Here is a 54,942-nt window from a genome sequence, read left to right as displayed (position 1 = left end):
GGACATCTTTTCCCAGGTCGTCAGCCAGTTCAATTGGCTTTGCTACGCCTGGTGTCTGATGGGCAACCATTACCACCTGCTGATCCAGACGCCCGATGGCAATCTTTCCCTAGGCATGCGCCAGCTCAATGGGGTCTATACGCAGGCCAGTAACCGGCGGCACCAGCGGGTTGGGCATGTGTTTCAAGGGCGGTTCAAGGCCATCCTGGTCGACAGCGATGCCTACTTGCTGGAGCTGGCGCGCTACGTGGTGTTGAACCCGGTGCGCGCGGGTATGGTCGAGCGTGCGCAAGACTGGCCCTGGAGCAGCTACCAAGCCAGCATGGGGCTGGTGCCGGCCCAGGAGTTTCTTGCTGTTGATGGCTTGCTGGCGCGGTTTGCGAGCCGCAGGACGGTGGCGCAGGAACGTTATGCCCAGTTCGTGGCCGAGGGCATGGGCGCAGCCTCACCCTGGCAGCAGCTCAAGAGCCAAGTGTACCTGGGGGACGACGCCTTTGTGGAAAAGATGCAGAAGCGGGTGCACAAGCAGCAGCGCGAGGATGTGCAGATTCCGCGCGCCCAGCGTCGTGCCCCGGCGCCTTCGCTGCGGGCGATCGAGCAAGCCGAACCCGACCGCAATGCGGCCATGGTGCGTGCTTATGCCACCGGGGCCTATTCTTACCAGCAGATTGCGGAGCACTTCGGCGTGCATTTCACGACGGTGGGGCGGGTGGTGAGGCGCCCAGTCTCATGATCAGTGGGGTGGCATGGCGGCCAATTGCAGGGCAGGCCTTGCAACTGTCAGAGATTCAAAACGAGTTTCTTTGGGCCGGTGCTAGACTTGCACTGTGGCACCTACTGTTTTTCGTGAGGGGGCGTTCCGGTTTTTCTTCTTCTCACGGGAGGAATCCCGGATGCACGTTCATGTAACGCACACTGACGGCGAAGCCAAATTCTGGATGGAGCCCGGTATTGAAGTCGCCTTGAATCAAGGGCTGTCGGTAAAGCAGCTCAACGAGGCACTGTCATTGGTTCATAGGCGCCGAGAGGAGATTACCCATGCATGGCGTATCCACTTCGGAAGTTGAAGTTTCTTTGGTCTCCACCAAGGGTTTCTGGGTGCTTGTGGGTGACGAGGAGCTGTTTGTTCCTTATGAGGAATTTCCGTGGTTCAAAACGGCCACGGTGCAGGCCATCACGACCGTGCAACGACCTGCTGCAGAGCATCTCTATTGGCCGCTTCTTGACGTTGACTTGGCCCTTGCATCGATTCGAAATCCGGCTTTGTTTCCTTTGATTTCGAGAGGCGCTGGAGTCTAGAAAGTAGCTCGGGGTCAGGTCAACCGGGACCGCGATGATCAGCGATGCGGCATGGCAGCCAATTGACGGGCCGCCTGCTCCAGCCCACCGAGTATGGACGTCGCAATCTGTTGCGGAAAGCCGGCAGGTAATTCTGCGTTCACCTGGGTGATGGCCTGGGGTGTGCGGGCTATGAGGGACTGGATCAGCTCCTCAGCGTCAGCCCCCAGCCCGCAGAGGGGCGCCATGGCGTTGTAGTGGCGGCGCTGGATGTCCTTCAGGTTCTTGCCGCGCACGGCCATGGCCAGCCTGGCCTTGTGCCACTGGATGTTGTGCGCCGCACCGCCCACGACGGGCCAGATGGAGAGCACGTCGTATAGCGGCGTCAGATGAAAGCGGCCCTGCGTCTGGAGCTGGATGCTGAAGTTCTTGGCGTGGCCGTCGGTGGCACCGAGCATCCAGAACAGGATCTGGGCGCTCATGAAAGTGCGCAAGTCTTGCGCTGCATTCTCCGACTGTTTCAGGATGGCGCAGATGTCCAGGATGCCGGGGCCGCCCTGGTCTTCGTACTTCAGGTCCGGCGGGGTGTTCAAGGCTTGGCAGAAATCTTCCTGCGGCAGGCGCAGCCACCACCGGCCTGAGGAGTGCAGCCTGCGGTCAAAGCGCTCGACCACCAGCACACGCTGGCGGCCGAAGTCCATGATGCGGCAGGCCGCCACGGGCAGGCCGTAGGCGGCGAGGATGCGCGAGCACAGCCATTCGTTTTCGACCGAGCTGCGCAAGTCGATCAGCTGGCCGGGCCCGACCATGCCCAGCGGCAGTTTGAAGATGTGCGTGGTGGGCGTGGCCCCGTGGGGGCGCAGCCACCGGTTATCGTGCCAGAGCAGGGCTGTTTTTTCCTGGGCGCCGGCCAGGGAGATGCGGAAGTCGTCTTCCTGCAGAGGTTCCTGGCCGAGCACGGCGGAGGTGGCCACGGTGCGCTGCAGGTACTGCTCGATGTCCGCATCCGCCATGGGCGTGCCTTCGATGCGGTCGTAGCCCTCGGGCGTGGCGCCTTCTTCCAGCAGCTGGATGGCGCCTACGCAGTCTCGGCCGAGGGCCGTGAGCAGCTCGAAGGCTTTGGTGGAGCCGGTCTTGAAGCGGCTGGCCAGCCGTTTGCGTATGTCCGGGTTGTCGGGCAGCAGGTTGTCGAAGTAGTTGAGCACCCGTGCGCCCTTGTGGGGGCTGTTGCCGATGGTGAAAGGCAGAGACAGGGACAAAGGACGCCCTTCGGGGGCGTCGATCCAGCTTTGTTCGTATTGCAGTTCGCTGGCGCCGCCGGGCCCCAGGCGCCACACGCCCACGCGTTGGCCGTTGGACCAGAGTGCCAGGGACTTGTGATGTGAGCGCCGACCCATGGCTTACCACTCCGTGGGGTTGCTGCCCGCCTGGCTGGCGGCACTTTTTTTCTCGGCCAGTGTGAGTTCCAGCCCCAGCAGGGCGCACAGGCCCAGCATCTGTTCCAGGGTCATGCTGGCGGGGTCCAGTTCGAGTTTGGACAGCCTGGACTGGCTCAAGCCCAGGCGGGCCGCCGCTGCGGATTGGGTCAGCCCACGGTGTTTTCTGGCCGATTGCAGCAACAGGCCGGCCTGGGTGGGGCTGCTCAGGATCTGTTTCATGAGGAATTCCTTCAAGGAATATTTTTACTTTATTCTTTAAGAGAATAAAAGTCAAATATTCTTTTTAAGAATATCTGTGCGCTCACCATGCGGGAAGCTGGTCGGCCGGTCAATCCAGCGTGCGGAGGATCTCCAGCGCCTCCTCCACGCGCTCCACGGCGTGGATGGTCAACCCCTCGATGGCCTTCTTGGGCGCATTGGCCTTGGGCACCACGGCGACAGAGAAGCCGAGTTTGGCGGCCTCCTTCAGGCGCTCCTGCCCGCGCGGCGCGGGCCGCACCTCGCCAGCCAGGCCCACCTCGCCGAAGGCCAGAAAACCCTTGGGCAAGGCTCGGCCCTTCAGCGACGAGGTGATGGCCAGCATCACGGCCAGGTCGGCCGCCGGCTCGCTGATGCGCACGCCGCCCACGGCGTTGACGAAGACGTCCTGGTCCAGGCAGGCCACGCCCGCATGCCGGTGCAGCACGGCCAGCAGCATGGCCAGGCGGTCGCGGTCCAGGCCCACGGAGAGACGCCGAGGTGAAGGCCCGCCGCTGTCCACCAGGGCCTGGATCTCCACCAGCATGGGGCGCGTGCCTTCGAGTGTGACCATCACGCAGCTGCCGGGAACCGGCTCCGCATGTTGCGACAGAAAGATGGCGCTGGGGTTGCTCACGCCCTTGAGCCCTTTCTCCGTCATGGCGAAGACACCGATCTCGTTGACCGCGCCGAAGCGGTTCTTGATGGCGCGGATCAGGCGGAAACTCGAATGCGTGTCGCCCTCGAAATACAGCACCGTGTCCACCATGTGCTCCAGCACACGCGGGCCGGCCAGCGCGCCCTCCTTGGTGACGTGGCCCACGAGCACGATGGCCGTGCCGCTGGCCTTGGCCGCGCGTGTGAGGTGGGCCGCGCATTCGCGCACCTGGGCCACCGAGCCGGGGGCGGAGGTGAGTTGGTCGGAGTACACGGTCTGGATCGAATCGATCACGGCAATGGCCGGCTGGTGCTGGTCCAGCGTGGCGAGGATCTTCTCGAGCTGGATCTCGGCCAGCACCTGCACCTGTGAACCATCCAGCCCCAGGCGGCGTGCGCGCAGGGCCACCTGGGCGCCGCTTTCCTCACCCGTGACGTACAGGGTTTTTTGTCCGGACCGTTGCAGCGCGTCCAGCGCCTGCAACAAGAGCGTGGATTTGCCGATGCCCGGGTCGCCGCCGATCAGCACCACACCGCCTTCGACGATGCCGCCGCCCAGCACACGGTCCAGCTCGTCCTGGCCCGTGGGCGTGCGGTCCACGTCGGCCGCCTCGATGTCGGCCAGGGCCGTGACCTCGGCCGTCTTCGCCAGCGCCGCAAAGCGGTTCTTCGCGGGCGCGGCGCTCTCGGCCACGGACTCGATCAGCGAGTTCCAGGCATTGCAGTGCGGACACTTGCCCAGCCACTTGGGGCTGGTGCCGCCGCATTCGTTGCAGGTGTAGATCGTCTTTTCCTTGGCCATGAAGGGATGGTACCCGAATACTGTATGAACTTACAGCTCGGGTAAGTCCGGGGCCTGCCGGGCGGGGCGGGGCTTGAATGCGGCGCCAAAACATTTAACATGTTAAATAAATCGACGCTCCCACCATGTCCACCGCCTTTCGCCACCGCAACCTGCCCCGTCTGCTGCTGCAGGCGCGCGAAGCCGTGATGACGCACTACCGCCCCGGCCTGCGCGATCAGGGCCTGAGCGACCAGCAGTGGCGCGTTCTGCGCGTGCTGGGCGAGCACGGCGTGGTGGAGACCGGCCGCGTCGCGCGTGAGGCCTACCTCCTCGGCCCCAGCCTCACGGGTGTGCTGGCCCGCATGGAGCGCGACGGGCTGGTGCAACGCGAACGCGACCCGGCCGACCAGCGCCGCACGGTCGTGCAAGCCACCGCCAAGGGCCTGCAACTGGTCCAGACCCTGTCGCGCTCGATCGAGGCGCACTACCAGCGCCTGGAGCGCGGCCTGGGCAAGGAAAAACTGGGGCAGCTGTATGCCCTGCTCGACGAACTGATCGCCCTGGAGGAACCGGCATGAGCACCGCACGGCCGTCCGAAGGTGCTCGCACCGCAGCCCAACAGGGCGGAGGTTTCCCATGACCATGCTCCCCGTCCTGTCCGCCGGCACCGTCTACGGCGTGCTGCTCAACTCCAAGGAGGAGTGGGCCGCCTGGGCCGCGCAGATGAACGAGCCCCCCTACAAGGCACCGCCGAAGGCGCCCGTGCTCTACATCAAGACCGCCAACACCTGGAGCGCCAACGGCGCGGCCATCGCCGTGCCGGCACGCGCGCCGCAGGTCGAGATTGGCGCCAGCCTGGCCCTGGTGATCGGTGCCGCGGCACGGGGTGTCGACGCGAAACACGCGCTGGCCCATGTCGCCGGCTACGTGCTGGTGAACGATGTTTCGCTGCCGCACGCCAGCTACTACCGCCCTCCGGTGAAATACAAGAACCTCGACGGCTTCCTGGGCATCGGGCCGCGCTGCGCGACGCCCACCGAGCTGGGTGACCCGAACCGGCTGCGACTGGAAGTGCGCATCGACGGCCGGCTGCAGCACACCGTAGACCTGGCGCAGATGCTGCGCCCCGCCGCGCAACTGATCGCCGACGTGAGCGAGTTCATGACCCTGAGCCACGGCGACGTGCTGCTGCTGGGCCTGGGCGCGAACCGGCCGCTGGCGCGCGCAGGCCAGCGCATCGAGATTTCGGCCGCCGGCTTGCCCGCGCTGGGCCTGCTCACGAACACGCTGGTGGAGGAGGCCGCATCGAGAGACGCCGGGCCGCCCCAAGGCGCGAGAGCCCCCTCGGGGGGCAGCGCAGCACACGCAGTGGCAAGCGTGGGGGCCTTATGAAACACGCCCGCGTCGCCTACGACGGCGCCATCCACGACGCCACCGAACACAACGGCCAGCTGCTGCTGGCCGATGGCCGTACCGTCGGCTTCGATGCCGTGAGCTGGCTGCCGCCGCTGGCCCCCGTGCCCTGGCCGCGCACCATCCTCGCGCTGGGCCTGAACTACGCCGACCACGCCAAGGAACTGGCCTTCAAGGCGCCCGAGGAGCCGCTGGTCTTCCTCAAGGGCGAGGGCTCGCTGATCGGCCACCGCGCCCACACCGTGCGGCCCGCCGGCGTGGACTATATGCACTACGAATGCGAACTCGCCGTGGTGATCGGCCGGCGCGCCAGGCACGTGAAGCGCGCCGACGCCTACGACTACATCGCCGGCTACACCGTGGCCAACGACTACGCCATCCGCGATTACCTGGAGAACTGGTACCGCCCCAACCTGCGCGTGAAGAACCGCGACACCTGCACACCGCTGGGCCCCTGGCGCGTCGATGCGGTCGATGTGCCCGACCCCATGGCCCTGGCCCTGAGCACCACGGTGAACGGCAAGATCACGCAGTCGGGCTCCACGCGCGACATGATCTTCGACGTGCCCTGCCTGGTCGAGCACTTCAGCAGCTACATGACGCTCAACCCCGGCGACCTCATCCTCACCGGCACGCCCGACGGCATCGTCGATTGCCGGCCGGGCGACGTGATCGTCACCGAGATCGAAGGCCTCGGCGCCCTCGTCAACACCATCCGCAGCCCATGAACACCGTCATCAACCACCTCATCAACGGCAAGCCCGTCACGGGCACCGACTACTTCGAGACCGTCAACCCGGCCACGCAGGAGGTGCTGGCCGAAGTCGCCGCCGGCGGCGCGGCCGAGATGCACGCGGCCGTGGCCGCCGCGAAGGACGCCTTTCCGAAGTGGGCCGGCCTGCCCGCCCCGGAGCGCGCCAAACTCATGCGCAAGCTCGGCGAGCTGATCGCGCAGCACGTGCCCGAGATCGCCCGCACCGAGACCGACGACACCGGCCAGGTCATCGCCCAGACCGGCAAACAGCTGATCCCGCGCGCGGCCGACAACTTCCATTACTTCGCCGAGATGTGCACGCGCGTGGACGGCCACACCTACCCCACGCCCACGCACCTGAACTACACCCTGTTCCACCCCGTGGGCGTGTGCGCGCTCATCAGCCCCTGGAACGTGCCCTTCATGACCGCCACCTGGAAGGTCGCGCCCTGCCTGGCCTTCGGCAACACCGCCGTGCTCAAGATGAGCGAGCTCTCGCCGCTGACGGCCGCGCGCCTGGGCGAGCTGGCGCTGGAGGCTGGCATTCCCGCCGGTGTGCTCAACGTGGTGCACGGCTACGGCAAGGAAGCAGGCGAGCCGCTGTGCGCCCACCCCGACGTGCGCGCCATCTCCTTCACCGGCTCCACGGCCACGGGTAACCGCATCGTGCAGGCCGCGGGCCTGAAGAAGTTCAGCATGGAACTGGGGGGCAAGAGCCCCTTCGTGATCTTCGACGACGCGAACCTGGAGCGCGCGCTCGATGCCGCGGTCTTCATGATCTTCTCGAACAACGGCGAGCGCTGCACCGCGGGCAGCCGCATCCTGGTGCAGCAGCGCATCTATGCCGACTTCGTGCAGAAGTTCACCGAGCGCGCCAAGCGCATCACCGTGGGTGACCCGCAGATGGATGCGACCATCGTCGGCCCCATGATCTCGAAGAACCATCTGGCCAAGGTGCGCAGCTACATCGAGCTTGGCCCCAAGGAGGGGGCCACGCTGCTCTGCGGCGGGCTCGACCGCCCCAGCTATGCACCGGCGCTGCCTGATCGTGTGAAAAACGGCAACTACGTCTGGCCCACGGTCTTTGCCGACGTGGACAACCGCATGCGCATTGCGCAGGAAGAGATCTTCGGCCCCGTGGCCTGCCTGATTCCCTTCAAGGACGAGGCCGACGCCGTTGCGAAAGCCAACGACATCCCCTACGGCCTGTCCAGCTATGTCTGGAGCGAGAACCTCGGCCGTGCGCACCGCGTGGCCGCGGCCATCGAGGCCGGCATGTGCTTCGTGAACAGCCAGAACGTGCGCGACCTGCGCCAGCCCTTCGGCGGCACCAAGGCCAGCGGCACCGGGCGCGAGGGCGGCACGTGGACCTACGAGGTGTTCCTGGAGCCGAAGAACGTGGCGGTCTCTCTAGGCTCGCACCACATTCCTCATTGGGGGGCCTGACCATGGGCAAACTCGCTCTCGCCGCCAAGATCACCCACGTGCCCTCCATGTACCTCAGCGAGCTGCCCGGCCCAAGACTGGGCACGCGGGCCGACGCCATCGAAGGGCACAAGGAGATCGGCCGGCGCTGCCGCGCGCTGGGCGTGGACACCATCGTGGTGTTCGACACGCACTGGCTGGTCAACGCCAACTACCACGTGAACTGCGCGCCGCACTTCAAAGGCCTGTACACCAGCAACGAGCTGCCGCACTTCATCAGCAACCTGGCTTATGAATTCCCGGGCAACCCGGCTCTGGGCCAATTGCTGGCGAAGGTCTGCAACGAACACGGCGTCGAGACCCTGGCCCACCCGGCCACCACGCTGGCACCGGAATACGGCACGCTGGTGCCCATGCGCTACATGAACGAGGACCAGCACTTCAAGGTGGTCTCGGTCTCGGCCCTGTGCCAGGTGCACTACCTCAACGACAGCGCCCGCCTGGGCTGGGCCATGCGCCGCGCGGTGGAGGAGCACTACGACGGCACCGTGGCCTTTTTCGCCAGCGGCTCGCTGAGCCACCGCTTCGCACAGAACGGCCTGGCGCCGGAATACGCGCACAAGATCTGGAGCCCGCTGCTGGAGCACATGGACCGCGACGTGCTGCACATGTGGCAGGCCGGCGAGTGGCCAGACTTCTGCGCCATGCTGCCCGAGTACGCCAGCAAGGGCCACGGCGAAGGCTTCATGCACGACACGGCCATGCTGCTGGGCGCGCTGGGCTGGTCCGAGTACACGGGCCAGGCCGAAATCATCACGCCCTACTTCGGCGCCTCCGGCACCGGCCAGCTCAACGCCGTCTTCCCGGTGCTGCCGACCAGCGGCCAGGCCGTGCCGCAGCCGCAAGCCTCCAGCGCCCGGGGTTACAGTGCCTTTTCCCGCCTTTGAAAGATCCTTGTCATGCCGCACCTCGTCATCCTCTACACGAACAACCTGGAAAAGGAGACCGACATGACGACGCTGTGTCGCGACCTGGCCGACGTCATGATCGGGCAGCACGACGAGTCGGGCGAGCAGGTCTTCCCCACCGGCGGCACGCGCGTGTTCGCCTACCCCGCGCCGCATTCCGCCGTGGCCGACGGCAAGGAGGACTACGCCTTCGTCTATCTGAACCTGCGCATGGGCTTCGGGCGATCCGACGCCGTGAAGGAACGGGCCGGGCAGGCCCTGCTCACCCGGACCAGGACGCATTTCGCCGACCTCTACGAAAAACGCCTGCTCGGCATCACCCTGCAGATCGACGAGGGCAGCGAGGTCTACAACGCCAAGCACAGCAACCTCCACCCCCTGTTCAAGTAGCCATGTTCAGCCCCGAACTCACGCAGCAGCTGGCCGCCGAGCTGCAACAGGCGCAGGACACGCGCACGCAGCTGGAGCACTTCTCCAGACGCTACCCCGGCATGAGCATCGAGGACGGCTACCGCATCAGCCGCGCCTGGGTGGCGCTACAGCTGGCACAGGGGCGCCGGGTGATCGGCCACAAGATCGGCCTGACCTCGCGCGCCATGCAGCAGTCCAGCCAGATAGCCGAACCCGACTATGGCACCCTGCTCGACTCCATGCTGTACACCTGCACGCCAGGCCAGGTACTGGACATCCCGGCGGCACGCTTCATCGCGCCGCGCGTGGAGGTGGAGCTGGCCTTCGTGCTCAAGGCGCCGCTGAAGGGCCTCAACGTCACGGCCGAGCAGGTGCTCGCCGCCACCGACTACGTGACGCCCGCCATCGAGATCATCGACGCGCGCATCGAGCAGTTCGACCGCCACAGCAAGGTCATGCGCAAGGTCTACGACACCATCAGCGACAACGCGGCCAATGCGGGTATCGTGGTCGGCGCCGCCCGCGCCCAACCCGGCGACGTGGACCTGCCCTGGGTCGGTGCCATCCTGCGCCAGAACGGCGTGGTGGAAGAAACCGGGCTGGCCGCCGGCGTACAGGGCCACCCGGCCATCGGCATCGCCTGGCTGGCCAACAAGCTCGCGCCCTGGGGCGAGCATCTCGAAGCCGGGCAGATCGTGCTGGCCGGCTCCTTCACGCGGCCCGTGCCAGGGAAAGCCGGCGATCTGTTCGAGGCCGACTACGGCCCCCTGGGCCAGTTGAATTTCCGTTTTGTCTGAGGAATCCGCATGAAAACACCCGTCAACCCCTTCAAGCAGGCCATCGCCAAACAGCAGGCCCAGATCGGCCTGTGGGTCAACCTGGGCCACCCCGTCAGCACCGAGATCTGCGCCGGTGCGGGTTTCGACTGGCTGCTGCTCGACGCCGAGCATTCACCCACCACCCTGCCCACCCTGCTCTCGCAGCTGCAGACCATTGCGGCCTATCCCGGCTCGCACCCCATTGGCCGTGTGCCGCTGGGCCACGGCGAAGCCGGCACGGCCACCATCAAGCAGTTCCTGGACCTGGGCTTCCAGACCCTGCTGGTGCCCATGGTAGACACGGCCGAACAGGCCGCCGCCGTGGTGCAGGCCATGCGCTACCCGCCCGAGGGCGTGCGCGGCATGGCCGGCACACGCGCCGCGCGCTGGGGCCGTTACCCCAACTACGGCAAGGAGGCCAACGAGCAGGTCTGCCTGCTGGTGCAGGCCGAGTCGCGCACCGCACTGGACAACCTGGAAGCCATCGCCAACACGCCCGGCGTGGACGGCGTCTTCATCGGCCCGGCCGACCTCTCGGCCTCGCTGGGCTACATCGGCCAGGCCACCCACCCCGCGGTGCAGAAAGCCATCGACGACGCGATCCGCCGCATCGTCAGGTGCGGCAAGGCCGCGGGCATCCTGATCAGCGACGAGACGCTGGCGCGCCACTACCTGGAGATCGGTGCCAGCTTCGTCGCCGTGGGCCTGGACACGCAGATCCTGGTGCGCCAGACCTCGGCACTCGCCGCGCTCTACAAGGGCAACGTGAAGCCCCTCGCAGCCGGCGACAAGGTGTATTGAGCGATGAGCGCCGCGCGCCGCGTCTGCCTGATCACCGGCGCCGCCACCGGCATCGGGGCGGCCTGCGCGCGCGAGTTCGCGGCGCACGGCTGGGACCTGGCCCTGAGCTGGCTGGACGAGGCCAACCGCGTGGAGTTGCTGGGCGTGGCGACCGAATGCGAGGCGCATGGCATCAGCCCCCTGCTGCTGCACCTGGATGTGGGCCAGGACGAGAGCTGTGCCGCCTTCGTGCAGGGCGCCCTGCAGAAGTTCGGCCGCATCGACGCTCTGGTCAACTGCGCCGGCACCACGCGCTTCATTCCGCACACCGACCTCGATGCCCTCACGCCTGAAGAGTTCCACCGCACCTACGACGTCAACACCGTGGGCCTGTACCGCATGATCCGCGCCTGCGCCCCGGCACTGAAGGCCGGCGGCCAGGGCAGCGTGGTCAACATCTCGTCCATCGGCGGCGTGATCGGGCGCGGCTCGTCCATGGCCTATGCGGCCTCCAAGGGCGCGGTCAACACCCTCACGCTTTCATTGGCGCGCGCGCTGGGGCCGCAGCTCCGGGTCAATGCCATCGCGCCGGGTTTTGTCGAAGGCGGACTGCCCAGCCGCGTGCTGGACGCCGTGCGGCACGCCGGAGTCGTGCAGGTGCAGACCGAAAGTTCGCCGCTCAAGCGCGTCTCGCAGCCGGAAGAGGTCGCGGCGCTGGCCTGCTTCATCACCGAGCGCGCGCCGGGCATGACGGGCACGGTGATCCCCATGGACAATGGCCTGCACCTGAACGCAGGATGAACGCATGACCGAGAAAAAGAAGTTCCGCTCCGCCACGCTCGTTGAGGGCACCATCCGCGCCACCACGCGCAGCTTCCTGCACGCCCTGGGCCAGGACGAGGACGACATCGCGCGTCCGCACATCGGCGTCTTCCACACGGGCGGCGAGATGAGCCCCTGCAACCTGAACCTGCGCGATCAGGCCCAGCACGCCAAGACCGGCATCTACGCCGCGGGCGGCACGCCGCACGAGTGCCCGGTGGTCTCGGTGTCCGATGGCCTGACCATGGCGCATTCGGGCATGCGCTTCTCGCTGATCTCGCGCGAGCTCATTGCCGACAGCGTGGAGGCCTCGGTGCGCGGCCACCAGTGGGACGGCATCTTTGGCATCGGCGCCTGCGACAAGAACCTGCCCGGCCTGATGATGGGCATGGTGCGCTGCAACGTGCCCAGCGTCTTTGTGCACGGCGGCTCGGCGCTGCCGGGACAGATGCCCGGGGTGGACGGGCGCGATCTCAACGTGGTCGACACCTACGAAACCATCGGCAAGGTGCTGGCCGGCGATGCCACGCTGGACGAACTGGACGCCATCAGCCAGGCCTGCCTGCCCACGGCCGGCGCCTGCGCGGGCCAGTTCACGGCCAACACCATGGGCATGGTGTCCGAGGCGCTGGGCCTGGCGCCCATCGGCTCCAGCATGGTGCCTGCCGTCTTCAGCGAACGCGCGCCGCTGATGCGCCGTGCGGGCAGACAACTCATGAAGGCGGTGATGGCCAGTGTTGAAGGGGGTGGCCCGCTGCCGCGCGACATCGTCACGCGCCAGGCGCTGGAGAACGCCTGCGCCGTGGTCTCGGCCACGGGCGGCTCCACCAATGCGGCGCTGCACATCCCGGCCATCGCGCACGAGGCCGGCATCAAATTCCACCTGGACGATGTGGCCGAGGTGTTCGCGCGCACGCCGCTGATCGCTGACCTGCGCCCCGGCGGCAAGTACCTGGCACGCGACATGTATTACATCGGCGGCGCGGCCGTGGTGCTGCGCGAACTGCTGCGCAGCGGCCACCTGCACGGCGACGCGCTGACCTGGACCGGCCGCACCCTGGCCGAGGAAATCGCCGGCGCCAACGACCCCGACGGCCAGGTGGTGCGCCGCTTCGAAGACGCGATCTCGAAGGACGGCGGCCTGGCCGTGCTCAAGGGCAACCTCTGCCCCGACGGCGCCCTGCTCAAGACCGCCGGCCTCAAGACCCTGGTACACCGCGGCCCGGCGCGTGTGTTCGAGTCCGAGGAAGCGGCCCAGGCCGCCGTGCAGGCCCTGCGTTACCAGCCAGGCGACGTGATCGTGATCCGCAACGAAGGGCCGAAAGGCAGCCCCGGCATGCGCGAGATGCTGGGCATCACGGCCCTGCTCTACGGCCAGGGCATGGGCGACAAGGTGGCCCTGCTGACCGACGGGCGCTTCTCGGGCGCCACACGCGGCCTGTGCATCGGCTACGCGGGGCCCGAGGCGGCGGACCGCGGCCCGATCGCCGCGCTGCGTGACGGCGACATGATCGCCATCGATGCACGGGCGCCGGCACGCAGCATCACGGTGGAGCTGGATGCCGCGGAGATCACGCGGCGCCTGGCCAGCCTAGAGGTAAACACGGGGGTCGCCCAGGGCGGCCTGCTGGAAAAATACGCACTCACAGTACGCCCGAGCCACCAGGGCGCGGTGACCCATTCCGGGGCCGTCACCTGGTTGCGCGACGTTTCCTGAATTTTGCCAGCTCATCACAAGGAGACCCTCATGAGTATTTCCCGTCGTCACGTCATCCAGTCCGCCGGCGCCACCGCGCTGCTGGCCAGCCTGGGCCAGCAGACCATGGCCCAGGCCCAGATCGACACGCTGAAGATCGTCACCGGCTTCGCTGCCGGCGGCACCTCGGACAACACCTGCCGGCGCGTGGGCACGCGCCTGACCGGCCCCTACGCCAAGACCGTCGTCGTCGAGAACAAGACCGGCGCGGGCGGCCAGATCGCCATCCAGTACGTCAAGGGCCAGCCGGCCGACGGCACGACACTGCTGCAGTCGCCTACGTCGATGTTCACCATCTACCCGCACATCTTCAAGAAGCTGCCCTATGACCCGGTGGCCGATGTCACGCCAGTCACCCTGGCCTGCGTGTTCGATTTCGGCTTTGCCGTCGGCCCCCTGGTGCCGGCCAACGTGAAGAACGTGGCCGACTTCATCGCCTGGGCCAAGGCCAATCCCAGCCAGGCCAATTTCGGCTCGCCGGCCGCCGGCTCCACGCCGCACTTCGTGGGCGCCCTGCTGGGCAAGAGCGGCGGCATCGATCTCAAGCACGCCGCCTACCGCGGCACCCAACCGGCCATGCTGGACCTGCTGGGCGGCCAGATTGCCGCCGTCAGCGGCCCCATCGGCGACATCACGCAGCATCTGGCCACCGGCAAGGTGCGCATCCTGGCGACCTCGGGCGCCAAGCGCAACCGTTTCGCCCCCGACGTGCCGACCTACGCCGAGCAGGGTTTCAAGGAACTCACGCACAGCGAATGGTTCGCCTTCTTCCTGCCCCCGAAGGCCGACGCTGCGCTCGTGGCACGCATGAACGGCGCGCTCAAGGTGGCGCTGGCCTCCAAGGACGTGATCGACGGCCTGGCCACCTTCGGCCTGGAAGCCATGTCGAACTCGCCCGCCGAATTGGCCGAGCTGCTCAAGCAGGACACGGCCAAGTGGGCGCCCATCGTCAAGACCATCGGCTTCACCGCCGATGCCTGAAAGGCCCCACGGTCGCGCACTGCGTGTCGCTCCCTGCCCCCGGGGGGCCGTGCTTCAGCCTGGGACGGCCCGGCGCTGAAACCTCCGCTGCGCGACCGTCGGGATATTTCGACGCACTGATTGGACCCCGCCATGAATGCCATCCTGAAATCGGCACCTCCCGTGCACCTGCACCCGGAGGAGTGGCAGGCGCGCCTGCAGCTGGCGGCCTGTTATCGCATCTTCGCGATGCTGGGCTGGACCGAGATGATCTACAACCACATCACGCTGCGCCTGCCGGCCAGTGTGAGCGGTGGTGAAAAGCACTTCCTGATCAACCCCTTCGGCCTGCACTACAGCGAAGTCACCGCCAGCAACCTGGTGAAGATCGACCTGCAGGGCCGCGTGCTCGACGGCTCCACGCATCCGGTCAACCCGGCCGGCTTCACCGTGCACTCGGCCATCCACGAGCACATCGCCGGGGCGCATTGCGTCATGCACACCCATACCACGGCCGGCGTGGCCGTGGCCTGCCAGCAGAACGGGCTGGCCCAGAACAACTTCTATTCCGCCCAGCTGCACGACATGGTGGCCTACCATGACTTCGAGGGCATCACCATCCACGCTGACGAGGCGCCGCGTCTCCTGCAGAGCATCGGTGCGAAACCGGCCGTGATCCTGCGCAACCACGGCCTGCTGGCCTGGGGTGCCACACTGCCGCAGACCTTCGCCATCCTGTGGACGCTGCAGCGCGCCTGCGAGATCCAGCTGGCCACCCTGAGCATGGGCCCGGCCATTCCCGTGCCCGCAGCCATCGCCGCCCGATGCACGCGCGACGCGCTACAGTTCAACCCCAACCATGGCGCCGGACAGGACGTGTTCGACGCGCTGGTGCGGCAGGTGGACCGACAGGACACCAGCTACAAGAACTAGTGCCTGTCGCGCTTGCGAAATGAGTGTGAACAGGCCCTACCGGGTCATCGCGAGTTGCAGCGGGTCGCTGCCTGTCGCAGCGGAGCCGCCAGGGTTCACCTTGAACACAGAGACCACCTGGGCAAGGCGCGAGGCCTGGTCCTTGAGACTCTGGGCGGCGGCGGTGGACTCCTCCACCAGAGCAGCATTCTGCTGCGTCATCTGGTCCAGATGGTTCACCGCAGTATTGATCTGTGCAATGCCGCTGGACTGCTCGGTGGTGGCGGCCGTGATCTCGCCGATGATGTCGCTCACCCGCTGGACCGCCGTGACGATCTCGTTCATGGTCTGACCGGCTTCGCTCACGAGCCGTGCGCCGGCTTCGACCCCTGACACGCTGGTGGCGATCAAGGTCTTGATCTCCTTGGCGGCCTCGGCAGACCGGCCGGCCAGGCTGCGCACCTCGCTGGCCACCACCGCGAAACCCCGTCCCTGCTCACCGGCGCGCGCGGCCTCCACTGCGGCGTTGAGCGCCAGGATGTTGGTCTGGAAGGCAATGCCATCAATGACACTGATGATGTCGGAGATCTTCTTCGACGAATGGGTGATGTCGTTCATGGTGCTCACCACCTGTGAGACCACCTGCCCCCCGCGCTGGGCTACCGCAGCGGCCGAGCCAGACAGCCTGTTGGCGGTACGGGCCGATTCCGCCGACTGGCTAACGGTGCCGGTCAGCTGCTCCATGCTCGAAGCCGTCTGTTGCAGACTTGAGGCAGCCTGTTCGGTACGGGCACCGAGGTCAGCATTGCCATGCGCCACCTCGGAACTGGCGACTTCGATGTTTTCCGAGGATGAGCGCACCTGGGAGACCAGTCCGGAGAGCGCCTGCTGCATATCGCGCAAGGCATCCACCATGCTGCCGAGTTCATCGCCACGCGAGGCCGGCACCGGCGCCGACAGGTCACCGTCGGCAATACGGCGCAGGGATTGCTTCACGTCTTCCAGCGGCACGAGAATGGAACGCATCGTGTGCCAGGCGACCACGCCCAAGAGCAACAGGCACAACACCCCGCCGCTGATCCCGAACGCCAGCATGCGCTGGCTGGAATCCACTGCGGCTTCGTAAGTCTCGTTCGCGCGCTTCTGCGCAAGCGGGATCAGCGCCTGCAGGGGGCGGACCACGCCCTTGAGCATCAGGGCCCAGTCTTCCTCCAGCACGGTTGTCAGAGCGTCGTTGTTCTTGGCGACGTAGCCCTGTTCCAGCTTGCCCAGGGTCGTCTCCACCACTGACCAGCGCTGCTTGATGGCCTCGATGCTGTCGCGCGCCTCGCCCTCTGTAAAGGCTTCCGATGCCAGCGGCTCGAGCTGCCGCCACAGCGTCGCCAGCTCCTTGCGCGCGTCTCGTAGGTGATTCAAGGAGCCGGGCACCGGGAGTTGGTCGAGCAGTACCGCCGCCGCACGAAAGCGAACCTCCAGCAACAGACTGTCGACGCGCTGCAGGCCCACGATCATCTGGCTATTCTTCTCGAACAACTGGGTCAGAGCCGTGCGGTTGACCCGGTTGGCCGCAAAGAAGAGGGTTGCCAGCAAGGCCACGGCCACAAAGGCCAGCCCGGTCAGCAGCAGCAATCGTCCCTTGATGGACAGATTCATCGACATGGACATTCCTTCAGTTCTGCGGCACCGGTCTGGGCCATGGCGCGTGGCGCCACAGGCTTACTGCGTCGGCAATCCCTTGCTGGTCCACTCCGGCATGCCGCCGCGGAACCAGTGGATCTTGCTGTAGCCGGCCTTCGCTGCCACCACAGAAGCCTTGTAGCTCTTCCAGCATTCGCCGGCATTGCAGAAGAAGACGATGGGTGCGCCTTTGTCGGCGGGGAGCTTGCTCAGATCGAACTGATCCTGGCTGGCATCGAAGCCCACGTCCTTCGCGCTCTTCTCGCGATAAGGCACGCTCTTGGCGCCCTTGATGGTCTTCTCGGCATACTCGGCAGCCACGCGAGTGTCGATCAACGGGACCCCGCTATCCAGGAGTTTCTTGGCCTCATCGGCGGCAATCACCTTGACGCCGGCCAGAGTGGTGGGCGTGTCGGCAGCCAAGACCGGCATGGCCACGCCAGCTGTCAGCAACAGTGCGGCCGCCCACTTCATCGAATTGCGCTTTAACATGGCTAGATCCTTCCATTGATAGAAAAACAGGATTGAAAACCGGCGCGCCCTGGCAACGCGTTCTCACGAGATACCCCCGGGGCTACCCACTCGTGCGGAGCAGGCACGTAAAACGTTTGTAATTGCATACGCCTGATCTGTCGAGCCTTTTTGCCGTGGCGACGGCAAAATCCGGCTTTTCCTAGTTAGTCTTTCACGATCTCTGATGTTTCTGTAGGAATTTTCCGATATGAAGATCTGCATCTACGGTGCGGGCGCCATCGGCGCCTGGATGGGTGTGAGGCTGGCGCGTGCCGGCTGCCAGGTCAGCGTGGTCGCGCGCGGCGCCACGCTCAGCGCCCTGCAGCAGCACGGCCTGCGCTGCCAGATCGACAAGGAACTGCTCGGCGTCCCGGTGCGCGCCAGCGCCCACCCGGCTGAACTGGGCGTGCAGGACCTGGTGATCCTGGCCGTCAAGGCACCGGCCCTGCCCGAGGTGGCGCGCCAGATCGCCCCCTTGCTGGGCCCCGCCACCGTGGTGCTGACCGCCATGAACGGCGTGCCCTGGTGGTTCTTCCAGGGCTTCGGCGAGAAGTTCGCCAATACCCAGCTCAAGGCCATCGACCCCAAGGGCGAGATCGCCAGGGCCATCCCTGCCGCGCACATCATCGGCGGCGTGGTGCACGCCAGCTGCTCGATCCGGGAGCCGGGCTGCGCGCAACACCACTTCGGCAACCGCCTCATCATCGGCGAGCCCTCGGCTCAGAAGACCGAGCGCGTGCAGCAACTCGTGCAACTGCTCAGCCAGGCCGGCTTCGAGACCGAGCTCTCGGCGCAGATCCAGAAAGACATCTGGTACAAGCTCTGGGGCAATATGACGGTCAACCCGGTCAGCGCACTGACCGGCGCCACCACCGACAAGATCCTGGGCGACAAGCTGGTGCGCGACTTCATCTCGAAGGTCATGCTTGAGGCCAAGGAGATCGGCGCCCGCATCGGCATCCCGATCTTCCAGCAGCCCGAGGACCGGCACGCGGTCACGATGAAGCTGGGCGCCTTCAAGACCTCGATGCTGCAGGACGTGGAAGCCGGCCGACCGGTGGAGATCGACGCGCTGGTCACCGTGGTGCAGGAGCTGGGCGCACTGACCGGCGTGACCACGCCTTATACCGACGTGCTGCTGGGCCTGTCACGCCTGCAGGCGCGCACGCGCGGCCTGCTCTGACCAACGGGCCCGACTCCCGGTATTCGTCATGTCCTCTTCCCCCCGCGCGCTCAGCCGCGCCGCCTTCTTCACGCTGCTCTTCACCGCCTGCCTGTTCGGGGCCAACCATGTGGCCGCACGCCTGGCCTTCAACCATGGCCTGGACGTGACCACCGCCGTGCTGGTGCGCAGCTTGGTCACCGCCCTCGTGGTCGGCGCCATCGTCTGGCAGCAAGGCGTGTCGCTGGTCGTCACGCCGCGCCAGCGCGGCTTCCTCCTGCTCATCAGCGCCCTGGTGGCCGTGCAGAGCCTGTGCCTGTACGCCGCCGTCGTGCGCCTGCCCGTGGCCCTGGCCCTGCTGACCTTCAACACCTACCCGCTGTGGACGGCCCTGTTCGCCTGGCTGCTCTACCGGCACCGGCCGGAACGTGCCGTGCTGCTGGCCATGCCGGTGCTGCTGTTCGGCCTGGCCCTGGCGCTCGACGCCCTGGGTGCGGCCTCGGGCCTGGGTGCCGCCGGGCAATGGAGCCGCATCGGCGCCGGCGTGGCCTTTGCGATGGTGGCGGCCGCGGTGTTCGGCGCCGCCCTGGTGCTCACGCAACATGAGGCGGCCAGCGTCGACGGGCGCCTGCGCACGACCATCACCATGGTCCTGGTCGGTCTGCTGGCGCTGGTGGCCGTACCGCTGCAAGGCGGCCTGCACCTGCCCCAGGCGGCGGCCGGCTGGTGGGGCCTGGCTGGCCTCACGCTGTTCTACGGCACGGCCTTCACCATCATGTTCACCTTGCTGCCCCGGCTGGGCGTGGTCGGCAGCTCACCCATCATGAACGTGGAGCCGGTGGCGGCGCTGGTGCTGGCCTGGTTCCTGCTGGACCAGGCCATTGCGCCAGTGCAGGTGACCGGCGCGCTCATCGTGGTGGGCACCGTCATGGCCCTGGGCCTGAGGAAAAGATGACCCCCGGTCTCCGCTCCCGCCACGTTTCAAGCCCTTCATCGGCAGCACCTCGCTGACATGGCTACCGAGGTCATGGCCGTGGTGCTCTTCTCGGCCCTGCTGCATGCGGGCTGGAACGCACTGGTGCGCGCCAGCCAGGACAAGTTCCTGGCCTCGCTGCACGTGGTCTGCGGCGCCGCCGCGCTGGCCCTGCTGATGCTGCCGGGCCTGCCCACGCCGGCCCCGGCCAGCTGGCCCTGGCTGCTGGCGTCGGCTCTGATCCACGTGGTCTATTTCTCGCTGGTGGCGCGCGCCTACCAGGGCACCGAGCTCGGCTTCGCCTACCCCTTGATGCGCGGCACAGCACCGGTACTGACCGCGCTGGCGGCGGCCCTGCTGCTGGCTGACGCGCCCACACCGGGCGCCTGGCTGGGCATTGCACTGATCTGTGGCGGGGTGCTGGCGCTGGCAGGCCGGGCCGGACGCAACGGCGCCAGCCATCCGGGCGCGGTGCTGGCAGCGCTGACCAATGCCGGCGTGATTGCGCTCTACACCCTGGTCGACGGCCTGGGCGTGCGCCTGGCCGGCCACGCCCTGAGCTACACCGCCTGGGTCTTCCTGCTGACGGGCGTCTTCATGCTGGCCACGGCCACCTGGCTGCGCGGGCGCGCACTGCTGCGGCCACCCCCCGGCGCCTGGCGCGCGGCCCTGCTGGGCGGCACCGGCACACTGGCGGCCTACAGCCTGGTGCTGTGGGCCATGACACAGGCCCCGATCGCCACGGTGGCCGCGCTGCGCGAGACCTCCATCGTGTTCGCGGCGCTGATCGGTGTGGTGTTCCTCAAGGAAGGCCTGAGCCGGCAGCGCCTGCTGTCGGCGCTGCTGGTGTGCGCCGGTGCAGCGGTCATCAAGCTGGCCTGAGTGGCATCACACGCCAGCCCCCGTCTGGTCTACCTGGCCAGGCAGCGGTAACTGCCATTGGGAAAATCTTCGTACTCTCCGCTGTTGCCGAAGCTGATACCGCCGACGCAGGCCGCATAGCGATATTGGCCGTCGACCACGAAGTCGGTGCTGGCCCCCGGCTGCACATTGTTGGAGTGCGTATAGAAACCACCCTTGGGGCCTTCGCCGCAGCCCTTTTTGGAGTACTTCAGGTCGCCGCAATAGAGCACGAAGATCTGCTTGTTGCAGGTGTTGGTGAGGGTGACGCGCCCGTTCTTTTCGCTGGCGTCGACGCAGCGCTGCGCGCTCTCGCCCGGGTTCCTGGCGTGTGCGCTCACGGCCACGACCATCGACAAGGCGGCAACGGCCCCCATGCGTTTCATGCTCATACGTTCTCCCTGATCAGATTGCTTGGTAGTCAGACGGTTATCCAGGCCGTGTGCGGCCCAGGGCAATCTTGCCGGCCCGCACATGCGCCCGGCTCGGGACTAACCCGCACCCACCTGCGTGGGTGTGAAAAATTCACGGACGGCAGAGCGCGAGGGAGTCCCCGCGCGTCGCCCCTTGTCAGCGCCGGATTTTTTCGCGCGCGCGCCGCACGCGCTCGATGTTGACCGCCACCTTGCCGGTGCGAAACAGCATGGGCGCCGCGATCGCGTAGGCCGGGTCCGAGGTGTCCAGGCAGTGGTAGTTGAAGGCCGGCATGCCGTTGCGGTCGACGATGACGATGACCCAGGGCGTATTGGCGCGCAGCCCGCGCTGTACCGCCACCGCGGTCTCGCCGCTGACCAGGCGCACATAGGTGCCCGGCGGATAGAAACCGACCGCCGCCGTGAGCGCGCCACCGACCGAGGCCGTGACTTCCTTCTCGGTCGACAGGTAGATGGACTTGGCCGACTCCAGGGGCGAGAGCGCCTCGCGTGTGCGCCGCGCCGCCATCTTGGCCACGAAGACGTCGGTCATGCTCAGCAGGCGGCGCGCCTGCAGGTTGTGCGGCAGGCCTTCGGCGCTGTCGGGCTGGTGGTGCCAGCGCACCAGGTCCAGCTCCTCCACGTCCTCGATGCCCAGCCAGACCAGGATCTTCAGGCTGAGCTGCGGGTGTTCCTGGATCAGCTGGCGCTGCTCGGGCGTGGGGGCCTCGTTCTGCCGGGCCAGCACGTCCTGCTCGCGGGCCATGCCGATGTTCATGGTCAGGGCCCCGCTCATCAGGGACTGCCGCTGCTGCGGATTCAGGCCCAGCTTCTGTGCCGCCAGTTCGCAGACGCAGGCACACAGCAGGGCATGCGTGGCGCAATACCCCAGACTGCTGTCGGCCAGGGCCTGGAACAGGCAGAAGAGGCTGTCGTCCGCGTCGGCCTGGAGCAGCGCGCGCGCCTTGTTCTCCAGGGCCGCCAGCCGTGGCAGGGGGTTGAGCGCCAGCCCGCCCTGGTAGAGGATGCCGCGCAGCACCTCCTGCAGGTCCATCCAGCCGCCGTTGAGCTGCTCGCCGACCATGTAGTCGCGCTCGCGGATGGCGCTGGGCATGGGGAGGCGCGCGATCGCGTCGACCTCCACCCCTTCCATCAGCAGGGTGTGCACCATGCGCTCGTAGGAGCGCTGCCAGGCTTGCGCCTCGGCTTCGGTGGTCGATGCGTTGTGGGCGTAGAGCTTGTCGCGGTGCTGCTCGGACACGATGGGCTGGCCCTTGCGCAGCAGCAGCAGGCCGTCGGGGTTCCAGACATTGACCGGCAGGGGCTTGCCCACCGGCAGCATGGCGATAGGGATGGGCACGTACTTCATGCGAGCTCCACCGGCACGCGCGCGGCCAGCGCGCACATCAATTCATAACCCACGCTGTCCCCGGCCTGGGCCACTTCGTCGATGGGCAGGAGGGCTCCGTTGGAGGCGCGCCCCCAGAGCGTGACTTCCGAGCCCATGCCTGCAGCGGGCACGGGCGTGAGGTCCACCGTGATCAGGTCCATGCTGACACGCCCGACCAGATGCGTGCGCACGCCGTCCACCAGCACCGGCGTGCCGCGCCCGGGTGTGCCCGGACTGGCGCGCAGGTAGCCATCGGCATAACCGCAGGCCACCACACCGATACGCATGGGCTGTGCCGCGGTGAAGGTCGAGCCGTAACCCACGCTGTCCCCGGCGGCCAGTTGCTGGATACCGACGATGCGTGAGCGCAGCGTCATGGCGGACTGCAGCGCCCAGTCGCCCGCGCTGTGCTCCGGGAAGTCGGGAGAAGCGCCGTAGAGCACGACACCGGGCCGGATCCAGTCCGAGCGCAGGCTGGCTGCGGCCTGTGGCCCCATGTGGCGCAGCACCGCCGCGCTGTTGCTCAGGGAGCGTTCGCCCGGCAAGTCCTGCGTGGCGGTGTTGAAGGCAGCCAGCTGCTGCGCCACGCCCTTGGCGCCGTCGGCGTCGCTGAAGTGGGTCATCAGCGAGATCTCGTCCACCTGCGGCAGCGCGTTCAGGCGATGCCAGGCCGCGCGGAACTGTTCCGGCTTGAAGCCCAGGCGGTTCATGCCACTGTTCATCTTGAGGAAGACGCGGTGCGGCACGTGGGTCTTGTGCACGGCCAGCATGTCGATCTGTTCGCTGCAGTGCACGACGTGCCAGAGATCCAGGCGCGAACACAGCTCCAGGTCGCGCTGATCGAACACGCCTTCGAGCAGCAGGATCGGTCCGCGCCAGCCCAGGCGCCGCAGGCGCTCGGCCTCGCCCAGATCCAGCAGGGCAAAGCCGTCGGCGCCGCGCAGCCCTTCGTAGACACGTTCGATGCCGTGACCATAGGCATTGGCCTTGACCACCGCCCAGACCCGCGCATCGGGGCTGGACTGGCGAGCCCGCGCCAGGTTATGGCGCAAGGCTTCGACGTGGATCAGGGCTTGGATCGGGCGGGACATGCGGTCGGGACTAGCGTTGGACGGGGAAGTTCAGTCAACCCCTTGCCATGAATTGTGACATTGCCCGCCATGCTATAACCCAGCGTCGATTGGATTTTCACAACAAGCCTCAAAGCACGAGCCCCCGGTCCCCCAGCCCATGAAACGCGGTTTCTACACCATCATGTCGGCGCAGTTCTTCAGCTCGCTGGCTGATAACGCGTTGTTCGTCGGTGCCGTGCAGCTGCTGCGCAGTGAGGGCGCACCCGAGTGGCAGCAGGCGGCGCTGGTGCCGATGTTTGCCCTCTTCTATGTGATCCTGGCGCCCTTCGTGGGCGCTTTTGCCGACGCCCAGCCCAAGGGCAAGGTCATGCTGATCAGCAACGGCATCAAGATCATCGGCTGCCTGATGATGCTGTTCGGCACGCACCCGCTGATGGCCTACGCCATCGTGGGCCTGGGCGCCGCGGCCTATTCGCCGGCCAAGTACGGCATCCTCACCGAACTGCTGCCGGCCTCGCAGCTGGTCAAGGCCAATGGCTGGATCGAGGGGCTGACCATCGCCTCCATCATCCTGGGCGTGCTGCTGGGTGGCCAGTTGGTCGGGCACGCCATCTCTTCCGCGCTGCTGACCATCGACCTGCCCCTGATCAACACCGGCATCGACAGCGCACCGGAAGCGGCGATCTCGGTGCTGATCCTGGTCTACCTGCTGGCGGCCTGGTTCAACACCCGCATCCCGCACACGGGTGTGGAGATGCGACCCATGCCGAAGAACCCGCTGGCCCTGCTGCCCGACTTCTGGCGCTGCAACACCCGGCTCTGGCAGGACCGCCTGGGCCAGATCTCGCTCTCCACCACCACGCTGTTCTGGGGCGTGAGCGGCAACCTGCGTTACATCGTGCTGGCCTGGGCCGCGGCCGCGCTGGGCTACAGCGTCACGCAGGCCTCTTCGCTGGTCGGCGTGGTGGCCATCGGCACGGCCGTGGGCGCCGTGGTGGCGTCCATGCGCATGCGGCTGGAGGACGCCACGCGCGTCATGCCCCTGGGCATCGGCATGGGTGTGCTGGTGCTCCTGCTCAATTTCATCGACAACGTCTGGCTGGCCGCGCCCTTCCTGGTGCTGCTCGGCGGCCTGGGCGGCTTCCTGGTCGTGCCCATGAACGCGCTGCTGCAGCACCGTGGCCACAACCTCATGGGCGCCGGCCGCTCCATTGCGGTGCAGAACTTCAACGAGCAGGCCTGCATCCTGGGCCTGGGTTTCCTCTACAGCTTCTCCACCGGCATGGGCCTGTCGTCCTTCGGCGCCATCACCGGCTTCGGCGTCCTGGTCGCCGGCTTCATGTGGCTGATCAAGCGCTGGCACGAAAACAACTGCAAGAAGTACCCCGAGGAAGTCGAGCATCTGCTCGACATCGCCCGCAACGACCACCTGCACGGCTAGATTGCCGCTGCGCTGAGGCCCCCCTGCGCTAATATTCCCTGCACCATGGCCACGCGCACCCGCCACCTCGCACCTCAGGACCTGCAGCCCGGCATGGTGCTGGCCCAGGCCCTGACCCTCGTCGAGCACGGCATCGTCACCTACACCCTGCCGGCCGGGCATGTCCTGACGCAGGAGAACCAGCACCAGCTCGCCAGCCACCATGCCGTGTGCGTCCAGGTCGCGCAGGACGACACGCGCACCGATGCCCAGCGCGAGGCCGATGCGCTGCGCCAGGCTGGCCGCCTGAAAATGATCTTTCGCCATGCCGATCTCAGCCTCCCGGAAAGCCAGGCGCTGATCCAGGCGCTGCTGACGCACCGGAGCGCATGATGCCCATCCAGGCCAGCGCAGTCGTGGCGAAGTTGCATGCGCTGCCGGCGTTTCCAGCCATCGTCACCCGCATCCTGGATACGCTCAACGACGAACGTGCCGCACTCGAGCTGCTGGAACAGCATCTGCAATCCGATCCGGTGATCAGCGCGCGCATCCTGTCGGCCGCGAACCGGCTGATCCGGCACTCCGGGCGCGAGCCGGTCGGCGATGTGCACACCGCCGTCAGCTACCTGGGCCTGAACCGGGTTCACGACGTCGTGGTGTCCACCAGCCTGCTGGACTTTGCGAAGAACAGCCATTGCACCAGCGTGTTCTGGGAGCGCAGCCTGGCCGTGGGGCTGTGCGCGCAGGAACTCGCCGGGCTGGCCGGCGAGAACCCGGACCACGCGCTGGTGGCCGGCCTGCTGCATGGCGTGGGCATCCTCTGGCTCCAGGTCTGCCACCCGCACGAATACCAGCAGGTGCTGATCGAGCGACAGCTGCACGACAGCGACCTGGCGCAGACCGAACGCGCCTTGCTGGGCATCGATCACCTCGAGATCGGCCGTCTGCTGGCCGAGCACTGGGATCTGCCCGGCGACATCGTGCAAGCCATCGCCGGCTACCGCACGCCGGCGCACGGCGCGCTGCCGCCGCTGGTGGCCGTCGTCCATCTGGCGACCGTCATCTGCAGCGGCCTGGACCTGCCCTTCCAGCCGGACAGCGAAGTCCGCCACCTTGCACCCCAGGCGCTGCGCGCACTGGGCGAGAACTGGGAAGACAAGATGCCAGACCTGCTGGGCCGGGTCGAAGTGCGTTTCGACCAGTCCCGCACCCTGCTGGAATAGGACCTGCCAAGCGCCGGTCCTGTCTGCGTTTCTCATGCACAAACAACTTGCCGCCTGGGCCCTGGTGCTCAACGCCTTTGTCTGGGGCGTCTCCTGGTACCCCTTCCGCCTGCTGGAGGCCGAAGGCCTGCACCCGCTGTGGTCCACCTTCCTCATCTATGTGCTGGCTTTCGCCGGCCTGCTGGTTTGGCGCCCCGGGGCCTGGCGCCACTTCCTGCGCCACCCCCTGCTGTGCCTGCTGCTGGTGGCCTCGGGCCTGACCAATGTGGGCTTCAACTGGGCCGTCACCATCGGCGACGTGGTGCGCGTGGTGCTGCTGTTCTACCTGATGCCAGCCTGGTCCGTGCTGCTGGCCTGGCTGCTGCTGGGTGAACGCCCGGGCCTGTCCGCCCTGCTGCGCCTGCTGCTGGCCCTGGCCGGCGTGGTCGTCGTGCTCAAGACGCCGGGCTCGCCCTGGCCCGTCCCCAGCGGCCTGGCCGACGGGCTGGCGCTGCTGGGCGGCTTCAGCTTTGCGCTGACCAATGTCTTGCTGCTCAAGCTCAAGGACACCCCCGACGAAGCGCGCATGACGGCCATGTTCGGCGGCGGCGCGCTGCTGGCCCTGGCCACGGCGCTGCTGGGAGGCCCTTCGGGGCTGGTGCCGCTGCCACCCGCCTTCGCCACCGACTGGCTGCTGCTGGTCCTGCTCACGAGCCTGGCCTTCCTGGCGGCCAACCTGGGTCTGCAGTACGGCGCGGCCCGCCTGCCCGCGGCCACCACCGCTCTGGTCATGCTGACCGAGGTGGTGTTCGCCAGCGTGTCCTCGGTACTGCTTGGCGCAGCCGAGCTGGAGACACGCACGCTAGCGGGCGGGTCGCTGATCCTGCTGGCGGCGCTCTGGGCCTCCTGGGGAGAACGCGGCCACTGAGCCCGGGCTGGCGCTGCTAGGATGGCTCCCAAGCAACAAGGAGACCCGCATGCAACGCCGATTCATCGCCGCCCTGGCCGCCACCCTGCTCGCGCTGGGCACGACCAGCGCCTCTGCGAGCGACTACCCCAGCAAACCCGTCACCGTGATCGTTCCGCAGGCCGCGGGTGGCTCCAACGACATCGTGGGTCGTCTCATCGCCCAGAAGCTGGGTGAGACCCTGCCCGGCGCCGTCGTGGTGGAGAACCGCCCCGGCGCCGGGGGCAACATCGGCACCGTCTACGTGGCCAAGGCACCCAAGGACGGCCACACCCTGCTCATGACCATCAGCAGCGCGCAGGCCATCAACCCCGCCGTCTACAAGAACCCGGGCTTCGACCCGGTGAAGGACTTCACGCCGCTGGCCCTGGTGGGCTCCGTGCCCAATGTGCTGGTGGTCAACCCGGCTTTCCCGGCGAAGAACCTCGCAGACTTCCTGAAGCTGGTGAAGGCCAACCCCGGCAAGTACCCCTACGCCTCGGCCGGCAACGGCACGCTCAACCACCTGCTGGGCGAAATGCTCAACAGCACTGCGGGCGTGAAGCTGCAGCACATCCCCTACAAGGGTGTGGCCCCGGCCATGACGGACGTGATCGGCGGCCAGGTGCCCATGGCCTTCACCAGCCTGCCCTCGGTGCTGCAGCACCTCAAGGCCGGGCGCCTGGTGGCCATCGGCGTGAGTTCGCCCGGCCGCTCCCCGGTGCTGCCCGACGTGCCCGCCATCGGCGAACAGGTGCCGGGCTACAGCGGCACGCTGTGGGTGGGCCTGTTCGCCGCGCGCGGCACGCCGCCGGAGATCGAGGTCCGGCTGCAGGACGCCATGAAGAAGGTGCTGGCCGCCACCGACACGCAGGAGAAACTGCAGGCCCAGGGGGTGGAACTGGCCAATGCCACGCCGGCGCAGTTCGCCACGCAGCTGCAGGAGGACATCACGCGCTGGGCCAGGATCGTGAAGGAATCAGGCGCGACGATCGACTGAGTCGCAGCCTCTGTATCGCCGATCCACGTCCAATCCACCACCATGCCCTCTGTCTATGATTTCGAAGCCGAGACGATCGGCGGCCAGCCTGTCGCCCTGAACCAGTTCCGGGGGAAAGTCTTGCTGGTCGTCAACACGGCCAGTGCCTGTGGTTTCACACCGCAATTTGCGGGTCTGGAAGAACTGCACGCGAGCTATGGCCCCCGGGGTCTGGTCGTGCTGGGTTTTCCCTGCAACCAGTTCGGCGCCCAGGACCGCGGCAACAACACCGAGATCGCCAGCTTCTGCCAGCTCAACTACGGTGTGAGCTTCCCCATGATGGCCAAGATCCAGGTCAACGGGCCGCAGGCCCACCCGCTCTACCAGTGGCTGGTACGGGAGGCGCGGGGCCTGCTGGGCACGAAGTCCATCAAATGGAACTTCACCAAGTTCCTGATCGGCAAGGACGGTACGGTGCTCAGGCGCTATGCGCCCCTCACGAAACCCGGGCGCTTGCAGCGCGATATCGAGGCCGCGCTGGCCGCCTGATCGCCCGGCCGGCTTCAGGCCTGCGCCAGCGCCTCGTCGAGCAGCTCCACCCAGTGCTTCACCGGTGTGCCGGTGCCGCTCTGCAGGTGCGTGATACAGCCGATGTTGGCCGAGACGATCTGCTCAGGCTGCATCTCGCCCAGGTTCTTGAGCTTGCGGTCGCGCAGCTCATAGGCCAGCTTGGGATTGAGCACCGAGTAGGTACCCGCCGAGCCGCAGCACAGGTGCGGCTCGACGCGACAGGTGTTGATCTTGAAGCCCAGCGCACCCATGTGCTCTTCCACACCGCCGCGCAGCTTCTGCCCGTGTTGCAGGGTACAGGGCGGGTGAAATGCCACTTGCGCGGCCTTGGCGCTGACCTTGCCGCGCAGTTTCTCCACGAGTTCGGGCAACAGCTCGCTCAGGTCTTTGGTCAGGTCGCTGATGCGTTGGGCCTTGGCCGCGTACTGCGGATCGTCCCGCAGGATGTGACCGTACTCCTTCACGGTCACGCCGCAGCCGGAAGCGTTCATGACGATGGCCACCACGCCGCTCTCCACGTGGGGCCACCAGGCGTCGATGTTGGCCCGCATTTCGGCCTTGCCGCCGTCCTGGTCGTTCAGGTGGAACTTCACGGCGCCGCAGCAGCCGGCCTTGGCGGCCACCACGGTCTGCAAACCGGCGGCGTCGAGCACGCGCGCCGTGGCGTTGTTGATGTTGGGCATCATGGCCGGCTGCACGCAGCCGGCCAGCATCAGCACCTTGCGCGCATGGGTGCGCGTGGGCCACGTGCCGGCATCTTGCGCAGCGGGCACCTTGGCCTTGAGGCTGGCGGGCAGGAGGCCGCGCACGAGCTGGCCCATCTTCATGGCCGGTGCGAACACCGGCGAAGGCAGGCCCTCTTTCAGCGCCCAGCGGGTCAGGCGCTCGCTGGCGGGGCGCGGCACTTTCTCATCGACGATCTTGCGACCGATGTCCACCAGATGACCATAGTCCACCCCCGAAGGGCAGGTGCTCTCGCAGTTGCGACAGGTCAGGCAGCGGTCCAGGTGGGCCTGGGTCTTGCGCGTGGGCGCCTCGCCCTCGAGCACCTGCTTGATCAGGTAGATCCGGCCACGCGGGCCGTCGAGCTCGTCGCCGAGCAGCTGGTAGGTGGGGCAGGTGGCGGTGCAGAAGCCGCAGTGCACGCATTTGCGCAGGATGGCTTCGGCCGCCTGGCCGTCGGCCGTGTGCTTGAACTCGGGGGCGAGGTTGGTTTGCATGGCGGCTCAAAAATCAGGGTAGAGGCGGCCGCGGTTGAAGATACCGGCCGGATCGAACTGCTTCTTCAGTTCACGGGTGATGCGGTCCAGCGGCGCGGCCAGCGGCGTGAAGACACCGGCGCTCTTGTCCGTGGCACGGAACAGCGTGGCGTGGCCGGTGGTGGCATCCAGCACCTTGTTCATATCGGGGCGCTGCGGCAGCGGCAGCTTGAGCCAGCGCTGGGCGCCACCCCATTCGATCAGCGTGGGGCCCAGGCCCAGCGGCGGCGCGGTGTCGGGCACACTCAGGCGCATCAATGACTCGCCCTCGGCCAGCTGGAAAAACGGCGCGGTCTGCTCGCGCAATGCGTTCCACAAGAGCGTGGCCTGCCCGGCGTCCATGACGGTGCCGCCCATGCTCTTCTGCGCAGCGGCCACGGCCGCCTGCGCACCGCGCAGGCGCACCATGAGCGCGCCTTCATGCCAGCAGGAGGCGTTCACGGGCAGGGGCAAGGCAGCCCAGGTGTTGAGTTGGGCCAGCGCGCGGGCTTCGTCCAGTTCGAACACCAGCGTGCTTTCGGCCACGGCGCGTGGCAGCACCTTGAGCGAAACCTCGGTGATCACGCCCAAGGTGCCCATGGCGCCGGCCATCAGGCGCGAGACGTCATAACCCGCCACGTTTTTCATGACCTGGCCACCGAAGGTGAGCAGCTCGGCGCGGCCATTGAGCAACTCCAGCCCCAGCACATAGTCGCGCACCGCGCCCACGCTGGCACGCGCCGGACCGTTGAGGCCACAGGCGACCATGCCGCCAACGGTCGCCATGGCGCCGCTGGTGGCAAAGTGCGGGGGTTCGAAGGGCAGAACCTGGCCACGCTCGGCCAGCACTTCCTCGACCTCGGCCAGCGGGGTGCCGGCACGCACGGTGATGACGAGTTCACTGGGTTCGTAGCTGACGATGCCCTGCAGGGGCCGGGTGTCCAGCAGCTCGCCTTGCAAGGACTGGCCGTAGAAATCCTTGCTGCCGCCGCCGCGGATGCGCAAGGGGGTGCCGGCCTCGGCGGCCTGGCGCACGCGCTCGATGATGTTTTGGAGGGCTGTATCCATGCCGCCATGTTAACGGGTGGCCGGTGTGCGGACGAAAAAAGGCCCGCTTGAGCCTAAGCTCTTGCGGGCCTGAACCAGAGGAGACTCTCGCTTGCTCTGGCGCGACAGCCTGCACGCGCGGTGCGGGCTGCCGTCCATTGCTCGTTTAACGGTTGTAGGCGGTTTCGCCGTGGGCCGTGATGTCCAGGCCCTGGCGCTCGTCTTCTTCGCTGACGCGCAGGCCGATGGTCAGGTCCACGATCTTGTAGGCGATGAAGGAAACCACACCCGACCAGACGACGGTGATCAGCACGGCCTTGGCCTGGATCCACACCTGCGCGGCGATGGAATAGTCGGCCGGAGCCACCATACCGGCCGTAACCCAGTCACCGACCAGGCTCGGGCCACCCAGGGCCGGGCTGTTGAACACGCCAGTCAGCAGAGCGCCGACGATGCCGCCGATACCGTGCACGCCGAACACGTCGAGCGAGTCGTCGGCACCGAGCATCTTCTTCAGGCCGCTGACACCCCACAGGCAGGCGAAACCGGCGACCAGGCCGATGATCAGCGCGCCACCGATACCGACGTTGCCGGCAGCGGGGGTGATGGCCACGAGGCCGGCAACGGCGCCGGAAGCGGCACCCAGCATGGAGGACTTGCCCTTGAGCAGCGCCTCACCGATGGACCAGGCCAGCACGGCAGCGGCGGTAGCCACGAAGGTGTTGGCGAAGGCCAGGGCGGCGAAGCCGTTGGCTTCCAGGGCGGAGCCGGCGTTGAAACCGAACCAGCCCACCCACAGCAGGGAGGCACCGACCATGGTCAGCGTCAGGCTGTGCGGGGCCATGGCTTCCTTGCCGTAGCCAATACGCTTGCCCACCATGTAGGCACCCACCAGGCCAGCAACGGCGGCGTTGATGTGCACCACGGTACCGCCGGCGAAGTCCAGCGCGCCCATCTGCCAGATGTAGCCGGCCTTGCCGTTCATGGCATCAACGACTTCCTTGGCAGTGTAGGCGTCCGGGCCCATCCAGAACCAGACCATGTGGGCGATCGGCGCATAGCTGAAGGTGAACCACAGGGCCATGAACATCAGCACAGCCGAGAACTTCATGCGTTCGGCAAAGGCGCCGACGATGAGCGCGCAGGTGATGCCGGCGAAGGTGGCCTGGAAGGCTGCGAACACGATCTCGGGGATCACCACGCCCTTGCTGAACGTGGCAGCGCTGGCGAAGGTTCCCGCGACGTTGTCCCAGACACCCTTCATGAACAGGCGGTCAAAACCACCGATGAAGGCATTGCCTTCCGTGAACGCGAGGCTGTAGCCGTAGATGAACCACAGCACCACGATCAGCGAGAAGGTCACCATGACCTGCATCAGCACCGACAGCATGTTCTTGCTGCGGACCAGGCCGCCGTAGAACAGGGCCAGGCCGGGCACGGTCATCATGATGACCAGCAGGGTGGCCACCATCATCCAGGCGGTATCGCCCTTGTTGGGCACGGGTGCGGCAGCAGCCGGTGCAGCAGCGTCTGCGGGCGCCGCAGCAGCCGGGGCGGCAGCCGCTGCAGGAGCGGCGGCCTCGGTGGCCGGGGCGGTCTGGGACCAGACGGCAGCCGAGCCGGCCAGCAGGCCCAGGCCCAGCACGAAGGAGACGATTAGTTTTTTCATGTCAGTGTTCTCTCTTGTTGTGGGAGCCTCAGAGCGCTTCCTTGCCGGTTTCACCGGTGCGGATACGCACGACCTGCTCGAGGTTGTACACAAAGATCTTGCCGTCGCCGATCTTGCCGGTACGCGCCGAGCCTTCAATCGCCTCGATGACGCGATCGACCAGCTCGTCGGACACGGCCGCCTCGATCTTCACCTTGGGCAGAAAGTCGACCACGTATTCGGCACCGCGGTACAACTCGGTATGACCTTTCTGGCGGCCAAAGCCCTTGACCTCGGTGACGGTGATGCCCTGCACCCCGATGGCCGAGAGGCCTTCTCGCACCTCATCCAGCTTGAAAGGTTTGATGATGGCTGTAACGAGTTTCATGGGTTCTCCTCTGGTTTGAGTTGAATTTAGAAGGTGTACTTCACACCCAGCACAACAGTGGCGGCTTCCAGTTGGCGACCGTTGACCTTGTAGAGACTGGCCTTGCCGTCGGTACCGACCGCTGCGATGGTAGCGGACAGGCCCTTGCCCAGATCCTTGGCCAGCGTGACCGAGTAATCCGTGTAGCTATATTGCTTGTTGGCGGCACCCTCGATTGCCTGGTAGCCCACGTGCGGGACGACAGAGTAACCGCTGCCCAGGTCAAAGGTGCCCGACAGGTCATAGTAGGTGCTGCCACTGCTCTTTGCGTAGCCGAACAGGTCGGAGAAGGCGTAAGAAACCTTGAAGGTGTAAGCGCCGTAGCTCAGAGCACCGTAAGCCTCGTCGGTATTGGCGTTGACATTCGATGCAGGAGAAGCGTCCTTGTAGGTGTTGCCGATGTACTCGTAGCGCAGGTAGCCAACGTCATAGGACAGATCTTTGGTGATCGCGCCCTTGTAACCGCCATACAGGTCGAGTTCAACGTCGCCCTTCGTTTCCACGTTGGCGGCCGTGCCAGCTTCCTTGATCCAACGAATCTGCGAAGCCCATGCGCCAACGTAGAAGCCGCTGCTGTGGGCATAGTCCACGCCGCCTTGCACGGCCGGGGCCAGGGCAGACTGGGCGATACCGCGGTAACGGTATTCGCTGACAGCGCCCACGTTGTAGGCCAGCTGGGCCATGACAGAAGAGCCAGCGGTCAGGGTCAGGGCGGCCAGGGCGATCTTGGATTTCAGGTTCATGTCTTACTCCATCAGAGGGTTAAAGGGGACGAACTGGATAAGCAGGGACCGTGCCAGCTCTCGCCCACAGAATTTCCACACGAATGTGTACACGTATCCGTACAAGCTGCGTTAAGATAGCTGTACAAACATACAGATTGCACCAATTGCGTGCGTCTTCTGACAAGCAAGCACAAGATTTGCACCGATTTGTGGAGGAAGTTGTCATGAGCCTGTCACTGGTGCATAGCCGGGCCCTGCTGGGGCTGGAGGCCGCCGCGGTCACGGTGGAAGTCCATCTCGCCAACGGCCTGCCCAGCTTCACGCTGGTGGGGCTGGCCGAGACCGAAGTCAAGGAAGCACGCGAACGCGTGCGCTCGGCCATCCTGAACGCCGGGCTGGAATTCCCGCACAACAAGCGCATCACGGTCAATCTGGCGCCCGCGGACCTGCCCAAGGACTCCGGCCGTTTCGACCTGCCCATCGCGCTGGGCATCCTGGCAGCCAGCGGGCAGATCGACCCAGCCGCCCTGACCGGTCACGAATTTGCGGGCGAACTCTCGCTCTCGGGCGAGCTGCGCCCGATACGCGGCGCGCTGGCCATGGCGCTGGCCCTGCGTGCCATGCCAACCCGGCTGGTGCTGCCGCCGGGCAGCGCCGAGGAAGCCGCCCTGGTGCCGGACATCATCATCTACAGGGCCGGTCATCTGCTCGATGTGGTGCAGCAATTCGTGCCCAGCCGCGACCCGGCCGTGAGCGACTCACCCGCCTGGTCACGCCTGGCTACGCAGCCGCTGCAACCCCGGGACGAGGGCCCCGATCTGGCCGACGTCAAAGGCCAGGCCGGTGCGAAACGGGCCCTGGAGATCGCTGCGGCCGGCGGCCACAGCATCCTCTTCAGCGGCCCGCCGGGCGCCGGCAAGTCCATGCTCGCCGAGCGTCTGGCCGGCCTGCTGCCCCCCATGTCCACCGACGAGGCACTGGAAAGCGCGGCGGTGGCCAGCCTGGCCGGGCGCTTCGATCCGGGGCACTGGGGGCGCCGCCCCACTTGCAGCCCGCACCATTCCGCCAGTGCCGTGGCCCTGGTGGGGGGCGGTTGTGAATCACATCAAATTACTGGAATAAACATTAATTTGCTGTACCGGCCAGAGTAGTTCCGGCTAGGTAAAAGCGCTTCACAGCGCCCTTACGTGCCCAAAGCATGAACTCCTTGCTGAATCACTGCTAGGTTCGAGCATCGGGTTCCAGCCTAACCTGAGGCGCGGAGGCCCTTTCGGCCCCACACTTCAGCCCGCGTGCCTTGAACCTCTCGAACCCAGTTCTGAATGCTCCAAGTAGCCCCATAATGACAAATTCCTTTTATATTTAGCAGATTATGAATCTTGTAATATACATTTACTTGATTTATCTCGACGAGCCATGATAATTAGGCTTATCAAAGGTCTCTGAATGAGAAATAGGCTTAGCATCATCGACACTCTCGAGTCAGCCCGCAAGGCGCAGGGCTTGACCCAGGAAGAACTGGCCCTGAAGGCCGGCACCAGCCGTGTCACGGTCGGGCGCGTGGAGTCCGGCTTTGACCCCAAGCTGGCCACGGTCCACGAGCTGGCACGTGCGCTAGGGCTGGAGCTGCTCCTGGTGCCCAAGGTCCTGGCCGGCGAGGTCCAAGCTTTCATCCAGTCGGGAGGACGTGTGCTGGCTCAGCCCAGTGGCGTCGGTGCACCCGACTCCGTCGTGACCCAGGCCTTGGCCATCAGCCAGGCGACACACAGGCTCACGCAAGAAACCAGCAATGAGCTGGAGAACGTGCATTCCGCCAGAAGCCTCGCCCGGCAGCTCTCGGCCCGCAACGCGGGGGTGCGCACCCCTCAGCCAGCAGCCGTTTGGTCGGCCAGAAGTGTGGCCCAGCAAGACCTGACATCTCATTTCGTGGAGCGCATGGATCTTCCAGTTGACGCCTTCAGCCTCCCCGCAGCCCAAGAAGTAAACAAGGGCAAGGGCCCGGGCATCTCTGCTGCAGCCCTGGCCCGCCTGCAAGGTCTCTCGCCTCCCAAGGGCGGCAAGAAATGAGTGCTGTCCGCGCGAATGCGCCGGGCACGATACGCTACCTGCGCATGTACCTGTATGCGCCCGAAGGCGCGCGCATGCCCATCGGCTACCTCTCCAGCTACGGTGACATCATGCGGGTGTCCTTCGATGCGGACTACATCAACGACCCGCAGCGCCTGACCCTGTCCTTGAACTATCGCGGCTCGAACGACGCGCAGACCAGAGACATCCTCTCGGCGAAGAATGATGTACGGGTGGTCACAACCTCAGGCCGCTGGCCAAGCTATTTCGAGAATCTACTGCCCGAAGGGCACAACCGCACCCGCCTTGCCGATCAACGCGGCTGCAGCGTCGACAATGAGTTCGAGCTGCTGGCCGCGGCCGGCCACGACCTCATGGGCGCGCTGGAAGTGGAGCCCATGCCCACAGGCGAGGACATCCCGACCGCCGTGCGGCACTGGCACACGGCGCTGGGCCTGGATGTGCTCGAGCCCGGCTTTGTGGAAACTCCTGTCGAAGATGGCTCGGCCATCCCGGGGGTAGTAACCAAGTTCTCTGCGGTACACGATGGGCGCCGCTACGTCGTTCGCCGACATGGCCACGCCGGCAGCCACATCCTCAAACTGCCCAACTCCGTGCACCCGGACATGACCCTCAACGAGTACGCCGGCTACGCACTGTGTGCAGGCCTGGGACTCAATTGCGCCAGAGCCAACCTGATCACGCGCGAGGAAGCGGCCTTGCCAGAGCAGGTGCCATTCGAGTTCATCCTGGCGGTGCAGCGTTTTGACCGCATTGACGGGCGGCGTGTGCACATGGAGGAATTTGCACAGGCCATGGGCCTTACCCCGAGTCAGAAATACGGCCACGAACTACTGCAGGACTACGGCCAGATGCTGCGCGTGCTCAATGAACAGTCCGCACGCCCGGCCCAGGATGTGAAGGAGTTCCTGGGGCGCATGGTGGCGTTCATCCTGATGGGCAACACCGACGCGCACCTCAAGAACTGGGCTCTGCTTTACGAGGACGGCATCACCCCGACACTTGCACCTTTGTACGACCCGGTGAGCGTGTCGAGCTACTTCAAGGGCTCGCCCAAGTCTTACGGGCACAACCGCGCCGTCGACGAGATCGTGTCCAGGTTTGGCTGGGATGAGATGACGCAGCTCATCGAGCGAGGCGGCTTTTCTCGGCCGTCGAGCCTGATCCGCCACTGTCGCGACTTGGTGGACCTGGCCAAAGCGACCTGGCCGAAAACGCTGGAAGACTACGCGGCCCCGCCGTCCATGGTGGAAGAGATCTCAGATCGGCTGGCTGGCAAAGTGGCTTTGGCACGATAGGCCGGCGGCTGATCAACCCGCCGAACGGTTGGCGATCAGCCTTCGCACAAATGAGGACACTTTGTCTATTATGGTAGACAAATGATCGCGCCTGACTCGCTCTCCGTCTTGGACTGCCAAGTGCTTCTGCAACTGGGCAACCGTCTCCAACTGCAACGCAAAGCTCAAGGCCTGAGCACAATCGAGATGGCCAAGCGGGCCGGCATCTCTCGTATGACCCTCAGGGCTGTGGAGTCAGGTGACCCGAGTTCGTCCATGGGGTCATATCTTCGCGTCATGGCCGTTCTGAACTTGAGTGGAGAACTGGCATTTGTCGCCGTTGACGGACGTCTGCCTAGGCAGGCAGGTTCTGACACCGTGCGATCACGACGTGCTAGATCCACTGCTCAAGTCGTCATCTCTGCGGATGAGACTCGTCACCAACTACAGGACCTACAGAGCCTCGCCTTGCACCGTCAGGCAGTGCGCGTAGTTCAACAAGATCCGGTTCTGCTCGACAGGGCCAACAAGATTCTGAGCCGCTGGCTCACTACCAGACCCAACTCACGCTCTGCCCCCCTTTGGCAGGAATGGGAGCAAATCCTGAAATATCAATCGTGGCGCAAGATCCTGAGATCGAGCCAGCGGGCCCAACAACTACGGCAGGCTTCGCCTCTGGTCACAGTGCTCCCGGAGGCCATCAGGCTGCATGTGCTTGCGCAAGTGAGGGATCTCAAGAAGGGTGTCACGCTTGGCAAACACGCTCTTATTAGAGACATTTAACGGCCGGTGGCGGCTCCCGGCCAGAAAGATAGTTCAGGAAGCGGGCCTTGCGTGCAGCTATAAGTCGGCACCCTGGCGCATCCGGGACTCCTGTCGCCGGAACCATAACTGTTCCGCGACGGGAAGCATAATCGTGCCACCAGGGTGTTATAGGGCTATGCTTGCTGCCCGTATTACACGCCCTCGCGTTCAGTCGGCACCATCTTAGTAGCTTGCAGCTTTTCCGAGGCCCGCCGACAGGCCATTTCGATGTTCTTAAAAACCCGATCTAAGTTTTTGAAGGCCTCGTTTTGGTCGTCGCCGAAGGCTTTGAAAAGAAGCAAGACCTGATGCCCTCGGCCGGGGTCCCCGAAACGCGAGACGATGTTGCCGTCCTTGCGTTGATGTACGGGAATCAGGTCCTTGTACAGAGCGCGGCTGCCGGCGAATCCGACGGTGCCTTGGCTCCGATTGAGTTCTTGATCAATAAAACTCAGCTCCCTGCCCAATGTGTTGTAGAGAAGGTTGAACCGGTCATCGCAATTTGCTGACAAGTCACGATGCATCACCATCAGTCGCCCGTGAACGCACAATAAGTGCTCCGAGTATTTGGAGTCATGCGGCCCAGGTCCACGTAGCGCACAATCGCAGCTTTCCAGCAACGAATCAGGCCCGTTGATCCAGGCAAGGAATTGGTAAAAGGTTTGAATCGCCGCTTCATGCCCAAAGACGACAAAATCTTCTAATACCTCGGCTATCCGCTCCGGATGGCGCTTGAAATCAACAAAACTCGCCCCGCCGGGTCTTGAAGAGACATATGGATGTACACGAGCTTTCTTGAAGCCTTCGCTCTGATCCTGATAGACGTCCATTGTTTCTCTCAGGCGTTTGCCGAGTTGACTGTAGTCAGCATCGTGCATGCCTCAACGGTGAAAGTCAACGAGAGTTCAAGGGTATGGGTTTGTATGACTGAGCCACAGTTCAGCGCTTCTTCTTCGGTCGCATGAACAGGAAGACCTGCTCAACGTTGATGGAATCTCCCAAATCGTCCAGAGCCGTATCGTCGAGCTTGCCCTCAGCACCTGCCAGCGCCCACCTCACCCCGGCGTGGTTTGTTGGCAGCATCCTGGCGATCTGCTCGGCTGCCGATATATCGCGATCGCGAATCACCCAGATCGCAAGGAGCAATAGGACGCGGCGCGTCTCGCTCGTGGAAAGCGCCTCGGCAGCCTTCAAAACGTCGCCAATTTCGCCCTGTAGTGCAACGAGCAGCAGCAGTCTTGAGGCGACGCTCTCAATTCGCGTCCCCAGCAACTGCGGTGTGATTCGTCCGAGGATTTCGGACACTACATGCTCGTGGCCAGCCATCAGCGCCCCCGAAGCCGCCAGCCGAATTTTTCGGCGTCCCGGGCTCACGGCAAGCTCGAAAAGCTCACTTTGGAAGCGAGGATCGGCCGCACCGATGAGAAGAACAAAGATGTTATACCGAACATCTGGGTCGCGTGTGTCGATGGCCAGCCGGTACAACTCTTCGGCCACCCGGTCCTCGATTGCGCCGAGCTTCGCGATCGCCTCAATGGCGGACTGCGCGATAGGATAGTTGTCGTCTTCCCCATAATATGAAGAACGAGGCGACCACTCGTCCTTGGCCAGAAGAAGCAACGCGGGAAGGTGATCGGAATGCGATTTGGCATCGAGCAATTCAACCAGGGCCCGACGCACCGGACTACCCTTATGTCGAGCGAGGGCGAGCAGAGAGTTAGGTAGGGGGGGCACCTTCTGCACCGCTATCGCCGTGAGCGATCGTGCGACTACGTCGGCGAATCGGTGAGCGAGCCCCGCCTCAACCTCAGCCGTCATCCCATGACGTATCGCGAAATTGATCGCTTCTGCAGCGTTGCTCGCATCCTCGGTATTGGCGAGTAACCACTGCACATCGTCAGGCACGAATATAGGTAGGTGCTTGTCCAGGCTGACGCGAAAGAGACGAACTTCTTCACTTGGCGGGATGACGCGGGTAAGCAGCTCATGCGCGTCGTCCGTGAGAATCGGCGATGCCCCCGCTTCCAACGCGAAAACTGCATCGCTGATCTCTTTAAGCTGAGCTGGTAGATGCTCTGCCGCCCGATTTGCCGCTTCACCGTGGCGATCGCCGTCAAAGGTAGATCGCTTGCAGCGCATTTCTCCAATTTCGATCGCAATTTCGACCAGTCGGCCGTCCTCTCCCCGCGCCGCGAGTTCATGGCAAATCCTTGGTAGCCGCTCTGTGGCCCGCTCGGCAAGACACGTCAACGCCGCGACACGCACTCTGGGCGCAGGATGGCTCTCTAGGATGCGGTTCACCAGCGCCTGCTCGAACGCGGAATCCCACGTCTTGCCCAGGACATACCAAAGATCGTCTTCGTCATCCGTCCCGAGTCCAATCGCAAAGGCACTGGAAAGTTCTTCTATATTCGGGGCCTCGTCCTTCGCCAGCTCGCGGAGCCAGTAGGAGAGCAGCCGACCCCTATGCCGATGCTCGACCAAGTGCTGCCAACCGACCGTCCCCCGCACTCGCTTGACATAGGCCTCCAGAAACTCGCCTGCGGTCCAACCATCGTCATCGTCGGCAAGGTGCTGGGCATAATCCTCGCTGTACTCGCCGTTGACAATCGCTAGATGGATATCCGCAGCGCGCTGGCGATCGGCCTCGCTGAGGGTGCGCACCGCGATTGCAGCATCGACGATCGCCTCGAACGCTGAGAGGTCGTTAAGTGCGCCTTCGGCGATTGCGTCATGGGTGTTTGTAAGACCGTAGTGCACCGCTGTCGCCGCGGCAGCCAGGAACGCCGTTGTGAGTCCGGGCGCGATGCGCTCGGCCTCCGCGACGAAGCCAGTTCCGAAATCATCACGGGCGTGCGGTAGCACATCTCGGATGAAAGTCTCCACGACCGACCTGACCTTCGGGTCGGCCCGCATTCGTGCGTACCACGCCTCGTCATGCTCCGCGGGGCCCCACAGGCGCATTCCCGCAAAGCTACGATCCGGCCGGTGCAGGAGGAACCGTGCCACTTCAGAAACATTGCTGTTCGCTGAACCTGCCGCTTCGGCAAGGTTGAGGTTCCCCTCGAACTCCTTCCCGCCCTTGGCTAACTCAGCGGCTAGCCATGCATCTATCTTCGTTTGCGCCGTGGTCGACGGCTCAGGCTTCAGCTTTGGTGTTCGATCAAGGGCAAGAAGTAACCTCGCAGATGCGGCAACACCCCAGGCTTCTCCTGGCCCGATCGGCGATATCAGGATGTCGATCAAGAGGCGGAGCGTTCGCCGTGCGAGCAGACGGTCTCGATTCAGCGCTTGCTCAATGCCAGCCTCGACCCGCGGATGGTAGTAGGTCACTGTACTTTCAACCTGACGCAGATTTCGAGCCGCGACGAAGAAGGTGACGAGCGGGGAAACACCTTTTTCATAAGGGGCCCCTTGCTCGGCGAAATCCTCTTCGATCTGCCGCAGTAGCCTGAGCGAGAGCTTGTCATTGGCCTTGAGCAGACCCCAGAGGACGGTGGCCGCGCGAATATCCTTACGCTCCTCGATCTGATCGACCACTGTCCGTTCGATCGAGTCCTGGTGCGCCCGCCGTATAGCCTCAGCGACGAATCCTGCGGAATTTCGCCTCTCCTTGTCGTCGAGTGTCGGCAGGGCGTCAAAAAACTTCTGGATTTCCAGCGGGGTGGCTAGGCTCGCCAGCGCCGATCCTTCACTATCCTTCGCTAACGCCTGGAGCTTTCGGGGCAGCGCTTCGATTCGTGTCCGGTACAAACGTCGACGCTCGATGCCGCCATAGTGCTCAGCCTCCAGCCCAATGCGCCACGGCTTCACCGTATCGAGCGCTCCCGCGCTCTGGGCCACGTCCAGGCGCGAAGTCGCCACGATCATTCGATCGGGACGAGCTTTGGCAAAGAACTGTGCAAGCTGATCGTTCCAAGGGCGGCTCTTGGGGTCGAAGTCGTAGCGGCCCCACGGGTCTTCGATGTCATAGAGCACCGGTGGCGGCGTTGTATCGTCGCGGAGCTGTTCGGGCCCGAGCGTGATTGGTACGCGAGCTAGGCCAGGTATCTCCTTGCGCAGCTCGTCATAGAGCTTACGCGTCGCCATTGTCTTTCCCGTCCCAGACTGACCGATGATCAGAGCTGCGTGCCGATCGGTCATCGCCGCGCGCAACTCGCCCCAATTGGTAGGGGCGACGTAATGATCGAGCCCCGGTGAGCTAGCGATGTAGCCATCGTGACGGCGGATGACCTGCTCCAACTGCGCACGCGTCCAGCAGCCACCGCCTGCTCCACCGATCCGAACCCGCGCTGCCTCGCGCAACGCTTGGCGGCACTCGTCCAGCTTGGCATTCGGGACGCGAAAACTCTCGGTTAGGAGGGTCTTGATATCGGTGGTGATCCGCTCCTTATCTTCGTTGCCGATGATCGCAACCCGCGCCGCTGAGCCCACCGGGAGCGCGCTCTTGATCGTTGCTGGCATGTCGGCCGCCTTGGGCCAGCTCCCCGCCCGGCGGACAAGCAATCCCCGCGTACCTCCGTTCAGGCTGGCTGAGGTGACGAGCAAGTAGCGGATATTTTTGTCTTCGAGCCGCTTCGCGGCTGATGGTCGGGCGACGCCATGCTTTAGCAACGCCTTCACACCAGCCACCGTCCAGGCGTCTCCGCCGCGAAGCTTAGCCTGCACAACGAGGCGATAACCGTCCAAGGCCGCCGTACTCGTCAAGCGGCCAGGCTCGACGTCGGCAAGATCAGCCTCGACGTCTTCCTCTGAAACGGGCTCAAGAACCAACTCTAGAGTGAGCCGGTTTGCCAGCACTAAGTCAAGGGCGAGCCAAACAGAGACATCGATCTGGTATTCGTAGCCCGCAATTGAGTGGCTTCCAGATCCGCCACACCCGTCTGCCTCGTTTGCCATTTTGTTCTTACCTCACCTTTCACCCGTCCGAACGCTGTCGACATTTTCCGCCGAATACTGCATGGGAATTGGACCATGTCGGTGGCTGGTCCTTCACTCAGCGCACTTGCCGCCCGGGAGCTGGGAGGCATGCTCTTGCGCTCCAGGGGTGGGCGTAGACAAGAGGTTCTGACACGAGCCGTGCCTCGCGGTGCGGTGGTGAATAGGGCAGCTGCGCCGCCCCACCACTCATGGCCTTGGAACCCCATTCTTGACAGCGCGCATATATGCACAATAATGTGCATATATGCCAAGAATAGCCAAGCCGCCGCAGGCGAATCTACCTCGAATCCGGAAGGAGCTGCAGGCCTATCTAAAAAGGGTCGGCTCTACACCCACATCATTTGCTATTGAGCAAGGTGTCAATCAATCGACGGTCCAGCGATTCCTGGCTTCACGCACCAAGACCGTGACGCCCAAAATGAGGCTGCTCCTTGATTATGCAGATATTGATACAAATATTCGCATAGGCGACGCGGCATGTTCTGGGCTCGACAATGCCCGGATTCGCCAAGCGTTGGACAAGGTCTGGGACGGTCGGGAGAGCACCGCCGAAATCCTGGCCAAGCTGATCGAATCAGTAGGCCCGGCTATCGTGCAGGCGAGCCATAGGTGTGCTCCATGACGCTGGACAGCCGTTGCGCAACACTTTATTCGCGCATGGATAAGTGCAGAAAACTTGCAAGGTGTATGTTCATACACCAAAATACGCCCATGGGCAAAGCCAACGCCGACCATGAACACCTCTTGAAGCTGCGCGATCAGTACATGGCTGACCGTGCAATGCCTAGTTCGCTGGCCCGGATGGCTGAAGTTCTGGGGTTCAGCTCGGCTAACGCGGCCTTGAAGCTGCGTGACCGCCTGTGTGCTGCTGGAATCTTGCGCAAGGGTCCCGGCGGGAAGGTGCTACCGACGGAGCGTTTCTTTTCGTTGCCGGTGATGGATGCAAGTGTGCGAGCCGGCATGCCGGACGCAGTCGAGCCTCAGTCGTGGTCGGACGTGATGACGCTGGAGAGCTTTCTGGTCAAGCGTCCGTCGAAGACAGTGCTGCTGAAAGTCCGGGGAGACTCGATGCGGGATGCCGGCATTTTGGATGGCGATCTAGCCATCATTGAACGCACGAAGCAGGCCCAGGAAGGGCAGATCGTGGTGGCGGTCGTTGATGGCGCTTATACGCTCAAGGAACTGCGGTACGAGGGCAAGTGGCCGGTGTTGATGCCTCACAACCCAGAATACAAGCCAATCCGGCCTCAGTCGAATATGGAGATCTACGGAATTTTCCGCGGCCTGGCGCGTAGCCACTGGCCCACCAAAGCACAAGGAGGGAAGACCTTATGACCACTACCAGCAAGATCGAATGGACCGAGCAGACTTGGAACCCCACCGTCGGGTGCACCAAGATTTCTGCGGGCTGCAAGAATTGCTACGCCGAGAGCATGGCGCACCGACTGCAGGCAATGGGCACGCCGGGCTACGAAAACGGCTTCCAACTCACCATGCTGCCGCAGCGGCTGAACGATCCGATATTGCGCAACAAGCCGACCACGTACTTCGTCAATTCGATGTCCGACTTGTTCCATGACCGGATTACCGATGAGTACATCGAAAAAGTCTTTGACGTCATTCACAAGACGCCACGCCACACCTACCAGATCCTGACTAAGCGTGCAGCGCGCATGGCGCGCTTCTTCAAGAACCGGGAGGTCCCAAGGAACGCTTGGCTGGGCGTGTCCGTGGAGAACAAGAAGCACGGCGTGCTGCGTATTGATCACCTTCGCAAGGTGCCGGCGCACATCCGCTTTCTCTCTGTAGAGCCGTTATTGGAGGATGTGGGCGAATTGGACCTGACCGATATCCATTGGGTAATCGTCGGCGGCGAATCCGGGCCGAAGGCCAGGCCCATGAAGCCTGAATGGGCCGATTCTGTGCGCGAGCAGTGTGAGGAGCAGGGTGTCGCCTTCTTCTTCAAACAGTGGGGTGGCTGGGGAGCCGACGGCAAGCGTCGAGCCAAGTCTGCCAATGGACGTTTGCTGAACGGCCGGGTTTGGGACCAGATGCCGGCGCAGATGATGGCGCTGGCTTGACACTGCCGCGCCCCGTCTGGAATACAGTGCCAGTTGTACTAGCATAGGAGCTTCCTAGACTCTGCTGCAGCCAAATGACAAAGCACGGAGAGAAGTACAACTGGCAGATCGGCAACGCGCCACCAAAGTTGGACCATCACAGTCTGGTCAAGCACCAAATCGTCCAAGAATACCTGGGGCGCTATATTAAGGTGCTGATGAGCAACTACAACATTGAAAGATTGGTGTTGTCCATCGTGGACGGCTTTGCTGGCGGTGGTGAGTACGTCGCACCCGACGGTCAGGGCTACAGTCCGGGATCCCCGCAGATCGTGGTGGACACCGTCACCGAGCAAGAGGCTTTGCTCAACATCGGTCGAGCAAAGCCTCGTAAGGTGGATGCCAAGTACTACTTCGTCGAGCGGCACCGAGCCACACACGCTTATCTGAACGCGCTGCTGACCACGAAATATGGCGATGTACGACTGGGGAAGGACATCATCTCGGTCCAAGGTGCCTTTGATGCCCACGTTCACAAGATCAATCAGGACATCATCAAGCGCCAAGGCGGTGGACGCGCGATTTTCCTGCTGGACCAGTACTCTTACGACAAGGTGCCAGTCCCGCTGATCAAGAAAATCTTCACCGAGGTGGACAAGCCCGAGGTGATCCTAACCTTTGGTGTGGATTCGCTGATCTCTTTCCTGGCGGACAACTCTCAAAGCCGCAAGAAGATGGAAGAGCTTGGTCTGGACGCTCAAATTGACTGGGCAACTCTCGAATCGCTGAGAGGCGCGCCACCGGCGGTCTGGCGCTCCGCCATCCAGCGCAATCTAGCTAAAGGGCTGATCGAAAGCAGCGGCGCCACCCATTCCACCATCTTCTACATCACGCCCATGGGCAACTCATCTTGGACGTACTGGCTGGTTCACCTGTCCAAGAACTACAAGGCGCGCGACGTCATGATGGAGTTGCACTGGGAGATGGCTAACCACTTCTCGCACTACTTGGAGCCGGACCTGTTTACCCTGGGCTACCGTGCTGGGAGCGACGGAGCCGTGACTCAGCAGAACGATATTGAGCTGGGCGAGTCCCACCATTTCGATGCCATCGCCGCCGACAAATGTAAAAGAGGCTTGGGCGAAAAGCTCGTTCCTCTACTCTTCGGGCGAAGTGACCCTATTGAGTTCCGGCAACTGACAGAGTCGATTGGAAGCCTGACACCGGCGACAGCTGGCATGATCAAGGAATCGCTTGACGAAGCCATCCGGTGCCGCGAGCTGTTGGTGATGTCACCGGATGGCAAGACTCGCACCAAGGGGAACTCCATCAAACCGGGCGATCAGCTTCAGGTCAAGCAGAAGTCGCTGATCTCCTTCAACTGATGCTCAGCGCGTCAGAACGAGCTGTTCCTTCTTCTCGTAGTGCAGGGGGCGCTTTGGCCGAAGGCTGGTCGCATTGACGTTACTGACCTTGCCCACTTTGATTAAGCGGGCCAAGGACGCCTGTAGATCACTGGGTGTCCATCCCTGCTGTTCCAAGATGTCGGCGAATGCGCCTTCGTCCACTACTTTGGGATTTGCCGACAAATACTTGAGCCAGAACTGATCCACAATGTCTGGACTGGCTTGCTCATCGGCGTCGACTAGATCATCGTACGTCTCGGCGAACAGGTCTTCGATCCCACTCTGCTGTTGCCGGATTTCGACTTTCTTGGCGACGCGAACGCGCTTCTGGATCAGCTCGACATCCTGCGATATTTGCATGAACTCGATAATGCCAACGGGATGGGTGGTAAGGTAAACCAGATGGTATTTAGCGCGTTCTCTGTCTTTGTCCATGACGCGCGCATAGGCCGTTCTCGGACCATACTTGGCCCGCTGAGGTGGTAGGGCGTTCTTGAGGCCTTCGCGGTAAGTGCTGAGTAGCGCGGCTTCTCTAATCTGGGGGGATGCCCCCTCCAAGTCCTGAAGAACTTCAATCGGCTGATCCAGGAATTCCGCGATTTCATGCTGCCATTCGCGCATCGATGCAGTGCGGTTGATGAAGTCGTACATGAAGTTGATCAGAAATTCCGACCGCGGCCGAGCGAGGAGCGTGCGCAGGTTGGGGACGCCGACCGTCTTCCAGCCTTTGGGGTCGATGAAGAAGAAAGCGAATGCTGTGCTTCCACACCACTTGAGGATGTCTTGCCGCAGGGCAAGGAAGTCACCTTCTTTGCATTCGGCCTCAACGCCGGCTGGCGTTGCCCTCTGAAGGTAGCCAGACAGCCGCCCAAATGCCTGCTTATCAAGTTCTACGTACAGCGCCCGCATGGTGGCGTCGACCCCAAGCTTGGCAAGCTTCTGCTTGCACATGGCCATGGTGCGCATGGAAATGGCAATGGAGGTACCCTCCATCTTCTCCGAGTCGTCCCCCCAGGGGCCGGCAAAGCAGTCTACGTAGCAGATCTCGACCTTTCCCTCTGCGCGGGCGGACATGCCTATGATCAGCAGTAGTTTTTCTAGGTAGCTCTCAAGCAGTTGATGCTTGATCCAGGCCTGCTCGCGGCCATCGTAGATTGCAGGCACCGTTACCGTGCTTCTTGTCATGCGTTCTCCCTGGGATGTACGCTGCAACGCAGGTACTTCATGTGATCCGTAGTTGCGGAGCATATTTGCACGTCTCGAATCAGTCAATCCAAACAAGTGAGTCAAGCGTCGCCATAGCCCAACTAAACACGTCTCTCATCTCACCGAAACTTGAAAAGCGCCTTTTGTGTAGATCTGCTTGAGATTGCGCCGCTGTTTCCGCGATTTTGTTGTCTCGATTCCTAGCCTGGCGACCTGGCTTCTTGGCATAGGGATCGAGCTTGCTTGGGCTGATCCGCTTTGTGTGCGTCGGCTCGGTCTCATCCGACCACAGGTACTTCTTCACTGTGTTGCGAGCCAGGCCTGTACGCCTGGAGATCTCGCGGATGGACATCTTCTCGCAGCGCCCAACGTCTGATGACATTCAATGTCGCCACGTCTATCACTCCTAAATTCCCCCTGCTTTTAAAACTAGCAGGGCAGGGCCTACGTGGGTCAAATTTGGATAGAGATCACTGTCCTAAGTGCGACAGATTTCGGCGGAATTCAACAGCATTCAGCTTGACCGCCTGTGGCAGACTCGTCAACGCCCCACATCGAGCTTGTACCGAAGCTATCCATGAGGACATTGTTTGCGTCCCCCGCTGTATTTCTGTGTTGAGCTCCTCAGGAAATGTCCAAGATGCCCCTGCGACCTCGTAGCTGTTTACTCGTCGCGTCAATACAGTCCCATCAGTGGCTTGGGTCACTGAGAAAATCTGGACAACAAACTTGTCTGCGTTGCTAGGTGAAGTCCATTCCAACGCCTTCCCTTTTTGCCCCACGGATCGTGACTTCAGCGCGCACTGATCCGTAGACTGAACAATGAAATAGGGCCCCTGTGCATTCAGGTCCTGGATGGACAGCGCAGGACAATTTCGGCTCACCAGCACCTTGAAAACGGCTGTCACGACGGAAACCGGAGCGCCCAGTTGCCACTTCGTACCTGCCACTACGGTATCGACAGACTCCAACACCCGCCCTTCGGGCAAGATCACTGCAACCTGGAGCCGGTAACTGGAATTCACGTCACCGTTCCAGTGCAATTCAGGATGCCGATCCGTGATCTGGCTCCCCCGCTTCGGCATCAGCAGCTCGTATCGCTCGCATGCAGGCTGGGCCCAGGCTTCCCATGCAAACACCAGTGCCAGACTCGCCAGCACCCACTGCTTCCAGCTCAAGCGTCTCATCTTCCTCTCCCTTTATTGCTTGGTCACGGCAGGCGTCGCCGGAACTCCAGCCTTTTGCAAAGTCTGCAGCTGCGCCATCGGCAGGCCAAATACCCATTTGGCATAGCCGGGCGCTTCCTCGAAATGAGCATGCCTTGTGTCGAACCTCAGTTGTTTGATTGGCTGCCCATCGGCCAGGCTGTATACCCCGATGATGAATCCTGCAGGATCGCGCACCACTCCCCATTCCAACTTTCCGGTCATCGGGTCCGCGTACAGTTGGCGCAAATGCCGCCGCACGCCCGGTACCCGCGGGTCCTTCAGCAGCTCTTCCAGGGTGCGAGGGCCGCGCGCAAGCAACGCCCCAGCCTGAGTACCGACGGTGGCCGCCACGGGAACACCCGCATAGCTGTACAAGGCCCGTTCAAACTCGCTCCCAACGAATAGCAGTGATTGCTCAGCTTGCCGGCGCCCCGACTGAGCACTCAGCTGCAAGACCGCCGAAGCCCCCAAAGCCAACACAGCCACGCCCAGGAGGAGCAACACATAGGCAAAGCCACGCCCCCACGGCCGACCGCACCGAGACCGCAGAGCGCTACCACTCCGCATAAGGCCGTCCGTTGCGCCCGTTCCCGGGAGCTCCGCTCCGGATGTCGTAGACCCGCCCCTTGTGGCCACTGGGCACTTCCACGATCTGCCACGTGACCTCGGAGTCGGTCAGTGGATCGACTGGTAGCTTCTTCAGGTAGTTCTTCTCCACCAATTCCTCAAGGCTTTCCGGGAAACGTCCCCGGTCACCGTAGAACTTGTCAATGACATCCCGCACACCGCGCAAGTTGTCACGGAGGACGGTTTCCTTGGCCACATCAATCCGATCCGCATACCGCGGGACCACCAAGGTCAGCAGCACCGCCACGATGGCCAGAACCACCAACAACTCGATCAGGGTGAATCCTCTTCTGCACATCGTCATCACCAGCGCCTCAAAGCCACACCGTTCAGACCCGTCAGCGTCGAGAGGCTATGGACGTCGTATACATCGTCCCCTTCCGCCGGGTCTGTCGGTTCGCTTGCATAAGAGCGCTTACCCCAAGTCTGGGCGTCTTCGATATTCGGGTCTTCAAAAAATGGATCCCGAGGAATGCGCCGCAGAAAGTACAACTTACCGCGCTTCGGGTCTCGCTGGTCGTTCACCCCTTCAACAAGAACTCCCAAGGACTTGGGATACCCCGTCGTACCGGCTTCGCGCGGCACCCGCCCTTCGTCACCCGCCTTCTTATAGGCATCGATGGCCGAACGAATCTCGATCAGGCCCGCCCGCAGCTGCTGTTCCTTGCCACGTTGCACCTGGATTTGCGCCACCGGTACCACCAGACTCGCCAGCACCGCCAGAATGGCCAAGGTCACGAGCAACTCCACCAGCGTGAACCCTTGTTCCCGCCGCAGCAGTCGGCTGCCATCTTGCGTCAGTAATTCACACGGGCAACGCATACGCCTTCAGGGGGCAACGCCAATCACCAGCGGCGATGGCAAGGGAGCACTCACGGCCTTGCCACCCTGTGCGACAGGCGCCGCGGTCAACAGCTGGACACGCGCATCGGCGCTGGCGGCCGCAGTTGCCCGAAGATTCACCGTCGCAACCACGCCGCTGCCAGTAGCTCCCGAGTCACCGGAACGCGTCACCGTCAGCACGATCTGGCCGCTCGGATCAACGCGGCTGGTGAAATTCGTCTGTGCCCCGCCCTGTTTGAGGAAATCTCCCTCGGTCACGGACACCACTTGCATGCTGCGCGCGTCGAATCCGACCGCCAGGGGCAGGCTCATCACGGGTTGGCTGGACTGCATCGTCAACTGCACCGCAAACACATCGCCCACCTTCACCTTGTCCGGGCCCTGCCAGGCTAGCGACGTCGCAGCCTGCGTCCCATTGGCCTCGCCATTCCCTGACGACGCTGCCGCTCCATTCGCCGACTTGGCCGCCCCCTCCGCAGCTTTCGTCGCCGCATCCGGGCTACCCCAGCTGAAACCGCTGAGACTGCTCTCGGTCCCCGACTCGAACTCCATATTGGACGTACCGGGCTTGGTCAGGTTGCGCAAAATACGTGGAGTGATGGACAGGACAATCTCGGTCTTGGCGGTGTCGTCGCGCTGCTCCCCGAACAAACGTCCCAGCACCGGTATTTCACCCAAGCCTGGTACCTTGTTAGCCGTCTGGCGGTCCTCGTTGTTGATCAAACCAGCCAGCACCTGGTTCTCACCGTCCTTCAGGCGCAGGATGGTCTGTGCCGTCCGCGTTCCAATCTGGTAGGCCAGCGAACCCGATTTGGTCTGTATCTGACTGGTCACACTGCTCACCTCCAGCGCGATCTTGATGGCCACCTCGCCCTCGATGGAAATCGTGGGCTCCACATCCAGCTTCAGGCCCACGTCCACGTAGTTCACCGATTCCGCCACAAATCCGGTGGCCGTCGAGGTGGACGTGATGTTGGGCACCCGCTCACCGATCAGGATCTTGGCTTTCTCGCGGTTGCGCACGCGGATGCGCGGATTGGCCAGAATGTTGGTGTCTGTATCTACTTTCTTGGCGTTGATGGTGGTCGGCCCGATGGTGGCCCCCAGGGTTTCAGCGTTCAGGCCACGCAAATCCGCCACCGACAAGGCGCCCGACGATGCCGCCAGCGGGCTCAGGCTGAGCTGATCCGGCCAGCGTATGCCCAGATCCAGCAGCCGCGTGCGCTTGACTTCCAGGATCTCCACCTCCAGCATCACCTCGGACTCGGCCACGTCGTGCATAGCCACCAGCCTGGCCGCCATGCGGATCGCCTCTGGCGTGTCCCGCAGGATCAGCAGATTAAGTTTCTCGTCCACCACCACATCGCGTGACTTGAGGATGGTCTTGAGCGTACTCGCCACCACCTTGGCTTCTGCATTCCCCAGATAGAAGGCTTTCACCGTCAGGGACTGGTAGTCCTTCTGCTTGGCCTGCGTATTGGGATAGATCAGCACCGTGTTCGCATCGAGCACCCGCTGCTCCAGCTGGTTCGTCAACAAGGTCAGGTTCACAGCGGCCTCGATGGTCGAGTTCTTCAGGAAGATGGAGGTCTTCTGGTCCGAGCGCACATCCTTGTCGAACAGGAAGTTCAGCCCCGAGGTCCGCGAAATCACCTCGAACACCTGCTTCAACGGTGCGTCCTTGAACTCAATCGTGATGGGCTTGCGATATGCCTCGGCCAGCAGCACGGTGCCTGACTTCTTCTGCCCGGTCTCCTCCAGCTCCTGCAACAAAGCCCGAGCCTTGCGGTGCTGCGGGGCCTCGCTCAGCACCATGCGCAGCCAGTTCTCTGCCACCTTGTCGTCCTTGCGGTCCAGGGCATGCTGGGCCGAACTCATCCACTTGGCGTGACGCTGGGCCGCGGCAATGGCATTGAGCCCTTCCTGTGCCCGCGGACTTCCCTGCTGCCAGCTCATGGCACGCTGGTACGCCGCACGTGCATCGTCATAACGCTCCTCATCGAGCGCCTTGCGTCCTGCCGCAAGTGCGCCCAACACCAGCGCTTCGCGCGTCTGCAAGACGGCAATGCGGAACTTGGCCGAATCCGCATTCTGCCGGCTCGCATCTTCGAAACGCGCCAGCGCCTCCTCGGTCTTGCCTTCGCGCGCCAGGTCCTGCCCTTCTCGGTAGGCGCGGTCACTGGCACAAGCTGTCAATGCCAAAGCGATCAACAAGCCTTGCAGGCCCCGCTGGATGCGCCTGTCCCCTCTCCATCTCATCGTACTTCTCCAATCGACAGGTTCTGGGACTGGCCCAGCGGCAAATACACAAGCTCCATCTGTGGCGGCTTGATCGAATCCACGCGGTACTGGCCCTCTAGCATTTGGCCTTCACGCACGACGAAGGTCTTTTCGCCTTGCCCGAGATACACCTCCCAGTGGCCGCCTTCCTGTTTCTTGCCCACATAGACAAAAGGCAGAGGTGGCGCCGTCGGCACAGGCGCGGGCAACACCACCGGCTTGATTTTGGGTGCAGGGGGCGTCCAGCTGCGCTGGCTGAACAAATCCAGCACCGGCGCACGCTCGCCGGATTTCACCAGCTGATCACGCGGCACCAACACCTGCGCATCAGGCACGGGAGCCACAGGGGCTGATACAGCCACCCCGGCTAGCGCTTGTCCAGAGGGCACGGTCTGCGGTGCAGACTGCACACGCGGTACCACCACGGCCGCGGCACCATCGGCAGGCGTCTTGTCGCCAAACACCGCCAGCCCAAACGCACCCACGAGCAGCGGCCCCAGTATCCACCAGCGCTTGTTTTTCCCTGGGATCGCCATCAGGTGCTCCCCCGCCCGGACTTGGCCGGATTGGTCCAGATCGACAGACGCAGGCGTATCTCGCCCTGCCGCTGCCCCACCGAATCACGTTTGAGCAGCATCTGGTCGACGCTCACACCGGGAAACTCCAGCAGCACGGCCTCCACGAACTGCCGCGCCTGGGGATACGCAGCGCGCAGCGGGAAGGTCAGCTGCAAGCGCCGCAGTCCACCCAATCCTTCGCCCGTCACCTGGAAATCCGTCTCTGTCAGCGACAGGCCTTTGCTCTGTGCAATTCGCCCCAGGCGTCGCAGCACCTCGCTGACCTCCTGCTCGGACAACGCCACACGATCCAGCGCAGTCACCAGCGCCACATCCTCTTGCCCGGCCAGTTCCGACGGACTCACCAGGCGCACAGCCTGCCCCGACTGCACGCCTTGCAATTCCGCCCGAGCCTGCGCCAGTTGCTGTGCTCCGCCCGGCAGCAGCACCAGCCAGAGCGCCAGGCTCGCCATCAACAAAACCAGCACGCCCAGCCAGACCAAGCCATGACGCCACAGCAGAATCTCCAGCCGCAGCCGCCAGTACCCTGTTTTCATCCAACCTGGATTCATCGCGCGCCCTCTGGTGGGACTGCCGCCATGACGGCCTGCCGAGAGGGCAACAACACCAGTTCGAAGGTCAGGCGCATGGGACGGTTGGCATCCTGACCGTTGGTCTCATGCTTGTTGTAGTTCAGGCGGCCCAACACGCCCTGGCCCTGCAAGGCAGCGGCATATTGCAGCAGTGTGTCGAGCGACTTGGCTTCCGCCTGCAAGCGCACCGTGCCACGCTGACCGTCCGGCTCCACGCTGACCAGGGCCACCTGCGGCGGCGTCGAACGCTCCAGTTGCTCGAACAACTCCTGCCAGGGAATGTTGAGCTGGCGGGCCACCGCCCGCAATCCCTGCCGCTGATCCGTGCTCAAGGCCTGCCCCAGCACCAGCCCGCCATCACGACGCACCGTGGCGGATACGCGCGGCGCCATCGGTTTCGCGGGTGCTGCGCGCAAAGCCTGCACTTGCGCCTGCACGGCTTCGAGGTCCTGCATCTGCCGCCAGCTGCTCCACGCACCCCAAGCCAAGCCAAGCAGCGCAACACCGCCCACAACCAGGGCGGCCGCGCGCACACGCGGCCCGCTCTGCCGGCCCCACACCGTCCAGCGCGGCGCGGTCTCCCAGCTGAATGACATATCAGAGGGCTCAGGCCGCATGCCGGTCGCCCTCCACCCACTGCCGTGCGCACCAGGCGGCCTGCGCAGCCTCAGGCGCGTCCAGCGGAACAACGGGCATCGCACCCGCAGAGCGCCAGGGCAGCGCCTTCAAAGTCGCATCTGCCACAGCCTGCTCCCCGCCCTCGCACAGGGCCAGCCAATGCAAGTCTTCCTGCCCGCTGTCCGCACGCAGCATCTCGCGCCGCCCTTCCTGCACAGCCTGAGCTTGTAAGGTTTCTAGGGTACTGGCTTCCGGCCAGCGCACACTGCGCAAAGACGCCATCCGCCCGGCCACACGCCGCTGCACATACAGGCGCTGCGCCACCGCCACGGCCAGCCAACCGGTCTGCGGCCACTGCGTCTGCCCCTGCTGCTGCGCCAGCAGCAAAGGAGTGTGAAACGCTACCCCCCCCCAGCGCTCCCGCATCGCCGCCCACACCAGTTCCCAAGCCGCCGGCACGGCGGTGCACAAAAAAGAGCCCTCGGGCTGCCAATCGCCCGTCACCATCCAGCCGCCCGGGGCCGGCCCCCAGAGCTGCTGAGCCCGGGCTGCCGCCACCGCATGCAGCTCGGACAGGGAAGTCGTCTGGGTCGGCACACTCTGCACCCAGTGCTGGGCGAGGCTCGGTGCCAGACACACCTGCACGGGTTGCCGCGTTCCATCGACGTCAGGCGCCTGATTCGACACCCAGTCCCGCAACGCAGTCGGCCCATCCAC

Annotated in this window: 55 protein-coding genes and 3 pseudogenes (1 of these 58 cut by a window edge); 32 read left to right on the top strand and 26 right to left on the bottom strand. The window is 64.2% G+C overall.

The window, feature by feature from the left end; translation table 11 throughout:
* The 3 genes from AC1RRP_RS12455 to AC1RRP_RS12445 all read left to right on the top strand — a co-directional run.
* On the top strand, positions 1 to 733 hold the 3' portion of the coding sequence (locus tag AC1RRP_RS12455) for an REP-associated tyrosine transposase (protein WP_493036610.1). It extends 110 nt beyond the left edge of the window; the window shows 733 of its 843 coding nt (coding positions 111-843); its start codon lies off the left edge, out of view; it ends in the stop codon at positions 731 to 733.
* 160 nt (positions 734 to 893) lie between these two features.
* A complete protein-coding gene (locus tag AC1RRP_RS12450) occupies positions 894 to 1,067 on the top strand; it encodes a DUF4160 domain-containing protein (protein ID WP_493036633.1) in 174 nt (57 codons plus the stop codon).
* Entirely contained in the window at positions 1,039 to 1,299 is a 261-nt protein-coding gene (locus AC1RRP_RS12445) for a DUF2442 domain-containing protein (protein WP_493036608.1), read from the top strand. The genes AC1RRP_RS12450 and AC1RRP_RS12445 overlap by 29 nt, the downstream gene beginning before the upstream one ends.
* A 38-nt stretch (positions 1,300 to 1,337) precedes the next feature.
* On the opposite strand, the gene AC1RRP_RS12440 is transcribed toward AC1RRP_RS12445, so the two are convergent.
* The 3 genes from AC1RRP_RS12440 to radA form a co-directional block, all read right to left on the bottom strand.
* Complete coding sequence (locus AC1RRP_RS12440; RefSeq protein WP_493036606.1) at positions 1,338 to 2,675, bottom strand: type II toxin-antitoxin system HipA family toxin; 1,338 nt, start codon at positions 2,673 to 2,675, stop codon at positions 1,338 to 1,340.
* A gap of 3 nt (positions 2,676 to 2,678) precedes the next feature.
* Complete coding sequence (locus tag AC1RRP_RS12435) at positions 2,679 to 2,936, bottom strand: helix-turn-helix domain-containing protein (protein WP_493036604.1); 258 nt, start codon at positions 2,934 to 2,936, stop codon at positions 2,679 to 2,681.
* A 109-nt stretch (positions 2,937 to 3,045) separates the two neighbouring features.
* Positions 3,046 to 4,413: a DNA repair protein RadA gene (radA, locus tag AC1RRP_RS12430; protein WP_493036603.1), complete on the bottom strand. Its 1,368-nt coding sequence runs from the start codon at positions 4,411 to 4,413 to the stop codon at positions 3,046 to 3,048.
* Between the two features lie 125 nt (positions 4,414 to 4,538).
* Between radA and hpaR the strand changes: the two genes are divergently transcribed.
* The 12 genes from hpaR (at position 4,539) to AC1RRP_RS12370 (ending at position 15,435) form a co-directional block, all read left to right on the top strand.
* Positions 4,539 to 4,973, top strand: a complete 435-nt coding sequence (gene hpaR, locus AC1RRP_RS12425; RefSeq protein WP_493036602.1) for a homoprotocatechuate degradation operon regulator HpaR — start codon at positions 4,539 to 4,541, stop codon at positions 4,971 to 4,973.
* 58 nt (positions 4,974 to 5,031) lie between these two features.
* On the top strand, positions 5,032 to 5,787 hold the full coding sequence (locus AC1RRP_RS12420) for a fumarylacetoacetate hydrolase family protein (protein ID WP_493036600.1): 756 nt from the start codon (positions 5,032 to 5,034) through the stop codon (positions 5,785 to 5,787).
* Positions 5,784 to 6,536 carry a fumarylacetoacetate hydrolase family protein gene (locus tag AC1RRP_RS12415; RefSeq protein WP_493036598.1) on the top strand — a complete coding sequence of 251 codons (753 nt, stop codon included), beginning with the start codon at positions 5,784 to 5,786 and terminating at the stop codon, positions 6,534 to 6,536. The genes AC1RRP_RS12420 and AC1RRP_RS12415 overlap by 4 nt, the downstream gene beginning before the upstream one ends.
* The gene (gene hpaE, locus AC1RRP_RS12410) at positions 6,533 to 8,008 is read left to right on the top strand and encodes a 5-carboxymethyl-2-hydroxymuconate semialdehyde dehydrogenase (RefSeq protein WP_493036596.1); all 1,476 of its coding nucleotides are present in this window, start codon (positions 6,533 to 6,535) and stop codon (positions 8,006 to 8,008) included. Before AC1RRP_RS12415 ends, hpaE begins: the two co-directional genes overlap by 4 nt.
* Positions 8,009 to 8,010: 2 nt before the next feature.
* Positions 8,011 to 8,934, top strand: coding sequence for a 3,4-dihydroxyphenylacetate 2,3-dioxygenase (gene hpaD, locus AC1RRP_RS12405; protein ID WP_493036594.1), 924 nt, complete (start codon positions 8,011 to 8,013; stop codon positions 8,932 to 8,934).
* A 12-nt stretch (positions 8,935 to 8,946) separates the two neighbouring features.
* Positions 8,947 to 9,345: a 5-carboxymethyl-2-hydroxymuconate Delta-isomerase gene (locus tag AC1RRP_RS12400; protein ID WP_493036592.1), complete on the top strand. Its 399-nt coding sequence runs from the start codon at positions 8,947 to 8,949 to the stop codon at positions 9,343 to 9,345.
* A 2-nt stretch (positions 9,346 to 9,347) separates the two neighbouring features.
* A complete protein-coding gene (gene hpaH, locus AC1RRP_RS12395) occupies positions 9,348 to 10,163 on the top strand; it encodes a 2-oxo-hept-4-ene-1,7-dioate hydratase (protein WP_493036590.1) in 816 nt (271 codons plus the stop codon).
* A gap of 9 nt (positions 10,164 to 10,172) precedes the next feature.
* Complete coding sequence (locus AC1RRP_RS12390) at positions 10,173 to 10,985, top strand: aldolase/citrate lyase family protein (RefSeq protein ID WP_493036588.1); 813 nt, start codon at positions 10,173 to 10,175, stop codon at positions 10,983 to 10,985.
* Positions 10,986 to 10,988: 3 nt separating this feature from the next.
* Positions 10,989 to 11,765, top strand: a complete 777-nt coding sequence (locus AC1RRP_RS12385) for an SDR family NAD(P)-dependent oxidoreductase (RefSeq protein WP_493036586.1) — start codon at positions 10,989 to 10,991, stop codon at positions 11,763 to 11,765.
* Positions 11,766 to 11,769: 4 nt separating this feature from the next.
* Entirely contained in the window at positions 11,770 to 13,503 is a 1,734-nt protein-coding gene (ilvD, locus tag AC1RRP_RS12380; RefSeq protein WP_493036584.1) for a dihydroxy-acid dehydratase, read from the top strand.
* A gap of 30 nt (positions 13,504 to 13,533) precedes the next feature.
* Complete coding sequence (locus AC1RRP_RS12375; protein ID WP_493036582.1) at positions 13,534 to 14,523, top strand: Bug family tripartite tricarboxylate transporter substrate binding protein; 990 nt, start codon at positions 13,534 to 13,536, stop codon at positions 14,521 to 14,523.
* A 132-nt stretch (positions 14,524 to 14,655) separates the two neighbouring features.
* Positions 14,656 to 15,435 (top strand): class II aldolase/adducin family protein, encoded by a 780-nt coding sequence (locus AC1RRP_RS12370; protein ID WP_493036580.1) that lies wholly within the window; start codon positions 14,656 to 14,658, stop codon positions 15,433 to 15,435.
* Between the two features lie 36 nt (positions 15,436 to 15,471).
* Here the strand turns inward: AC1RRP_RS12370 and AC1RRP_RS12365 are convergent, their stop codons facing one another.
* Positions 15,472 to 17,073 (bottom strand): methyl-accepting chemotaxis protein, encoded by a 1,602-nt coding sequence (locus tag AC1RRP_RS12365; protein ID WP_493036578.1) that lies wholly within the window; start codon positions 17,071 to 17,073, stop codon positions 15,472 to 15,474.
* A gap of 57 nt (positions 17,074 to 17,130) precedes the next feature.
* Complete coding sequence (locus AC1RRP_RS12360) at positions 17,131 to 17,583, bottom strand: rhodanese-like domain-containing protein (protein ID WP_493036576.1); 453 nt, start codon at positions 17,581 to 17,583, stop codon at positions 17,131 to 17,133.
* Between the two features lie 229 nt (positions 17,584 to 17,812).
* Between AC1RRP_RS12360 and AC1RRP_RS12355 the strand changes: the two genes are divergently transcribed.
* The 3 genes from AC1RRP_RS12355 to AC1RRP_RS12345 are packed head-to-tail and all read left to right on the top strand — an operon-like array spanning position 17,813 to position 20,621.
* Complete coding sequence (locus tag AC1RRP_RS12355) at positions 17,813 to 18,787, top strand: 2-dehydropantoate 2-reductase (protein ID WP_493036574.1); 975 nt, start codon at positions 17,813 to 17,815, stop codon at positions 18,785 to 18,787.
* Positions 18,788 to 18,815: 28 nt separating this feature from the next.
* Positions 18,816 to 19,721, top strand: coding sequence for a DMT family transporter (locus tag AC1RRP_RS12350; protein WP_493036572.1), 906 nt, complete (start codon positions 18,816 to 18,818; stop codon positions 19,719 to 19,721).
* Positions 19,722 to 19,778: 57 nt separating this feature from the next.
* A complete protein-coding gene (locus tag AC1RRP_RS12345; RefSeq protein ID WP_493036570.1) occupies positions 19,779 to 20,621 on the top strand; it encodes an EamA family transporter in 843 nt (280 codons plus the stop codon).
* A 29-nt stretch (positions 20,622 to 20,650) separates the two neighbouring features.
* Here the strand turns inward: AC1RRP_RS12345 and AC1RRP_RS12340 are convergent, their stop codons facing one another.
* From AC1RRP_RS12340 to alr, 3 genes are all read right to left on the bottom strand, one after another.
* Complete coding sequence (locus AC1RRP_RS12340; protein WP_493036568.1) at positions 20,651 to 21,031, bottom strand: hypothetical protein; 381 nt, start codon at positions 21,029 to 21,031, stop codon at positions 20,651 to 20,653.
* 178 nt (positions 21,032 to 21,209) lie between these two features.
* A complete protein-coding gene (locus AC1RRP_RS12335; protein WP_493036566.1) occupies positions 21,210 to 22,421 on the bottom strand; it encodes an HD-GYP domain-containing protein in 1,212 nt (403 codons plus the stop codon).
* Positions 22,418 to 23,533, bottom strand: coding sequence for an alanine racemase (gene alr, locus AC1RRP_RS12330; RefSeq protein WP_493036564.1), 1,116 nt, complete (start codon positions 23,531 to 23,533; stop codon positions 22,418 to 22,420). Before alr ends, AC1RRP_RS12335 begins: the two co-directional genes overlap by 4 nt.
* Before the next feature lie 139 nt (positions 23,534 to 23,672).
* On the opposite strand from alr, the gene lplT reads away from it, so the two are divergent.
* Genes lplT through AC1RRP_RS12300 form a run of 6 tightly spaced genes read left to right on the top strand, consistent with a single transcriptional unit; the run spans position 23,673 to position 28,611 of the window.
* Positions 23,673 to 24,956 (top strand): lysophospholipid transporter LplT, encoded by a 1,284-nt coding sequence (gene lplT, locus AC1RRP_RS12325; RefSeq protein WP_493036562.1) that lies wholly within the window; start codon positions 23,673 to 23,675, stop codon positions 24,954 to 24,956.
* 45 nt (positions 24,957 to 25,001) lie between these two features.
* Entirely contained in the window at positions 25,002 to 25,328 is a 327-nt protein-coding gene (locus tag AC1RRP_RS12320) for a hypothetical protein (RefSeq protein ID WP_493036560.1), read from the top strand.
* Positions 25,325 to 26,158, top strand: coding sequence for an HDOD domain-containing protein (locus tag AC1RRP_RS12315; protein ID WP_493036558.1), 834 nt, complete (start codon positions 25,325 to 25,327; stop codon positions 26,156 to 26,158). The genes AC1RRP_RS12320 and AC1RRP_RS12315 overlap by 4 nt, the downstream gene beginning before the upstream one ends.
* A gap of 34 nt (positions 26,159 to 26,192) precedes the next feature.
* On the top strand, positions 26,193 to 27,065 hold the full coding sequence (locus AC1RRP_RS12310; protein ID WP_493036556.1) for a DMT family transporter: 873 nt from the start codon (positions 26,193 to 26,195) through the stop codon (positions 27,063 to 27,065).
* A gap of 49 nt (positions 27,066 to 27,114) precedes the next feature.
* Positions 27,115 to 28,083 carry a Bug family tripartite tricarboxylate transporter substrate binding protein gene (locus tag AC1RRP_RS12305; RefSeq protein ID WP_493036554.1) on the top strand — a complete coding sequence of 323 codons (969 nt, stop codon included), beginning with the start codon at positions 27,115 to 27,117 and terminating at the stop codon, positions 28,081 to 28,083.
* 42 nt (positions 28,084 to 28,125) lie between these two features.
* On the top strand, positions 28,126 to 28,611 hold the full coding sequence (locus tag AC1RRP_RS12300) for a glutathione peroxidase (RefSeq protein WP_493036552.1): 486 nt from the start codon (positions 28,126 to 28,128) through the stop codon (positions 28,609 to 28,611).
* A gap of 14 nt (positions 28,612 to 28,625) precedes the next feature.
* Here the strand turns inward: AC1RRP_RS12300 and glcF are convergent, their stop codons facing one another.
* The 5 genes from glcF to AC1RRP_RS12275 all read right to left on the bottom strand — a co-directional run bounded on the left by glcF (position 28,626) and on the right by AC1RRP_RS12275 (position 33,735).
* Complete coding sequence (gene glcF, locus AC1RRP_RS12295; RefSeq protein WP_493036550.1) at positions 28,626 to 29,852, bottom strand: glycolate oxidase subunit GlcF; 1,227 nt, start codon at positions 29,850 to 29,852, stop codon at positions 28,626 to 28,628.
* 6 nt (positions 29,853 to 29,858) lie between these two features.
* Entirely contained in the window at positions 29,859 to 30,938 is a 1,080-nt protein-coding gene (glcE, locus tag AC1RRP_RS12290) for a glycolate oxidase subunit GlcE (RefSeq protein WP_493036549.1), read from the bottom strand.
* 145 nt (positions 30,939 to 31,083) lie between these two features.
* Positions 31,084 to 32,586, bottom strand: a complete 1,503-nt coding sequence (locus AC1RRP_RS12285) for an ammonium transporter (protein WP_493036547.1) — start codon at positions 32,584 to 32,586, stop codon at positions 31,084 to 31,086.
* A gap of 28 nt (positions 32,587 to 32,614) precedes the next feature.
* Positions 32,615 to 32,953, bottom strand: coding sequence for a P-II family nitrogen regulator (gene glnK / locus AC1RRP_RS12280; protein ID WP_174253652.1), 339 nt, complete (start codon positions 32,951 to 32,953; stop codon positions 32,615 to 32,617).
* 26 nt (positions 32,954 to 32,979) lie between these two features.
* Positions 32,980 to 33,735 (bottom strand): TorF family putative porin, encoded by a 756-nt coding sequence (locus AC1RRP_RS12275; RefSeq protein ID WP_493036545.1) that lies wholly within the window; start codon positions 33,733 to 33,735, stop codon positions 32,980 to 32,982.
* A 206-nt stretch (positions 33,736 to 33,941) separates the two neighbouring features.
* On the opposite strand from AC1RRP_RS12275, the pseudogene AC1RRP_RS12270 reads away from it, so the two are divergent.
* The 4 genes and pseudogenes from AC1RRP_RS12270 to AC1RRP_RS12255 form a co-directional block, all read left to right on the top strand.
* Positions 33,942 to 34,811, top strand: a pseudogene (locus AC1RRP_RS12270) (YifB family Mg chelatase-like AAA ATPase); the annotation flags it as partial.
* Positions 34,812 to 35,163: 352 nt separating this feature from the next.
* Positions 35,164 to 35,784 (top strand): helix-turn-helix transcriptional regulator, encoded by a 621-nt coding sequence (locus AC1RRP_RS12265; protein WP_493036543.1) that lies wholly within the window; start codon positions 35,164 to 35,166, stop codon positions 35,782 to 35,784.
* On the top strand, positions 35,781 to 37,103 hold the full coding sequence (locus tag AC1RRP_RS12260) for a type II toxin-antitoxin system HipA family toxin (protein WP_493036541.1): 1,323 nt from the start codon (positions 35,781 to 35,783) through the stop codon (positions 37,101 to 37,103). Before AC1RRP_RS12265 ends, AC1RRP_RS12260 begins: the two co-directional genes overlap by 4 nt.
* Positions 37,104 to 37,184: 81 nt before the next feature.
* On the top strand, positions 37,185 to 37,865 hold the full coding sequence (locus tag AC1RRP_RS12255) for a helix-turn-helix transcriptional regulator (RefSeq protein WP_493036539.1): 681 nt from the start codon (positions 37,185 to 37,187) through the stop codon (positions 37,863 to 37,865).
* A gap of 173 nt (positions 37,866 to 38,038) precedes the next feature.
* Here AC1RRP_RS12255 and AC1RRP_RS12250 read toward each other — a convergent pair whose 3' ends face one another.
* A complete protein-coding gene (locus AC1RRP_RS12250; RefSeq protein WP_493036537.1) occupies positions 38,039 to 38,764 on the bottom strand; it encodes a hypothetical protein in 726 nt (241 codons plus the stop codon).
* Positions 38,765 to 38,825: 61 nt separating this feature from the next.
* On the bottom strand, positions 38,826 to 42,785 hold the full coding sequence (locus AC1RRP_RS12245) for an nSTAND3 domain-containing NTPase (protein WP_493036535.1): 3,960 nt from the start codon (positions 42,783 to 42,785) through the stop codon (positions 38,826 to 38,828).
* Positions 42,786 to 43,071: 286 nt separating this feature from the next.
* Here AC1RRP_RS12245 and AC1RRP_RS12240 point away from each other — a divergent pair, with 286 nt between their 5' ends.
* From AC1RRP_RS12240 to AC1RRP_RS12225, 4 genes are all read left to right on the top strand, one after another.
* Positions 43,072 to 43,449, top strand: a complete 378-nt coding sequence (locus AC1RRP_RS12240) for a hypothetical protein (protein WP_493036533.1) — start codon at positions 43,072 to 43,074, stop codon at positions 43,447 to 43,449.
* 89 nt (positions 43,450 to 43,538) lie between these two features.
* A complete protein-coding gene (locus tag AC1RRP_RS12235) occupies positions 43,539 to 44,162 on the top strand; it encodes a LexA family protein (RefSeq protein ID WP_493036531.1) in 624 nt (207 codons plus the stop codon).
* Positions 44,159 to 44,908, top strand: coding sequence for a DUF5131 family protein (locus AC1RRP_RS12230; RefSeq protein WP_493036529.1), 750 nt, complete (start codon positions 44,159 to 44,161; stop codon positions 44,906 to 44,908). The genes AC1RRP_RS12235 and AC1RRP_RS12230 overlap by 4 nt, the downstream gene beginning before the upstream one ends.
* Positions 44,909 to 44,982: 74 nt before the next feature.
* The gene (locus AC1RRP_RS12225; protein ID WP_493036527.1) at positions 44,983 to 46,272 is read left to right on the top strand and encodes a three-Cys-motif partner protein TcmP; all 1,290 of its coding nucleotides are present in this window, start codon (positions 44,983 to 44,985) and stop codon (positions 46,270 to 46,272) included.
* A gap of 3 nt (positions 46,273 to 46,275) precedes the next feature.
* Here AC1RRP_RS12225 and tcmP read toward each other — a convergent pair whose 3' ends face one another.
* The 11 genes and pseudogenes from tcmP to AC1RRP_RS12170 all read right to left on the bottom strand — a co-directional run.
* On the bottom strand, positions 46,276 to 47,478 hold the full coding sequence (gene tcmP, locus AC1RRP_RS12220) for a three-Cys-motif partner protein TcmP (protein ID WP_493036525.1): 1,203 nt from the start codon (positions 47,476 to 47,478) through the stop codon (positions 46,276 to 46,278).
* A 168-nt stretch (positions 47,479 to 47,646) separates the two neighbouring features.
* Positions 47,647 to 47,903: pseudogene (locus AC1RRP_RS12215) on the bottom strand (IS21 family transposase); the annotation flags it as partial.
* A 66-nt stretch (positions 47,904 to 47,969) separates the two neighbouring features.
* Positions 47,970 to 48,686: a hypothetical protein gene (locus tag AC1RRP_RS12210; protein ID WP_493036523.1), complete on the bottom strand. Its 717-nt coding sequence runs from the start codon at positions 48,684 to 48,686 to the stop codon at positions 47,970 to 47,972.
* Between the two features lie 12 nt (positions 48,687 to 48,698).
* Positions 48,699 to 49,082 (bottom strand): hypothetical protein, encoded by a 384-nt coding sequence (locus tag AC1RRP_RS12205; RefSeq protein ID WP_493036521.1) that lies wholly within the window; start codon positions 49,080 to 49,082, stop codon positions 48,699 to 48,701.
* Positions 49,083 to 49,260: 178 nt separating this feature from the next.
* Positions 49,261 to 49,638, bottom strand: coding sequence for a type II secretion system protein (locus AC1RRP_RS12200; protein WP_493036519.1), 378 nt, complete (start codon positions 49,636 to 49,638; stop codon positions 49,261 to 49,263).
* Complete coding sequence (locus AC1RRP_RS12195; RefSeq protein WP_493036517.1) at positions 49,638 to 50,156, bottom strand: type II secretion system protein; 519 nt, start codon at positions 50,154 to 50,156, stop codon at positions 49,638 to 49,640. The genes AC1RRP_RS12200 and AC1RRP_RS12195 overlap by 1 nt, the downstream gene beginning before the upstream one ends.
* Before the next feature lie 6 nt (positions 50,157 to 50,162).
* Positions 50,163 to 52,436: a secretin GspD/PilQ domain-containing protein gene (locus tag AC1RRP_RS12190; RefSeq protein WP_493036515.1), complete on the bottom strand. Its 2,274-nt coding sequence runs from the start codon at positions 52,434 to 52,436 to the stop codon at positions 50,163 to 50,165.
* On the bottom strand, positions 52,433 to 52,993 hold the full coding sequence (locus AC1RRP_RS12185) for a hypothetical protein (RefSeq protein ID WP_493036513.1): 561 nt from the start codon (positions 52,991 to 52,993) through the stop codon (positions 52,433 to 52,435). Before AC1RRP_RS12185 ends, AC1RRP_RS12190 begins: the two co-directional genes overlap by 4 nt.
* Entirely contained in the window at positions 52,993 to 53,571 is a 579-nt protein-coding gene (locus AC1RRP_RS12180; protein ID WP_493036511.1) for a hypothetical protein, read from the bottom strand. Before AC1RRP_RS12180 ends, AC1RRP_RS12185 begins: the two co-directional genes overlap by 1 nt.
* An 11-nt stretch (positions 53,572 to 53,582) precedes the next feature.
* Positions 53,583 to 54,203 carry a hypothetical protein gene (locus tag AC1RRP_RS12175; protein ID WP_493036510.1) on the bottom strand — a complete coding sequence of 207 codons (621 nt, stop codon included), beginning with the start codon at positions 54,201 to 54,203 and terminating at the stop codon, positions 53,583 to 53,585.
* Positions 54,204 to 54,213: 10 nt separating this feature from the next.
* Positions 54,214 to 54,942: pseudogene (locus AC1RRP_RS12170) on the bottom strand (hypothetical protein); the annotation flags it as partial.

Source organism: Hylemonella sp. GW821-FHT12C09 (assembly GCF_058807395.1).
This window is presented reverse-complemented; position numbering and strand designations above follow the sequence as displayed.

Excerpts from the sequence above, each read along its gene's own strand:
- AC1RRP_RS12260 (WP_493036541.1), top strand. The coding sequence starts at position 35,781 with ATGAGTGCTGTCCGCGCGAATGCGCCGGGCACGATACGCTACCTGCGC.
- AC1RRP_RS12210 (WP_493036523.1), bottom strand. The coding sequence starts at position 48,686 with ATGAGACGCTTGAGCTGGAAGCAGTGGGTGCTGGCGAGTCTGGCACTG.
- AC1RRP_RS12180 (WP_493036511.1), bottom strand. The coding sequence starts at position 53,571 with ATGAAAACAGGGTACTGGCGGCTGCGGCTGGAGATTCTGCTGTGGCGT.
- AC1RRP_RS12190 (WP_493036515.1), bottom strand. The coding sequence starts at position 52,436 with ATGAGATGGAGAGGGGACAGGCGCATCCAGCGGGGCCTGCAAGGCTTG.
- AC1RRP_RS12355 (WP_493036574.1), top strand. The coding sequence starts at position 17,813 with ATGAAGATCTGCATCTACGGTGCGGGCGCCATCGGCGCCTGGATGGGT.
- lplT (WP_493036562.1), top strand. The coding sequence starts at position 23,673 with ATGAAACGCGGTTTCTACACCATCATGTCGGCGCAGTTCTTCAGCTCG.
- AC1RRP_RS12335 (WP_493036566.1), bottom strand. The coding sequence starts at position 22,421 with ATGAAGTACGTGCCCATCCCTATCGCCATGCTGCCGGTGGGCAAGCCC.
- AC1RRP_RS12305 (WP_493036554.1), top strand. The coding sequence starts at position 27,115 with ATGCAACGCCGATTCATCGCCGCCCTGGCCGCCACCCTGCTCGCGCTG.
- glcF (WP_493036550.1), bottom strand. The coding sequence starts at position 29,852 with ATGCAAACCAACCTCGCCCCCGAGTTCAAGCACACGGCCGACGGCCAG.
- radA (WP_493036603.1), bottom strand. The coding sequence starts at position 4,413 with ATGGCCAAGGAAAAGACGATCTACACCTGCAACGAATGCGGCGGCACC.
- AC1RRP_RS12440 (WP_493036606.1), bottom strand. The coding sequence starts at position 2,675 with ATGGGTCGGCGCTCACATCACAAGTCCCTGGCACTCTGGTCCAACGGC.
- glcE (WP_493036549.1), bottom strand. The coding sequence starts at position 30,938 with ATGGATACAGCCCTCCAAAACATCATCGAGCGCGTGCGCCAGGCCGCC.
- AC1RRP_RS12415 (WP_493036598.1), top strand. The coding sequence starts at position 5,784 with ATGAAACACGCCCGCGTCGCCTACGACGGCGCCATCCACGACGCCACC.
- AC1RRP_RS12385 (WP_493036586.1), top strand. The coding sequence starts at position 10,989 with ATGAGCGCCGCGCGCCGCGTCTGCCTGATCACCGGCGCCGCCACCGGC.
- AC1RRP_RS12390 (WP_493036588.1), top strand. The coding sequence starts at position 10,173 with ATGAAAACACCCGTCAACCCCTTCAAGCAGGCCATCGCCAAACAGCAG.
- AC1RRP_RS12285 (WP_493036547.1), bottom strand. The coding sequence starts at position 32,586 with ATGAAAAAACTAATCGTCTCCTTCGTGCTGGGCCTGGGCCTGCTGGCC.
- hpaH (WP_493036590.1), top strand. The coding sequence starts at position 9,348 with ATGTTCAGCCCCGAACTCACGCAGCAGCTGGCCGCCGAGCTGCAACAG.
- hpaD (WP_493036594.1), top strand. The coding sequence starts at position 8,011 with ATGGGCAAACTCGCTCTCGCCGCCAAGATCACCCACGTGCCCTCCATG.
- AC1RRP_RS12185 (WP_493036513.1), bottom strand. The coding sequence starts at position 52,993 with ATGGCGATCCCAGGGAAAAACAAGCGCTGGTGGATACTGGGGCCGCTG.
- hpaR (WP_493036602.1), top strand. The coding sequence starts at position 4,539 with ATGTCCACCGCCTTTCGCCACCGCAACCTGCCCCGTCTGCTGCTGCAG.
- AC1RRP_RS12320 (WP_493036560.1), top strand. The coding sequence starts at position 25,002 with ATGGCCACGCGCACCCGCCACCTCGCACCTCAGGACCTGCAGCCCGGC.
- AC1RRP_RS12375 (WP_493036582.1), top strand. The coding sequence starts at position 13,534 with ATGAGTATTTCCCGTCGTCACGTCATCCAGTCCGCCGGCGCCACCGCG.
- AC1RRP_RS12345 (WP_493036570.1), top strand. The coding sequence starts at position 19,779 with ATGGCTACCGAGGTCATGGCCGTGGTGCTCTTCTCGGCCCTGCTGCAT.
- AC1RRP_RS12230 (WP_493036529.1), top strand. The coding sequence starts at position 44,159 with ATGACCACTACCAGCAAGATCGAATGGACCGAGCAGACTTGGAACCCC.
- AC1RRP_RS12240 (WP_493036533.1), top strand. The coding sequence starts at position 43,072 with ATGCCAAGAATAGCCAAGCCGCCGCAGGCGAATCTACCTCGAATCCGG.
- AC1RRP_RS12435 (WP_493036604.1), bottom strand. The coding sequence starts at position 2,936 with ATGAAACAGATCCTGAGCAGCCCCACCCAGGCCGGCCTGTTGCTGCAA.
- AC1RRP_RS12445 (WP_493036608.1), top strand. The coding sequence starts at position 1,039 with ATGCATGGCGTATCCACTTCGGAAGTTGAAGTTTCTTTGGTCTCCACC.
- AC1RRP_RS12400 (WP_493036592.1), top strand. The coding sequence starts at position 8,947 with ATGCCGCACCTCGTCATCCTCTACACGAACAACCTGGAAAAGGAGACC.
- tcmP (WP_493036525.1), bottom strand. The coding sequence starts at position 47,478 with ATGACAAGAAGCACGGTAACGGTGCCTGCAATCTACGATGGCCGCGAG.
- alr (WP_493036564.1), bottom strand. The coding sequence starts at position 23,533 with ATGTCCCGCCCGATCCAAGCCCTGATCCACGTCGAAGCCTTGCGCCAT.
- AC1RRP_RS12420 (WP_493036600.1), top strand. The coding sequence starts at position 5,032 with ATGACCATGCTCCCCGTCCTGTCCGCCGGCACCGTCTACGGCGTGCTG.
- AC1RRP_RS12340 (WP_493036568.1), bottom strand. The coding sequence starts at position 21,031 with ATGAGCATGAAACGCATGGGGGCCGTTGCCGCCTTGTCGATGGTCGTG.
- AC1RRP_RS12225 (WP_493036527.1), top strand. The coding sequence starts at position 44,983 with ATGACAAAGCACGGAGAGAAGTACAACTGGCAGATCGGCAACGCGCCA.
- AC1RRP_RS12175 (WP_493036510.1), bottom strand. The coding sequence starts at position 54,203 with ATGTCATTCAGCTGGGAGACCGCGCCGCGCTGGACGGTGTGGGGCCGG.
- AC1RRP_RS12360 (WP_493036576.1), bottom strand. The coding sequence starts at position 17,583 with ATGTTAAAGCGCAATTCGATGAAGTGGGCGGCCGCACTGTTGCTGACA.
- glnK (WP_174253652.1), bottom strand. The coding sequence starts at position 32,953 with ATGAAACTCGTTACAGCCATCATCAAACCTTTCAAGCTGGATGAGGTG.
- hpaE (WP_493036596.1), top strand. The coding sequence starts at position 6,533 with ATGAACACCGTCATCAACCACCTCATCAACGGCAAGCCCGTCACGGGC.
- AC1RRP_RS12200 (WP_493036519.1), bottom strand. The coding sequence starts at position 49,638 with ATGACGATGTGCAGAAGAGGATTCACCCTGATCGAGTTGTTGGTGGTT.
- AC1RRP_RS12300 (WP_493036552.1), top strand. The coding sequence starts at position 28,126 with ATGCCCTCTGTCTATGATTTCGAAGCCGAGACGATCGGCGGCCAGCCT.
- AC1RRP_RS12255 (WP_493036539.1), top strand. The coding sequence starts at position 37,185 with ATGATCGCGCCTGACTCGCTCTCCGTCTTGGACTGCCAAGTGCTTCTG.
- AC1RRP_RS12265 (WP_493036543.1), top strand. The coding sequence starts at position 35,164 with ATGAGAAATAGGCTTAGCATCATCGACACTCTCGAGTCAGCCCGCAAG.
- AC1RRP_RS12310 (WP_493036556.1), top strand. The coding sequence starts at position 26,193 with ATGCACAAACAACTTGCCGCCTGGGCCCTGGTGCTCAACGCCTTTGTC.
- AC1RRP_RS12315 (WP_493036558.1), top strand. The coding sequence starts at position 25,325 with ATGATGCCCATCCAGGCCAGCGCAGTCGTGGCGAAGTTGCATGCGCTG.
- AC1RRP_RS12195 (WP_493036517.1), bottom strand. The coding sequence starts at position 50,156 with ATGCGTTGCCCGTGTGAATTACTGACGCAAGATGGCAGCCGACTGCTG.
- AC1RRP_RS12370 (WP_493036580.1), top strand. The coding sequence starts at position 14,656 with ATGAATGCCATCCTGAAATCGGCACCTCCCGTGCACCTGCACCCGGAG.
- AC1RRP_RS12350 (WP_493036572.1), top strand. The coding sequence starts at position 18,816 with ATGTCCTCTTCCCCCCGCGCGCTCAGCCGCGCCGCCTTCTTCACGCTG.
- AC1RRP_RS12450 (WP_493036633.1), top strand. The coding sequence starts at position 894 with ATGCACGTTCATGTAACGCACACTGACGGCGAAGCCAAATTCTGGATG.
- AC1RRP_RS12365 (WP_493036578.1), bottom strand. The coding sequence starts at position 17,073 with ATGTCGATGAATCTGTCCATCAAGGGACGATTGCTGCTGCTGACCGGG.
- ilvD (WP_493036584.1), top strand. The coding sequence starts at position 11,770 with ATGACCGAGAAAAAGAAGTTCCGCTCCGCCACGCTCGTTGAGGGCACC.
- AC1RRP_RS12275 (WP_493036545.1), bottom strand. The coding sequence starts at position 33,735 with ATGAACCTGAAATCCAAGATCGCCCTGGCCGCCCTGACCCTGACCGCT.
- AC1RRP_RS12250 (WP_493036537.1), bottom strand. The coding sequence starts at position 38,764 with ATGCACGATGCTGACTACAGTCAACTCGGCAAACGCCTGAGAGAAACA.
- AC1RRP_RS12245 (WP_493036535.1), bottom strand. The coding sequence starts at position 42,785 with ATGGCAAACGAGGCAGACGGGTGTGGCGGATCTGGAAGCCACTCAATT.
- AC1RRP_RS12235 (WP_493036531.1), top strand. The coding sequence starts at position 43,539 with ATGGGCAAAGCCAACGCCGACCATGAACACCTCTTGAAGCTGCGCGAT.